Source organism: Mesorhizobium dulcispinae, from assembly GCF_033977345.1.
In the GTDB taxonomy this organism is placed as follows: Bacteria; Pseudomonadota; Alphaproteobacteria; order Rhizobiales; family Rhizobiaceae; genus Mesorhizobium; species Mesorhizobium dulcispinae.
Window position 1 is genome coordinate 1 of the sequence record NZ_JAVIIY010000022.1, and the last position, 57478, is coordinate 57478.

Below are 57478 nucleotides of genomic sequence, written 5' to 3' on the forward strand. Positions count from 1 at the left end.
CGGTGGCTCCGGTCGCGCCAGTCGCACCTGTCGAGCCGGTAGCGCCTGTGGCACCCGTAGCGCCGGTCGCGCCTGTCGAGCCGGTATCACCTGTGGCACCCGTAGCGCCGGTCGCGCCAGTGGCTCCGGTCGCGCCGGTGGCTCCGGTCGCGCCAGTCGCACCTGTCGAGCCGGTAGCGCCTGTGGCACCCGTAGCGCCGGTCGCTCCTGTCGAGCCAGTCGCTCCGGTATCACCAGTCGCACCCGTAGCGCCGGTCGCACCAGTGGCTCCGGTCGCGCCAGTCGCACCTGTGGCGCCGGTGGCACCTGTAGCTCCGGTAGCGCCAGTCGCACCCGTAGCGCCGGTTGCGCCTGTAGCGCCGGTTGCTCCTGTTGCTCCGGTCGCGCCTGTTGCACCAGTCGCGCCTGTGGCGCCCGCGCCGGTCGCGCCCGTCGCGCCTGTTGCTCCGGTCGCGCCTGTCGCGCCAGTTGCACCCGCGCCCGTGGCGCCGGTCGCACCCGTGGGGCCGGTCGCACCAGCCGGGCCCGTCGGGCCTATTTGACTCGTAACGGCGAAACTACCGCCATCGAAGTTATTGTTATTGGTGGGATTAGCCGCGCCGGACGTGAAAATATAAGTATTACCTGCACCAGGCGTAAGTGTACCCATTACGCCAAAATTTTGATTGTAAATGGTATAATTGTGAGTAGTGTCCGGAACTGTTATCGTCGCAGCAAATGCAAATACCAGACCGTTGGTTGCAGATGGGAGCTGGAAGCTGCCGACCACCGTATCAGGATTGACAGTTGTATCCACCAGATAGTACGTGTTGACATTACTGCTGTTGCCAGGACCAGTAATCGTACCAGTAAGCGTTAGATTACCCGCTACCAGGACTCCGGTGTAACTTGCTACGCCAACTGGGGTCAGCGGCGGCCGAGGCGCGGACGCGCCCGCACGTGCGTGTAGTTCCCACGCACCGCTCAGAGCTGCTGCGCCAACAAGCGAACTGGACGCGCAAACATCCACGCCGACGGCCTCTTCCAAAGCGTCGACGAAGGCATTGCCTGCCTTTCCTAGCGCCGTCTTGCAGCTCCAGAGCCGCAGTTCGCCGTCCGCAGCTAGCGCCCTGCCGATTGCGGCGAATTCCTCCGCCGCCCGTTTCAACGTGCCGGCCGACCACTCTCCTGCAGTGAAGCAGACCCGACCCGGCGCGCCATGCGCGATGATGTGTACCGCGTCCAGGCCTTCGTGCCCTCTAAGCGCCGCAGCCATCTGCGCCGTTGGCGCTTGACGGCCATCGAGCAGGATGGCCTGGACCTCCGGTCGCACGTTGCTCAGAACAGTCTCGAGGTCGGAGATCGAAGGATCCACAAAGAGAATTTCAGAGGCACGGGCCATGACTGGCTCCTGTTCGCTTCCAATTCAATTCAAGGGGAAGCCACCCACCGGCTTAGTCGGCGAGCGTGCGGCAATGGCGTTTGGCCGGCGGTCATCTTCCTGATGGTCCGATTGCGCCGCTTGGGCGGCCAACGGCAGGGGTCTCCACGCGGAGGAACCCGGAGGCTTGGAAATTCCCGCCATCGTCAAATGTCCCGATCGCGAGAGAGCCGGTAGTGCTTGGAACCTTGACGGTTATGGCGACTGCGTGGCTTCGCTTGACGGCGGCGGGAAGAATGACCTGGCCGACGATCGCGTTCTTTGCGGCGTCCAGAATGAAATAGGTTATATTCTCGGTCGCGTCGCCGATGGGCAAGACGCCCCTAACGGTGACATCCATTGCAGCAGACACATTTAAGTAGCTCATCATGCACTCCCCGATTACCGGCGGCTGTGCCGCGGCTTCTTCTGCTTGACATTTCAATCACCACAGTGCGCCCCGCCCGACGGGCCTAGCCGCAACCTCACGAGAGCTCGCCCGCGAAGGTCTGATGCGGTACAGCCTTTGCTCCGGGCGACTCCGGGGTCCGATCCGCGGACAAACAGATGGCGCCGGTCGCCGGCGACCCGCGATTTGAATAGCCCGGCACGGATTTGGTTTGGACGCGGACAAGGGAGCGGCCCGTCGCGCGTTGCAGCAATAAACTGCCCACCGGTGCATAGATCGGCACCGCTTGTGGCGCTCAGTTGCGGATACTTTTGGAGATTGTCGAAGCGTCGGGCTTCAAACTCCCCAGGATAGGCACGCGATACCACTCCATCCACGATCCACTCCCGTCGGGCCTGACGCCGCTATCTCGGCGAAAACTCGCGAGAGAGCTCCGGAGTGGAAAACCCGATCGACCCGAACAAAAAAGACAAACGCTTACGCGGCCGCGCGCTCACTAAACGCACGTGCTTAGTCGTCCGCGACTTTGGCCTTGCTACTCCGGAACCCCCTGGCTCGATTCCCTACGACTTTAGAATGCCAGCGACCCACGACCTGTGGGTCCTCCCTCAACAGCAGCACATTAGTAAATTTGAAAGTTAGCGATTTGTAAACTATGGCGGCGACTAAACTTAGCTACCTCTAAAGTAGTAGGTCGACATATATTACAGGACCGAAACCCTGGAAAACATTTTTGAAGTCCGCGACTTAACACCCGGCCTTCAATTTGTGTCGATCTCAGAAACGTGATCGAGCACGAGCGCCGCTGTCCATTGCGGCGTGGCGACTGGGTCAACTCCAGCTACCGCTTCGTCGATCTTGACGTTGCTTGGCAAATGGCGGTCAAGTGGGAGGAGATCGTCTGAGGACCTTGGTTGCTCCGGTGGCGGGACAGATGATTGGACTGATTTGAACGCCAGGAAACAATAGGAGCTTCGGGACGGCCCCGCGAACTCATCCGCGGCACGAAGTGAATGGCATTGCTTGAACGTGACGCTACGTCACAGCGAGAGATGGCAATTTACAGATGACACCGGGCAAGCGACTTTGCCTGAACATGATCGTCAAGAACGAGATGGCGAACCTGCAGCGCTGTCTGGAGGCGGTTGTCGACCACATCGATTGCTGGGTCATCGGCGACACCGGGTCGACCGATGGCACACAGGATTACATCAGAGCTTTCTTCGCCGCTCGCAACCTGCCCGGCGAGTTGCATGAGTTCCCCTTCTCAAATTTCGAGCAGGCCCGCAACGCCGCGCTCGATCATGCATATGCTTCGTCGCTCGCCTATGATTATCTGCTTTTTGACGACGCCGACATGGAGTTGGTCGTCGAGGACACGGGCTTTCGAGCGCAGCTCGACTGTCCTGGCTATCGGCTGCTCCAGCGGTCCGGGTCCGACCTCGCCTATTGGAATACCCGTATTGTCAGGCGCGATACCGGCGCCCGCTACCGTGGCGTGACGCATGAATATATTGATGTTCCCGGCGACGTGAAGGAACTGCGGAGCGTTTGGTACAAGGACCATGCCAGCGGATCGAACCGCATCGACAAGTTCGAGCGCGACATAAAACTCTTACTGGAAGCGTTGGAAAAGGATCCGGAGAACCATCGGTACTGGTTTTACCTGGCGCAGTCCTACCGCGACGCCGGACGCACGGCCGAGGCGGCGGTAGCGTACGCCAAACGCGCGGCGATGGGCGGCTGGAACGAGGAGGCATGGAACGCCCGCCTGCAGGAGGCGCGCTGCTTAAAAAAGCTTGGGGACGAGGCAGGCTTCGTTCGCCAGGCGCTTGCTGCCTTCAATCAGCGCCCCCAACGCGCCGAGCCGCTCTACGACCTCGCACAGTTCTATCGCGAGAAGGGGATGAATGACGCAAGCGTGTTGTTTTCGGAAGCAGGGCTGGCGATCGGGAAACCAGAGCAGGACATCCTATTTCTCGAGGATTTCATCTATACGACGGGCCTTTGCGAGGAATACGCGATCGCGGCAAACTACGCGCGTGACCCTTTGCGCAAGGACCGCGGTTTCGCAGCGTGCAACAGGCTGGCGCTGAGCCCTAGCATCGCGGATGGTCCCCGCGATCTGGCACGCTCCAACCTGTTTTTCTACGTTCAGTCCGCCAAAACGATGATGCCATCGTTCACTGCGTACCCGGTCGGGTTCACGCCCCCCGACGGCTATCGGCTCTCAAACCCGTCCGTGGCTCGATGGGGCGACAAGATCGTGCTGTTGCAAGGGGCCGTCAGCTTGATGGGGGCCGAAGAGAATCTCCGGACTCAAGTGCCGGATCGAGCGGCGGACCATACACGCAATTTTTTGCTGCACATCGACAATCAATTCGACATCGCGTCGGCCAATGAAATTTCACAGCCGGCCGACTTGCCGCGATCTGCTTACGATCGGGCTGGGGGGCTTGAGGCCATGCGCCTGTTTGCCTGGGAGGAGCAACTGTGGAGCAGCGCGCACGTGTGCACGTCGGCGGCAGACGGCTGGTCCGAACTGGTCATTGCGCGCATCGACGTTGACGAAACTGCGCCATATCAGATGACTGACTGGCGTCTAATCCGCCCGATCGGTGCGAACGTCAACGACAGCAATTGGATGCCCCTGGTCAAGCCGGCTGGCATCGATACCGACCAGGAGCGGCTGCAGTTCTTTTCTGTGGGTGATCCCATTCGCATCGTCGGCGATCGAGGACAGACGATTTCGGAAAAGCCGGCTTCCGTCGCTGCCGACCAGCTCAAGGGAGGCACGCAGGCCATTCCATTCGAGGGCGGGTGGCTGGCACTTGTCCACGAGATGCGCGCAAGGCTCGACGGGGCCCAGCACTACTGTCAGCACCGCTTCGTTTGGTTGGACGAAACCGGCTGCTTGGCAAAGATCAGCCGGCCGTTCTTCTTCAACGAGAAGGAGGGTGAGTGCGCCGCCGGCCTAGCCTGGCACCCAAAAGAAGAGCGCCTGCTGATTTCGTATAGCGTCGCCGGTAGCCAACCGTGGATCGCCGTCGTCGATGCGTCGGAGGTAAGCTCACTGCTGCAGGCCACAGACCATTTGTCTTCGAGCGAGCGTTTTTGGAGGTCACCGTCCATGAAGTCGCTGGAGGGCGCGAACCTACAAATTGCGGAGGCTCAGCGGAAAGAGCTCGCCGCCCATGCCCGGCCCGGATCCGGCGACCCGAGCAGGGTTGTCCTCTCCAGCAATGCGAAAGGTACAGAGGAGGTTCTGCTCGAGCTAGCCCCATTCCTTCGCTTGGCGGATTCCCCGCATGAGCGTTGCGCTCAATCGCGAACCTTCGATAGCCGGATCGCGCCGTTCCTAAGCTGGGGAGATGCCGCACTGCCTCAGATCCACTGCTTTTACGAGGTGCTTTCCGAGGATGCGAAGCATCGGACCTTGGTTGCCGCCACCACGTCGATGCGCGCGGCAGGCCATCCGGTGAAGGTCTGGAGCTACTCGCCGAGCAAGCTTGAATTCCTCCTGCCGCTCGGCATCGAGGTACGCGCCGCGGATGACGTGATGCCGCGAAGCTTGTTCGAGCAGATGGTCGCAGGCTCCGAGATCCGGTATTTCAGCGACGCCTTTCGCTACGCCGTTCTTTACGAACATGGCGGGCTGTGGATGGATTGCGACGTAGTCATGCTGCGGTCGTTTCCGTTCCGCGGCGAATATTTTTTCAATCTGCAATGGCGCGGCGGGCATCAAGGCCACTTCGTCTGCGGCAACGTGATCTATGCCGAAGCCTACAGCCACCATTTGAGAGCGCTCTACGAGATGTCCATAGAGCGGTTCTACGGTGAGAGCGGGAAGGGGTTCGGCGAGATCGGCCCGAAACTCCTCTCCGACTACATCGCTTCGGATCAAGGCGCCGAGCTGCGTGAATGGGTGTTCGGACCGATGTTCTTTAACTCGATCGACTGGACCGAGATAGGCGAGTTCGAGAAGCCGCTGTCGGATTTGGCCGTCTATTTGAATGATGAGCGCGTCCTGGGAACACATCTGTGGACGGCACGCAACGAGGCCCGCTCCAGCGGCGACGGAGCGCCGCTCATCTCTTTGCTTATCGAGCCGCAGCGCAGCTTTCCCACACTCACCAATCTTGCTGACCGCTTCAACACCGACAAAAACCGACATACAGGCAACCGGCACGCGTACGCGCGCGTGTACGACCGACTGCTATCGAGCAGAAGACTCTCCATGCGCGGGCTGATGGAGATCGGGCTCTGTCGCATCACTGCTGAAGGCAGCCAGTCCGAGACGCCCTCTGTATCGCTCTGGCAGTCCTATTTTCCTTACGCCCAGGTGATCGGTGTCGACCTGACCGATTTTTCTCAGCTCAACAATGACAGGTTTAAATCTTTCGTTTGCGATCAATCCAAGCTGGAGGATCTGCGCTCCGTCGCGGCGAAACTAGAACCGGGCTCACTTGACGTGATCATCGACGACGGCAGCCACGCCTCCTTCGACGAGCAGCTGACGTTGCGCGAATTCTTTCCGTTGCTTGCGGCGGGCGGATGGTATTTTATCGAAGATCTCGACTGGCAGCCACCAGGCGAAAATGCCGGCGAAATCACGCTCACCAAGAATCTGCTGCGAGAAATCCAACAGCACGGCGCGGCGCGATCACTTGACCCGTTGGGTATCAGTGACCTCGCCGATCAGTTCGCCGAAATCCGGTTCTTCGACAGCCACTTCGAGCTTAGCCGGGCAAAATTGCTCGGCGGCCTGGTGGCGATCCGCAAGCGCGGAGGCGTCGGCTTTGTTCGATGAGCGTCACGGGGCGTTACGGACGGGTTCGGGCGGGCCCGACCCGTATAGCGAGACGTCGCTCATGATTGCGTCCAATCGCGGATCCTTTCCTTGAAAGTCGCGGTCTACACCATCGCGCTGAACGAAGCCGCACACGTCGAGAGGTGGGCAAATTCGGCTGTCGGCGCCGACTATCGGATAGTTGCCGACACCGGCAGCACCGACGAAACGGTGTCCCGGCTGATCAATGCCGGCGTCACCGTGCACCGGATCGCGGTCCGCCCGTGGCGCTTCGATGACGCCCGGAATGCCGCCATGGCACTCATCCCCGCCGACGTCGACGTATGCTGCACGATGGACATGGATCGGTTCCTCGAGCCCGGCTGGCGTCCCAAGCTGGAGGCCGCCTGGAGACCCGAGACGACGGCCCTCTATTGTCAGACGATCTACAGATCGAGCGTCGACGACCCAACACCGTTGCGGCAATGGCCTACCAAGAATTTTCACCATCGCTGGGGGTATCGCTTCAAGCGGCCCGTCCATGAGGCCCTCGTCTTCACCGGGGAACGGGAGGTGGCCGCAACCAGTGAAGACCTTGTCATGTTCGAGGTGCAGGATCTGGCCAAGCCAACCAGGAGCAGCTACCTGCCGCTCATGGAGGTCGCCTACCAGGAAGATCCCGACGACGCACAGATATGTTTCTGGCTCGGGCGGGACCTGATGTGGGCGAATCAGCCAGGGCGGGCCGTCCAGTTGCTTCAGCACTATCTTGCCCTGCCGACAAGCACCTGGGGCGAAGAACGAGCCGAAGCGATGCGTTACATTGCGCGTATGCTGCCTGACCAGAGACTGGTTTGGTTGGACAAAGCGCGAATGGAAGCGCCGCATCGGCGCGAAATCTGGGCCGACCTGGCAGAGGAACTCCACGGCAGGGCCGACTGGTTGAATCTGTTCTGGGCGTGCACCAACGGAATCGAAAGGACCCGCCGCACCGGAAGCTATCTCGACGACCAGAACTGCTGGGGATTTCGGCTGTTCGATTTGGGTGCCATCGCCTCATGGCACCTGAATGCGATGGACCGTGCTGTGAAGTGGGGGCAGATGGCGCTCGAGTTTGATCCGGGCAATGAGCGTCTCAGGAACAATCTCGACTTCTTCATTCGGCGCCGGCAAGAGGATCGAGCAGCACCGCTCGGCGAAGAGGGTGCACGGTGAAGGCAACGAGTTGTCCGACGGGAGAGACTGGTCAACTGCAGGTCAAAGCCCGCCTCTCGCTCAGGTATTGATCCGCACCGATGCTTCTGGCCTTTCGTCACTTATGACAAGCGGTGGCAAGCACGCGTAGGCTTTCAGCGACGGCATCACGCCGGCCATGATGCAATCGATACCTGTATTGTTCAGCCTTAGGCCAAAGCCGGCAAAATCGACGATCATCGGCCGTATCGGAAGGCACCAGTCCAACAGCGCACGCGCGCCACGTGGCGAGACGGAATAACAAACCGTGCCAAGCAGATAGTGCGCTCGAAGCAGAGCAGGTTCGATTTCCGCCTCCTGGAAGTCAGCAATATGCGTCATGACTTCACCAGGAAAGAACTCCACCCTGGCACCGGTCCCGCCAGGAAGGCCGTCTAGCCAAGCATAGCATCGTAAGCTTGCGCTCCACAGGATAAAGTCCCAGTCACCTCGAATATTCGACAGGAGCGAGTTCGTGTGTCGTTCGAACTCCCGAGAGAAGATCGCATCATCTTCGGCAACGGTTATCACCTTGTGCCGTCCGACAGCCTCTCTCCAAAGCGTCACGTGCGAAATGGCGCAGCCCAGACTCCCGGGCGCGTACTCCAAATCTGACCTGATGACCCCATGCTCTATCAGCTTGTCGCGGTCGATGGATTTTCCGTCAAATCCGGAGAACCTCCGGACTTCCGGCAGGTGCGAATTTAACTTGCGAAATTTATCTAGCCGCCCGACACTTCGATCGAGGTTGATTACATAAATCTCCGCCATCACGTTTTTAGCCCTTTTTCGTCGACGGTCATTCCACTTTCCATCGAGCGGACCAGCTTGCAACCGCCTCCACTTGAGCGCACTTCAAGTCTAGCCGGTTCGGTGATGGCTGGCGAGACGCCCTCGACCCGGCATTCGAAGCTTGGAGGATTTGCGTCCGGCAATTGGAGGGGCTATGACGCGCCGAGAGTTGGCAGTTGGCATCATCGTTGCGGCAGGATCGGCTACCGCAATGGCAAAACATTCGTTCGCCCTGGATCCTGACTACGCAGCGATGCCGCTACCACCAACTGCTCCCTCCGCGACGCTCCTCTCCGCTCCCATCGAGCTCGCGGGCAATTGGGGCAACATGCTTCCGCACGCGGCAGAACAAGTTGTCGAACGCATGCGGCACGCCTGCCTGGACGGCGTCCGGCTACTCTCTGATCGCCAACCTGTGCGGCTGCGGGTCGACGAGCACACCTCCGGCCAGCCGGCGATCTGGCTGCATCCGGACGGCAGCAGTATGGCGTGGATCATTGTCGACATCGGCGAACGGGACTGGTCGAAGCTCGCCTACCAGTTCGGGCACGAGCTCGGCCACGTCGTCGCGAACAGCTGGCAGCCGGATGCCAAGCCGGCGCCGCCCTGCCAGTGGCTCGAAGAAGCGATGGTCGAAGCGTTCTCGCTGCGCGGCCTCAGGCGGCTGGCGAAAGGCTGGAAGGAGAACCCGCCTTTTGCCGGCGACAATGCTTTCGGTGATTCTATTGGCAATTATAGCGAGGATGTAGTCAGAGGCTATGGCGCGCTCGCCGACCGGCAGGGGCTTACCCGCGACGCTGCGGCCTGGTTCGCCGATCACCGCGACGAGATCGAAATACCCGGGCTCAATCCTTTCGCTCAGGCAATATCCGTGATCCTGCTCGCCGAGTACGACCGCGCGCCCGAGTCTGTCGAGGCGCTGGGCGCGCTTAACCGCTGGCCTGGCCGCAGCGGGGTTCCAATCGCTGAATATCTCCGACGATGGAAAAGGAGCTGTGCCGAATTGCATGCCTCGCCGCACCTGCCGGTCCGACTGCAGGAATTGCTGCATGTTTCCCGGCAGCGACGTTAGTCAATGCAGGCAAATGTGGCGGAAATTCTGTGAGCGCAAACAGGCCGGCTGATCTGAGGTGACCGGCGATGTCGAACAGCGATTTGTGTTATGGGCCGAAACCCACCTTTGACAGCGGCTCAGACAAGCGGAACCCAATCCTAGGGCTTGTTGCAGCCCAATCCGACGCATCCCTTTCCGCTGACGCATGGCGGATTTGCGAATTATCGTACGGGCCCTACCAATTAAGCGGGTCAAGCAAACCTAGGTTGGCACTGGGTTAGCGACGGTCGTTATGTCTTGGCTGGTGCGGAATGGTCTGCTGTTTAGTGGTGTCCGGATTAGTCGGCTCCGCCTTCTGCTCGGAGTGTCGCTGTCGATATACAAGCCTGAACACAATCCCGAGGTAGCCTCCCTGCAACAGAACCGCGGCGAGCAGGGTCCAGGCAACACTCGTCCAAACGGATCCTGTGGCCGCATAGACCCAAGTTCCGACAACGCTCGACGCCATCAGCATTCCGACCAGAAACTGAGGAAAATACATCTCCCCAATCCCGCTTCCATCGTCGCGCACTCAAGGCAAAATTTCATTATTTTAGCAATCGAGCAAGTATCGCCACCCATACCAACTTCGATGAAGCACGGTTGTGTGCGTCAAGTTCTGCAAAAGGGGGCGGTCATGAAGCTGGTCATGCGGCTTGGCGCCCTGAGGCGGACACCCAATGGCCGATCCATGATGGATCTCCACTCGACTGGTCAACGCAGCGAACAAACATGTATGGATAATGTTCCAGCCCGGACTTGCACCTAAAGGATGAGACGCAGTCGCAGTGCCGACCTGCGGCGGTGGCTCGAAACAGCACGTAGACGCCCACGCCTGCCATCAGCAAGCAAGACGCTGCCATTCTGACCAAGTCGCACTGCCGCTGCGTTTTAGTCCTTCTCCATGACAGTGAGGGCGTCAGTTTTGCTATCCCCATTCCATGGGAACGCCTGCTGTTCGATGATGGTCAGCCCGGCACGTGCGCAAACATGCTCGACAAATCCCTTTGGCATAAAGTTCCGCCAATCGGGATTTTCCTTGAACGTTCCGGTCGGGTTTTCCGAGTAGTTCGAATGATGAAGGATAGCTCGCCCCCTCGGCTTCAAGACCGAGGCGACTTCCATAATGTACGACGCCACGGTCAGCGGTTCGAAATGAACCATCGAGTCGTAGCTGAAGACTGAGGAAAAACGCCCCTTTTCAAAAGGTAGACTCTTGCCGTCCGTCGAAAGGGTTACGGTCACATGCGAAGCGCTTGCAAAGCGTCTCCTAGCTAATGCGGTGGCGTCCACTGAAGTGTCGATTAACGTCAGCCGCCTGCAGCGGCCCACGATCTGCGCCGAATGGCGGCCGGCACCACTGGCTATGTCAAGCACGTCATCCAAATCCAAATATTGCTCAAAAGCTTTGCGAAAGCGGCTTTCCGGCGCCCAAAACAAAGCTAGAAACTCAGGCTTCTCGTATCGTTCAAAGTACTCATAGTCAGAGGCACCAACATTGCGCCACGTATCGGCGATTGCTTCGTGCTCCGCGTCAGCCTCAGTCATGGTAAGTCTCCTCGTCTGCCTGGCGCCTGCTGCGGCCCCAGTGGCCACTGCGCCGATCAGACTGATCACCCAGAGAGCGCTAAGCCAAAGATGTATCGTTGCAGGGCGGCGCTGTAGGTGCCGTCGTTCGCAAATCGATCCCAGAGGGCGAAGCAGGTTGTAAGTGCGGCCAGAGCCAGAACCGTGCGCATTGGTACTCCCACCCAGCGCTAGAAACGCCAGTGGTAGGTTCTTCTCCGAATATAGTCTATTGCTAATAAAGTAGGCGACCTAGCGCGACCTCTACGCTGAGTCCCACCTCCAAATGCATTATCGGGCGATGAAGACAACCGACCGATGACCGAGATGCGGCAGAGCCGCGGCTCACCTCGTGCGAAGGTGACCACCATCGAGTCAGCAACGAAATGGGGTATTTCACACTGAGAGGTCCCCTGCCCGGTCGACCTAGCGATCGCGAGCGATCCGCAAGCTCCAAGCAAAGAGATGAGAGATTCACGCAACACATGGCCGCTGGGACGCGTGGCGTGGTTCGGCCACCCAAACGCCGTCGATGAGATCGAATGATTGATCCATCCCTGGTGGAGGGCGTGGGATGCACTAGCCGCGCAGCGGTTCGTAGAGTTCGAGAAGCGCAACGCGGAAAGCAAAGATGGAACTTTCTGCGTAGTTGAATTAATATTGCAGCTTCAGGTTGACATGGGGCTGGGTAAATCTGGGCAAGATGAGGTCATCAAAGCAGCCGCTTGGATTCGGGCGGGAACCTTCGTTTGCTGATGTAAGTTGGGAAAGAGCGCTGCAGGGATTCGCGCGCCGTGTCTATCCGGCCAACACGATGATCGCGGGCGACCCCCACACCAGATCCGTTATTCTGATCATTACTTCCGGGTGGGCAGCGTTTGCCAAAACGCTGCCCAACGGCTCGCGCCTGATCGTCGACTTTGCGCTTCCCCACGAAATTGCTTTGATCGAGTTCGCAGGAGAATCGAGCGAGACAGTAACAGCCCTGTCGGACGTGGCGGCGATCGAGCTGCCCGGGCCTGTCCATTCTTGTTTTTCGCGTTATCCGCAACCCATTTGCGAGGCCATCTTGCGGGCTGAGGCAAGCCGCTATTCAAGGGTTGCTGAACATCTTGCAGGGGTCAGTCGAAGGGGCGCCGTTGAGCGCACGGCCCATCTTCTTCTCGAACTGGCCTGCCGTGCGCATCGGTCGGCAACGAGTTATCCGGACCGCGTTCATTGCCCGCTGACCCAAGCCGAGCTGGCCGACGCGTTAGGGCTTTCGGCGGTGCATGTCAGCCGCGTCTTGAAGTCATTGCGCGAGGCCGGCCTGGCTTCATTCCGCAATGGCGTGGTTAGGTTGCATGACCATGCCCGACTCATCGAAACAGCCGGGTTCGATCGGTCTTATATCTCGAACTGATCAGGCAGCTACCGATCCCAGCGCAGCGCGCCGAGGAAAGTCAGCGTGCGCCAATGACCGTGCGGAGCTAGGCCGCGCAGGCGCTTCCTCGGCCCCCCACCGCACAGCGGAGCCATGTTGGTCTTGATCCAGGTCTCATCGATGAAGATCAGGCGCCGCTACCTTCCATCTCTGCGTGATATCGCAGACCCCGATGCTGAACGGGGAGCGATCGATCTATTAACTTCGGCTTGAACCAAGCCGGCGCCAAGCTGTCTTCGAGATAACTTTCCGGCGCCGCCTGCCCGCTGATCAGTTTGAAGCCCGCTGCGGCGGCATTGCAGCGGGCTTCACTTTACGCACTGGGAGCCGGAATTGAGGGGGGACACAGGGCAATCCGGCCGGCACTTCTAACGAGAGATTCGAGTTTTGGTTCCGCTGTCATTGGCATATTTTAGAGGTTGCTTGACTAAGGCGTTTGGAGCGCCAGACTCATGGCATGGCGAAACGCATCAGGGTGAGCGATGAGGTCGCAATCACCTCGACGATGCGCCGTCGGATCACAGAGGATCGCACCAGCGTCTCAATCCCCTCCTGCGGTTTCCCACACGCGATCGTCGACAAGACATAAGTCGCTGAAGAAGGGCCAGCACATCACAGCGTTCGGCTCCATTTTGGATGACGGTTGGTAGGCGATAACCAAGATCGGCGGCTTGCTCTTCCGCATGGATGCGCGTGTGATAGTCTCGCCTACGGCAGCTCCTCTTTGGGCGCCGGCAGATGGCCTGACACCTACCTATTCCAACGCGAGCTGTCGGTCGCCGGCGCTCCCTTTTCGGGAGCGCGCGGCTCACGGCACCGAAGATAGGGACCTTCCGCGGCGAAGACTACGCCTGCCAGCTCAAAAGCCTGGCGCATGGCAGCGCATTTCTGAGGGCGTAGAATCCGGATCTCGTCTTCAAAGTCCTTGATAGTCCCTTCGCCAAGGCTGGACTTGACGCCAAGCCGCACCCGAGACCACTTCAAGAGCGCGCGTGCGGCCAGCGACTGCTGCGGGGTTATTGTGTCTGCCAAGGGGTTCTAGTCCCGCTCCGGTCTAGGCTGCACCAGTTTGGTATCGACCAACTCGGGCAGGCGTGGATGAGTTGGCGCTTTGATAGATGCGGTAGTCATTGCGTCTGGCGGTGTGAGGATGACCATGTTCGCCCCCGATCCGTCCAGAGCGGCTGACTGGCGACGAAGAACACGACCGCCAGAACGCACATCAGGAGAAGCGTGGCAAGGACGTTCGCGATCAATTCGCCGAGATGCATGGTGCTGCCAATTGCCCGTGTTTTTGAAAAAGGCTCAGCTTGTCGGCATAGCCCAAGTGAAGCGCAGCCACCACCTGCTGCGGCAGGGCAGCCGAGGAGTTGCTCAACGTTGGTTCCAAGGCAGTAAGCACCTTTCGCTGCAAAGCCTGTAAGACAAAGTCGCCGTGCGTTCGAGTGCCACCATCCGATCGTCAAGGACGGCCATTGCTTCCTGCTATCATCGTAATAAGCGCGCTGCCACTAGCCGGCGAAGGCGTGTCCTCGCTCCAGTCACGCCTCGCCACAGGATTTCCGCGCCGAAAGTTAAGACTGAAAGTCTGAAATGGGACCCGCACGCCGCCGGTGGCCTATTGACGATCTCAGCAGAAAAGCGGCCGGTCTTGAAACCGCCAGCCTGGGATCTGTGAAGTTATCTTAGTGACCCTGTTTACGCTTCCAGCGCCGGTTCGCCGTGATCTCAACAACACCAGCCGCGGCTGCGCGTTTTAGCCAGACTTCGGCTTGGTGGATCTCAAGACCGAAGCTATCAGCGATGTTCGAGGTGTCTTGGGGAGCGTCGAGGACGGATAACAGTCGCTCGCGGAAAAGATTGAAAAGGATGTCTCGGGAGGAATCGTCGGCAGTAGCCTGTTCCCTGGTTGAAAAAAGAGGCAGCGATTCTGGTGCGTCAATTCTCACGTCCAAAAGCGAATGGATTGGCCGTTCGTGGCTTAGCCACCCGTCAGAAATCTCAACCAGGCCTGCATTGAGCAGAGCAACATTTCCTTCACGCGTTTCATGGCCAGTCCGGACAAAAGCAGGAGCCCAGCGATGCTTCAAATTCTCTATGGCGCCGCTCCAAGTTCCGCCTTTGATGTCGCTGTCTGCTACGATCACCACATCTCCGGCTGCATAAATGTACCGGTTGCGCTCCATTGCCTGCGTGACGGTAAAGCGAGCGTCCGGCTCGACATGGGAAATGAGCAAGAGGTTCCCACTCCCAATAGCTTGCCGGTATCGTTTTGATAGTACCGATTTAAAAAGCGAGTCTGAAAGGATGCCTACGGCATAACCGCCGTGATCAAGCCCTCCTTCCATTGCGGCTCGGTCTACGCCGCGAGCGTCTCCCGACACTGTAACAACACCTTCCGCCGCAGCCCGTTCACCGATGACATGTGCGAAACGAAGGCCTTCCTGCGTGGCATCACGCGATCCGACCACGCTTATTGTCGGGCGCTCCAACAACGAAAGATCGCCGGCATAATAGAGGATGGGACTTGATCCGCTTTTGAGCAGGCGCCTGAAGCGTGCGGGGTAGTTGGGGTCTGCTCGACTGACTAGTCGAATGCCAACTTGGCTCCAGGATTCGACCGCAAGAGCCAATGCCGTGCCGCGCGAGATCAGCAGACTAAGCCGTTCTCGGTCCACTGGAAGGTCGTCTGGCAATTGCCGGAAAAGATCAGAAGGGCGCAGTCCACGTTGGTGCAGGTTCTGGGCAACCCTATTGAATTCCACGCGCGTCAGCGGTTTGGCCCTACCTTCGCCAAATCGCCCTACCAGCAGGGCGGTTGCCTGACCGTCTAGTGAAAGCGAAGTTGTCGTCATCCGGCATTACTCGCTGATGCCAATGCTAGGGCCAACGGAAAAACTTGTCCGCTGCCGGCCGCCCGTAGCAGCGCTCCGACGACGGTCAGCGACCAGCGGGAGTCGGCAATATCGTCCACAAGCAAGACTGGACCAACCTCGACCTGATCTGGGTCGACGTGAAATGCTCCGTCCAAGTTCTGGGCCTGCTGCCAATTGTTCATCATGTTCCGCTGCCGCTGGGTCTCCTGGACCTTAGAAACAGCAGGTCGGAAGGGAATTTCAAGTGCCTCCGCCAACCGCCGCGCGAAATCGGGAACTAGCTCTTCTGATCGGAGGGATGGGATACAGGTGACCCATTCAGGTGCCGGATGCGGCGCCCAACGCTCGATCATCTCAACACAAGCGTCGACGAGCTCGTCAGGGAAACGCCCATCCTCTTTTCCCTGCTCAACAAGCGTGGCCCAGCCCGCGTCTCGCCAGATTGAGAGCGCACGGCCTTCCTCGTTGCGAAGCTCAGGCCGGATGTTGCCGCGCCATCCATAACCCTCAAACGCACCAGAGATCCACTGCCGGCGCGCGTCGAGCGGCACCTCGCTTCGCTTTATGAAACGCGCGGCGGCTGCGACAGTCGCGCGATCGGGAACTATATCAATGACGGGCTCGCCGAGACATACCTCGCATTTCCCGCATTCAGTCGCTTCAGGATCATCCAACTCCTGGCCTAGAAAAGCCATTAAACAGGTCTCCGCGCGGGCATAATCTTGCACATGCTGCCACTCAGCCTCTCTTTGGCCCGCTAGCCGTTCGATGCGTCCTCTATCGACGGCATAGGGGTTGGGGGTCCGATACCAACGCGAGTCCCGCTTAGCGATGGGAGGATTGTCCTCGACCGCGAGAAGCTTGAGGACTTTCTCAAGCTGGCCCTTGCGAAGGTTCACAACCTTCAGAAGGTCGTTGATACTAAGCCCATCATCTGCGTCATCCAATGCCGCCAGCACTCGCTCAACATCTCGGTCCGGCGGGAATGCCGCATCAATAAAATAGTGATTGATTTCGTCGTCTTCTTCGCCTGTCATGAGAATGCCAACCGCCTCGGCAATTCCACGTCCAGCGCGACCTACCTGCTGGTAATAGTGGACAATCGACTGTGGCGCTTGGAAGTGTATGACGAACGCGAGGTCGGGCTTATCGAAACCCATACCCAAGGCGTTGGTTGAAACGAGAGCTTTAATTTCGTTGCGTAGCAACCTTCCCTCGAGTGCCTCGCGCGCGCCTTCGTCCCCTTCCGCTTGTCCAAGTGCTCCATAATAGGCTTCAGCCTCAATGCCTTGATCTTGCAGCCACGCCGTCACTGACTTCGCGTCGCGTACGGTCGACGTATAAATGATACCGCTGCCATCAATCCCCGGAAGTGCGAGCGCCAGCCACGCCAATCGAGACGCACGGTTTGGCAGATCGACTGTCTGCAAGGCGATGGTCTCCCGCATGAGTGAACCTCGCTGCAACTCTGTATTTTCGCCGAGCTGAACGAGAATATCCTCCACCACGCGCTCATTTGCAGTCGCGGTCGTTGCAAGCACCGCGACATTGGGCGGAAGCTCTCGGAGCAGCCTATTGATCCGTTGATAACTTGGGCGAAAATCGTGACCCCAGTCAGAAATACAGTGAGCTTCATCCACCACAAGGAACGCGATATTTTCGGCAATGGGGAGCAGGCATTCTTCCAAAAACTCCGGATTCTCCAACCTTTCCGGCGAGACGAGCAGCAAGTCAACGTTGTCGGCGCGAACCCGCGTCGTTATCTCGTGCCATTCATCCCGATTGGTGCTGTTGATAGTCTCGGCTGTCAGATGAAGCCCCCGCGCAGCTGCGATCTGGTTGCGCATGAGTGCGAGAAGAGGGGAAATGATCAGGGTTGTTCCGGCACCTTGATCTCGCAAAATCCTCGTCGAGAGGAAATAGACCATGCTTTTTCCCCAACCGGTCCGCTGGACAAGAAGTACGCGCCGACGCCCATTTGCAATGGCGTCGATAGCCGGCCATTGACCCTCCATGAACTCCGCGCTCGCATCGCCAAGGGCTTGGCGTAGTAGGCGGAGACCTTCGCTTCGAGTTACCAAGCTTTTCTTCCCCCTTGCTATATGATCGGCGACCGCCGGAATCCGCGCGTCGACTCAGTTTGGCCATTCTGGAATCAGTGCGACTGCCTATTAAGACAGACCTCGGAGGAGTGCGAAATGGGACGCTTTCCCCCATTTACAAGCTTAGACAAAACCACCCTATTTGACGCTTCAATTTGCGCGAGACTTTCATGCCATGCCGAACCGTAAAAAGGGCCACCATCTCGAACGCTGGGAAGTAGCGATGGTCAAAGCAATGCTGGCGACCAAAAAGTACAACGACCAGGACATCCTCGCTTATTTCACCCGGCCCACGCGCTCAATCAACCACAGGCAGATTTCGGAAATTCGGTCGGAAAAGAAGCACAAGGCCGTTAAATCAGCCAATTCCGAGCAGCTCGCCGAATTCTTGAACTGTTGGCCAGACGTGGATGGAGAGACTGGCCTAAGCATAAGGGGCGACGAGCTTCTGGTGAAGGGGCGAGAGGCGATGATTGCCGCAGTTCACAACTTCAATTCGGCGGGGCTCCACTTCCGTGCGGAGATCTTCATCACGACAGCAATGATTGCATGGACTTATCTTTGCCATGCTTGGTTCAAACGCGAAGGAATCGACTATCGCTACAAAACCAACGGCGCACCCAAGCTCTTAGCAAGTGGCGCAGAAGCGTATTGGGAACTAGGCAAATGCTTACGCAACGACAAGCTGCCGGTCGCGAAGGCGGTGCGGCAGAACCTTGAGCTATTGCTGGAGATACGGCACGAGATTGAGCATCGCTCGACGGACCGGATCGACGATGCGCTCGGGCCGCTAATGCAAGCCTGCTGCCTCAACTTCAATGAGGCGATCCGATCTTGGTTTGGCGCGCAGTTTGGGCTCGAGCGCCGCTTGCCGATCGCCCTGCAGTTCGTAACGTTTGATGCACCACAGGCAGCTGGTCTCAAGAAGGGCTCTTCCCTGCCTTCTACGATCGCTTCCACGATGGACGCCTTCCACGCGAAGATGAGTGACGAGGAACTCAAGGATCCCGCGTTCACTTATCGCGTCGCGTTCGTGCCAAAGCTCGGCAGCAAGGCGAGCAAAGCAGACATCGCCATCGAATTTATCAAGCCGAGTTCGGACGAGGCGAAAGCGATTAATGCGGTACTGCTCAAGGAAGTTGACAAGGTGCGCTTTACTGCCGGACAGGTAATCAACGCAATGCACGCGGAAGGATATCCGAGATTCAACCAAGCAGTGCACACCGCATTGTGGAAGGAGTTGGATGCCAAGGATCCGAAAAAGGGGTTCGGCAGGCCTGGTGACTATAAGAACATGTGGGTCTGGTTCGACAGTTGGCTCGCGCGCGTGCGCGCCCACTGTCAAGAGAATGCCAGCAAGTACGTGGCTGCCGTCTGAGCTTCCGCTTTTGGCGTGGCTCGATCACTGCACCAAGGAGCAGTAACGTGATTGGCCTGAGAGTATGAAAAGTGGCTTATTCGGCCGTCCCTAGGGCCAGTTGCTACGGCCGCCGTCGAACTTCATCATATTGGTTCCGACACTTTTACTGCTTGCAGTTCACAAAACGGTCCGCCCTGTCACTGAGGAACATCTGATGCACGTAGTGCCCTGTTGCCTCGGCATGCGAACGAGCGAGCCGGGGCAGTTCCACCACCGCTCGCTCGACATCGTCGAGACCGATAGGGTTATCCGATTCTGGAGGGTCTATGCGGACGACGTTTTGCTTTCCGACTAGAAGGTAGGCTTGGCCAAGAGCGTTGCGAGACTGCGCCTTCGCTGCAGCGCGAAAGATCATAGGCGCTTTCCCCAAACCTGGAAATACCCAGCGCAAGAGGCCCCCTTTTCGGACGCCTTCGTCGAGCCCAAGAATCTCGTCTCCCGTGCCGATGGACAAAACGCGAATATTCTCCCGCGGAAGATCGTAGCAGGCGAGCGCATCGACCACGGCATTCATAACAGGGTTGTTCGCCCAGATGCCCCCGTCGATCATGATGTGGCCGTCATTCTCAACCCCGGGATAGTATCCCGGAGCAGCCGATGTATGCAGCGCAACGTGCGCTGCCTTCGCGTGCCGGTCCTTCTTGTAGTCGGGGTGGTGTGGGGTTTTGTAGATGTAGGGCTCGCCGTAACGGCCCTCGAAGCTCGGTATAACGAGACGAGTCGTAGCATCGTCCAGAAGACGCTCACCGAACACCTTCAGAAGTTCGTCCTTCAGAACGCTCTGGTCGTGCTTCGGGCGCCGCAGCCACTGCGGGAGATCAAAAATACCCCTGCCCTTCGGAAAGATTACTGATCCACGCTCTGTGTAGATCTCGGCAGCCTGCCGGGCCGTCATCTCTGCGGCGAGCGCCAGCGCGATGATGCCCCCGGTCGAGGTGCCGGTGATCATGTCGAAATGGCTGGCAATTGACTGCCCGTCCAAGAAACGCCTCTCGATCTCGGCGAGATAGGATGCGCCAAAAACGCCCTTGATGCCGCCGCCATCGATTGACAGGATGCGGAAAATCCGGCCTTCGGGCCATGGCTCCTTCTTTCGTGTCTGCTGAAGAGTGCCGTCCGAACGACGGGGTGGCTGGTAAGTCATGAGGCAACTCCATCTGCATGAGGGGTCGGGTGACGCCCGCCGCCGGTCCAGCGTCCGGCCATGAGCCACAACTCGTAGCAGGCGAGCCAATCGGCGCTCCAGGGAACGATAGTCCGGGACAGATGCATGGTTTCGTCCCACTCGTTCGCCGCCGGATCGTATAGACAGAGCGTCGGGTCGTCGTCACGGTTGTAGACATGGGGAAGCGAGCCCTCGGGATTTTCTGGAAGCCGGATCAGCGCCGGGGACAGAACCCGCACCTCGGGGGCGTAGCCTACCTGATAACGGATCTCGATCCGATAGATCTGAAACTGCTTGAGATCGCCGGTCCAGCGGGCTGCGTCGGCGCGACGGGAAAGGCGACTGACCCGAAAGCCGGGCCAGTCACGCTTCATCGAAGCGACCTGCTCCTCGATCGGGAGCAGGCGACTATTCATCAACCGGATCTCCGAAGAAGGTGTGCGGCTTGGCGGCGACCGGAGCCGCCGACGTCACAATCGTGGCTGCCGCCGGTAACAGAATGCTGCCCTTCTTGCTGTAGACCTGCGACCCTGCGACGATTGCCGCACCGGTAGCGTCGGCCATCCTGTCGGCTGCGCGCGTCGCGACGCGGTCGCCAAACATCTCGCGCAGCCAGTCGCGCAGCCTGACGGGGTCCAGTTCGCCGCGTTTGGCGCGCTCGATCCCGGCCACGAGATCGTGGAGATAGCGGGCGAACTGGTTCTGCTGATCCAGGTTTTCCGGCCAGCGGTCGGTGAAGACGTCGGCGCTGTAGGTCGGATTGACGACGTGAAGCTTCTGACGGTTGATCGACGCCCGCTCGATCTCGCCGATGATCCAGCGGCAGATACGGACCAGCATGTCTGAGAGATTCATGTCGGGAAGCGCCGCAGCGCCGGCAAAGTACGAAAGCATGACCGACGGTGGGATGCGGCCGCTATGGTTAGCGTAGCGAACGTTGCGATAGCGCTTCAGCAGCTGCAACGCGACAGTCGCCATGTTCTTCACGACGAACTGCGTCTGATCGGGAACTTCGTCGACTTCGGCGTCGGCGCGGATGCTCGTCCGATGGTCGCCGAACCACCGGTCCTTAAAGGCTTCGATCACGCGCTCTTCGTTCGGCGTGCGAGCCCTATACCATTCAGCATGTCCATAGGCGTTCATGGGCACCATGCTGTCGTCATTCGACGGCAGTGGCCCCTTCGCGTGGGTGATCTCCGACTGGCGATCGGTGGTGCCGTAGTCGCGGAGTGCCGGCGTCACGTCGAGATGCATGTTGTCGGCATAGAACAGCGTGACGCAGCGGGTCTGCTGGATGACCTTCTGGACCGGGTAGTCCATCAAGGCCGCAGCGAGCGCCTGCAGGATCACGAGCGGCGTCATGTGACGATAGCGGCCGCCAAGCTGGGCGACGATGTCGATATCGTACTCGTCGTCGGTGCCACGCGTGGAGATGGTCGCGTCGATAGCCATCGATCCCTGTGCATAAAAATGCTCGATCTGATCCTGGAACGCCGTCGTGCCTTCCAGGTAATCGCGCACCGCCTTGTAACGCTGGCACGCCTTGGCATGGAGGGACGGAGGCAACTGAACGCTGAAGGCGATTTCCGCCAGGATGCGATCAAGCGGGTCTTCGAAGGGGTTCTTCCCCCGGTATGCGGACACAGTCATAGTCTTGTTCCTGAATTCAAAGGTTTCGGTGCGGCTTGGGAGGCCCCCTTAAGAGAAAGGCGCGGGATTTGGAGATTCAGACAATTTTATTTTTTGTCTGAATCGGCTTTGATGTGCGCATAAGAGTCTGGAGGAGAGTCGACGGGGTGTTTTGGGAGACGTCGAATGGATGCCGAAGCCGGCGTTAGACGTGTACCTTGCTCGGAAGAGGAGGTAAGCAATTTCTTCGACCGCATGACGTCTGCGCAGAAGCGGGACGCATATCGGTTTGCCGTCAAATGTGCGGCCGCATGTCTTGCCGACGCCGACGAACTGATCAGCGAGGCCTTCGTCAGGATGTGGGAGGGGCGTCGGAAACGCCGGGCCGACGACGACGACCTATTCCCCGTCCTGTTGGGTACGATCAAGAGCCTAGCTTCCGACATTCAGTTCATCACGGAGCGCACACGCATTCGGCGCATGGGTTCCGGAAGGGAAAAGGGCAAGTTCGGCGTGATCGAACGCGATGCAGATCACGGAATGATTGCAATCGACGCGGCCAGCGCCGATGCCGGCGAAGTCGTCGACCGCATGGATACGGACGAATATCGCAAAGCTCTGCTTGCCGACATCGCCGGCGATGCAGAGCTTGAACTGCTTTTCGAGGGCATGTCCGTCCCGTTCATCGGAAAGGACTTGGCGGACTGGATGGGAATGGACACGGTCGCGCTGGCAACTGTTCGCCGGCGCTTCAAGAGACAGATGCTGCAGCTTGGAAAGAGGCTGGCGGCAGCTGCGCGCGAGCGCTAGGCAGATTGGAAGGTCGACATGTCAGGGAAAGATAGAGAGTGGCTTGACCACCTGCACGAGTTCCTGATCGACGAGATCGTACATGGCAAGGATGACGAGCCGGTAGATGAAGCCGACGTCAAGGCCTTCGATGCAGCCGTTGCAACCGCACGCTCGCGTCTGGCCAAGCGCAAGCTCGAAGCGGCGCGACTGGCAGTTCGTTCGGACGTCTTCGCTTCAGCGCCGGCTTCCGGCCGCGATATCGAACGCGCAAAGCGCCGGCTTACCTCGCTCAAGACCGGAGCTAATGATGACGGCGCCAATCTGACACTCGCCGCTCGGTTTGGCCAGGCCGGCAATGAAGATGATGACGGCCTGCTCGAAGACATTGCCGAACTTGAACGCGATCAGGACGACAACAGCAGCAAATGATGAAGCGACTAACCAGAGCCGAAGATCTGCTTCAGTCTTTGGGCATCGACGATCCCAGAGATATTGATCTTGAAGCCATCGCATGGCACGTCGGAGCTAAGATCAAGGTTCGCCCCCTCGTCAATTGCGAGGCCCGCATCATCGGGCTCGGCGACAAGGCGATCATCTCAGTCAACGCCGCTTCGCCTCATGAGCGGCGTCGGTTCTCTATCGGACACGAACTGGGCCATTGGGCGCATCATCGCGGACAGTGTGCCGTGTGCCGTGCGGCCGATATCGGAAACTACAGGAACGAGCAGGCGACGAAAGAACGAGCGGCTGACGCATATGCGGCCGATCTCATCATGCCGTGGTATCTCTTCAAGCCTGCAGCGCGCCTGCACAAGCGCCTGGACATCAATGCGCTGCGCGCCGTGGCCACACTGTTTTCTGCCAGCCTGACCGCGACGTTGATCAGAATGATCGATAGCGACCAGTTCCCCTGCAGCATGGTTGTCACTCACCGCGCCTCCGGCAAGCCATGGGTAACCCGGGCTCCTTCAATGCAGCGACGCTGGTTCGCCCGGGAGGATCTTGATCCGGATTCGTTCGCGTTCGCGATGATGTTCGGCAATGACGCTCGGACGGAGGGGTTTCCGCGAAAGATTGGCGCGGACGCATGGTTCGATCATCATTCGGCCGCCGAGTTCGAGATCACTGAGCAATCGTTCAAGCTGCCGACTGGCGATGTGGTCACAATTCTAAACCTGCCGGAACGGATGGCTGGCTGACGCAGGGCCGATTGGTCCGGAACTCAGTCGCAATAAGGGAGCTGGCAGGCCGTTTTCCGAGTTTTGCTGCTAAGTCGAGACCGTTGCTTGCCAGAACTCCATGTTCCTAGCATCGCGGCACATTCCACTAGACTTCGTTGCGTACGCATGCATTGCTGTAGTTAACGCGCGGCAGTTATCGCACCGCCAGGACCAAGGTCCCTCCAGCCCGCTAGGCGGGCTCAAGTCAGTACAGGCGCCGGATTGGCCGACGCCTCAGACTGAGGAGAACGACCATGGCGATAATCGGCACCGATCAAGGCACTGAATCGGACAGCGACAAGTTTCAGATTCCGCCGGAGCCACACGAACATATCTGGGACGCGCTAGAGACCCCGCCCAAGCGGGCGAAGAAGGGGAAGTCCCCCAACAAGAAAGCTCGCGACGCAGTGGGCGCTGAGCCGATACCGGCAAAGCCACCGAAGGCTGCGGGCCGCACCGAGACCAAGCAAAACAAGTCCGAGCTGGTGCTGAAGAAGCTCCGACTGGCCAAGGGCGCCACGATCGAGATGGTGGTGGAGGCAACCGGCTGGCAGGCGCACTCGGTGCGGGGCTTCTTGTCCGCGGTCGTCAAGAAGAAGCTTGGCCTCAACCTGGTCAGCCATGTCGGCAAGGACGGTGTCCGCCGATATCGCATCGATGACAGCGCCAAGGGCCCCTCACGGTGATGCGCGCCAAGCTTAACATTGAAGCAGAGGTCGCCGCCCTGGGCGACCTCTCGCGCGAGGAACTCGCAGCCCAATGGGAGAAGATCTACAGGTGCTTGCCCCCGAAGGGTGTCAGGCGTGAACTTCTGATCAGGGCTGCAGCCTGGCACCTTCAGGCAAAGCGTCTCGGTGGATTGTCCACCGAGACGCGTCGCATGCTCAGGTCCGCCATAGACCGGGTCGAGAAGAAGATCGCCGACCGCGACAAGCAACCTAACGTTGTCGTCAACGACATCACGGTCACGACCGCTCGGACACGCAAACTGGTTTTGCCAGGCGCTCGGTTGGTCCGTGACTGGAACGGCAGGACCCACATCGTCGAGGTGATCGAGGATGGCTTCGTCTTCGAGGCCAAGGTCTATCCATCGTTATCGTCCATCGCGCGCAAGATCACCGGCGCACATTGGTCCGGCCCGAGGTTCTTCCGCCTATGAGCAGCAACTCCACACCGCGCCTGCGCTGCGCTGTCTACACTCGCAAATCGAGCGAGGAAGGCCTCGACCAAGAATTCAACTCACTCGATGCCCAACGCGAAGCCTGTGTTGCCTTCATCGCCTCGCAGGTTGGCCTTGGCTGGAAGCTCGTTCCTGATCACTATGACGACGGCGGCATCTCCGGGGGCACGATGGAGCGCCCCGCCTTGCAGCGGCTGCTGCAGGACATTCGCGACAAGAAAGTCGACGTGGTGGTCGTCTACAAGATCGACCGCCTCACCCGCTCGCTAATGGACTTCTCGAAGATCGTCGAGATTTTCGATGCCAGTTCGGTGTCATTCGTCTCTGTCACTCAGCAGTTCAACACCACCACATCGATGGGCAGGCTGACGCTCAATGTCCTTCTGTCATTCGCACAGTTCGAGCGAGAGGTCACAGCCGAACGCATTCGCGACAAGATCGCGGCATCCAAGAACAAGGGTATCTGGATGGGTGGCCGCGTGCCTTTCGGCTACCGGGTCGAAGACCGGAAGCTCGTCATTGATGAACAAGATGCTAAAACCGTCCGCTGGATTTTCGAGCGCTACCTGGAGCTTCGCTCGGTTACAGCATTAGCGAGCGAGCTTCACAAATCGGGACGCATGGGAGGAGGCGCCGAGCGGTTGAGCAGGGGCAAGGTATTCTACCTTTTGGCGAACCCGATATACGTCGGCAAGCTGAGGCATCGCTCCGCCATTCTGCCCGGCGAGCACCTACCAATCATTTCAACTGATCTGTTCGACAGGGTGCAAGCCCAGCTAGCCCGGCAAGCGCCAGCCCGACGCAGCTCATCCAATGCAAACGGTATTCATCTGCTGACCAGCTTGGTGTTCGACGAGAACGGTGTTCGACTGAAGCCAACTTCCACGACCAGTCATGGCAAGCGCTATCGCTATTACGTGTCGGCCGATTTTGCGGACCGAGATCAGGCGCAACAGCGCTGGCGCTTGCCAGCGTCCCTTCTCGAAAAGATCGTACTCCGAAAAATATGCGAGCTCCTGAAGGATCAGGTCCTTCTTGCGACATGGCTCCAGCGGCACGCCCTTGGCGCCTCCATCGAGACCGGATTCCGTTTGGCCCAGTCGATCTACGATCAATTGAACGATGATCGGACCGGTGAATTCCGCCGTACGGTGTTCGGCCAAATCATTGCGAGGATTGAAATCTCAGCGTCTGCGATCAGGTTCGTCGTGCGGCCGAAGACGATCGTTGGCAAACTTCTAGGCACCATCAGCGACCACGCAGGACCAGAAATCGAAGAAGCTGCCGACAGCCATATTGTAGAAATGCCGATCGTTATCAGGCGGCGCGGTCAGGAGCAGCGGATCGTCATCGATAGCACGCTCGCTTATGAGAGAGACGATGCCCTGATCGATCTGATCGGAAGGGCGCACCATTATCTGGGACTGCTTACAAACGGATCCGCCCATTCAGTCGTCGAGTTGGCTTCTCAGTTGAAGGTACATCCGGCGGACATTAGTCGCATCCTTCCGCTGGCATTTCTTTCCCCGGCTGCGACGAACGCAATCCTTGGCGGAACTCAGCCTGCTGACCTGACCGCCGCGCGCCTGTCGCGGTCGATTGATGTTCCTGCATCATGGGAAGATCAGAGGAGCTTCATTTCCCGGTAGCTGCCTGCACGCTCGAAAATCGAACCGGGTAACCCCAGATTTCGGCTCGCATCTGCGAGGTGGCGCTAGCATCAATTTCCAAAACAACTGGAACGGCTGTCGGGTCTCCTGAGACCAGGCGCCTGCTCAGGCGGAAACTCCGTAGAAACTCGAGTCTCTGGTCCACGCGATCGCCGAAATGTGCGGCTAAGCTACGGAAAAGGCCAAGCTATTTCCCTGTGTCGAGAGACGGCAGGTTAGAGAAGGACTGTTTGGTGGAGCCAATCGGAATCGAACCGACGACCTCTTGAATGCCATTCAAGCGCTCTCCCAACTGAGCTATGGCCCCACTCCCGGCAGTCAGCCGGCGCCGTTTCCGGCGAAGAGATCCGGCGCAGCTGGGAACCGCGCCGTCGTTTAGTGCTGGCGGCTTCTAGCGCCGCCTTCGGTCAAGATCAAGCCTTGAAAAGCCGCTTTTTCGTCACAGGCCAAAATGGCCGGCAAACGATCAGATCAGACCTCGTCCTCATCGTCGCCGACGCCGATCATGTCAGACACATCGTCGTCCTCTTCTTCCTCGTCGGCAAGGAAGGTTTCGTCGTCATCGTCGCCGAGATCCACGTCCTCGTCGTCGCCGAGATCGGGAAGATCGTCGCCGCCGCCCTTGGTCTCCTCGTCCGCATCTTCCAGCGAAACGATTTCGGCGCCTTCTTCTTCCTCGGCGTCGATTTCCTTGTCGGCGACGTCCTCATCGTCCTCGATCGCGGAAATCTTGCCTTCCTCGAAATAAGAGCGCGGATAGCTCTTACCGGTGTAGGGCGAGACGATCGGGTCCTTGTTCAGGTCGTAGAATTTCCGACCGGTTTCGGGGTCGACACGTTTTGTGCCAAGTTCGGGTTTTGCCACAGCAAGCCTCGTCAATAAAAGAGCTGGTCCCCTTAACCGCAGTTTTCGACGCTGTCAAAGCCAAAAGCCGGCATCGCAAAACCTTGCATTCGAAGGCCCCCGCGAGGGGATGACCATTGCCGCGCGCCGTGATACGAGACCGCCGCAACACGACGAATTGAGCCGGCCCGCCGGCACCCGCATTTGGAAAAGACAATGTCTCACGCTGCCGCCCCGAAGCCGGCCACGGCCCGCAAATCTCCTGCCCTTGCCGGCACGGCGCGGGTGCCGGGCGACAAGTCGATCTCGCACCGCTCCTTCATGTTCGGGGGCCTGGCTTCCGGCGAGACGCGCATCACCGGCCTGCTCGAAGGCGAGGATGTGATGCGCACCGGCGCCGCCATGAAGGCGATGGGCGCGCATATCGAAAAGAAGGGGGCGGAGTGGGTGATCCGCGGCACCGGCAACGGCGCGCTGCTCGAGCCCGAAGGCCCGCTTGACTTCGGCAATGCCGGCACCGGCTCGCGGCTGACCATGGGGCTGGTCGGCACCTATGACATGGAGACGACCTTCATCGGCGACGCCTCGCTTTCCGGCCGGCCGATGGGCCGCGTGCTGGAGCCGCTGCGGCAAATGGGAGTCCAGGTGCTGAAGGCGGCGCCGGGCGACCGCATGCCGATCACGCTGCGCGGCCCGAAGCACGCCGCGCCCATCACCTATCGCGTGCCGATGGCCTCGGCCCAGGTGAAGTCGGCGGTGCTGCTTGCCGGTCTCAACACGCCGGGCATCACCACGGTGATCGAGCCGGTGATGACGCGCGACCACACCGAAAAGATGCTCAAAGGCTTTGGCGCGAACCTCACCGTCGAGACCGACGAGCGCGGCGTGCGCCACATCTTCATCGAGGGCCAGGGCAAGCTCACCGGACAGACCATCGCGGTGCCTGGCGACCCGTCCTCGGCCGGTTTCCCGCTGGTGGCCGCGCTCATCGTGCCGGGCTCGGACATCACGATCGAGAACGTGCTGATGAACCCGACACGCACCGGCCTGCTCCTGACCCTGCAGGAAATGGGCGGCCGCATCGACATCCTCAATCCGCGCAATGCCGGCGGCGAGGATGTGGCGGACCTGCGCGTGCGCTCCTCCGATCTCAAGGGCGTCGTGGTGCCGCCGGAGCGCGCGCCATCGATGATCGACGAATATCCGGTGCTGGCGGTGGCTGCGAGCTTTGCCGAGGGCGAGACGCTGATGCAGGGGCTGGAGGAACTTCGGGTCAAGGAATCCGACCGGCTGTCGGCGGTCGCCAACGGGCTGAAGCTCAACGGCGTCGACTGCGGCGAGGGCGAAGCCTCGCTCGCCGTGCGCGGCAAGCCCGGCGGCAAGGGCCTTGGCGCTCACCCCGACGGGCTGGACACGGCGGTGACGACGCATCTCGACCATCGCATCGCCATGAGTTTTCTGGTGATGGGGCTGGCGACGGAAAAGCCGGTGACCATCGACGACGCCAACATGATCGCGACGAGCTTTCCGGAGTTCATGGGACTGATGAAGGGGCTGGGCGCGGAGATCGAGTGAGGACCGATGGGTTGCAGCCTAATTGAAACGCCGGCGGGACAGCGCCCCCTTCTGTCCTGCCGGACATTTCCCCCCCAAGGGGGGAGATTGGCTGCCTTGGCGCCGCGCTCCATCCTGCAGCATCGACAATTGGCGAAAGCCGCGATGACGGCCGATCTCCCCCCAAGTGGGGGAGATGTCCGGCAGGACAGAGGGGGGCGCGAAGGAACGCCGCGCTCGTCTTGTCCGTTGCTCGAGGCGAGCCCATGACCCACACCTTCACCATCGCCATCGACGGCCCCGCTGGCGCCGGCAAGGGCACGCTCGCCCGCCGGCTCGCCGACCATTACCGGCTGAACCTGCTCGACACCGGCCTCACCTATCGCGCGGTGGCCCACAAGCTGCTCGAGCTCGGCCTGCCGCTCGACAATGTCTCGGCGGCCAAAACCGCGGCGCGGCAGGTCGATCTCTCGAACCTCGACCGCGCAGTGCTTTCGGCACATGCGGTGGGCGAGGCCGCCTCGAAGGTCGCGGTGATCCCAACTGTCCGGCGCATCCTGGTCGAAAAGCAGCGCGACTTCGCCAAGGCGCCGCCGGGCGCGGTGCTCGACGGGCGCGACATCGGCACGGTCGTTTGCCCGGATGCCGACATCAAGCTCTATGTGACGGCGAGTGCTGCGGTGCGGGCGAAGCGCCGGCTGGCCGAGATCGAAAGCATGGGCGGCAGCGCCGATTTCGCCACGATCCTCGCCGACATCGAGCGCCGCGACGAACGCGACATGGGCCGTGCCGACTCTCCGCTCAAGCCCGCCGTCGACGCGCACTTGCTTGATACCAGCGAAATGGCTATAGAAGCCGCGTTTCTGGCGGCGATGGCGATCGTTGACGACGTCCTGGCCAAGAGAAACAAGGCCTGATTGAGGGTTTTTCCTTGTGCTTCCGTTGCCTGGAGCAAAGAAAATACCCATATCGGGCACGAACCAGCCTGCCAGCATTCTCTATGCGCCGGATTGCCGCTTTGGGCGGCCAAGGGCTCTTCAGCCCGGAACGCCGGCAGGCTCACGCAACGCTAACCCACGGCGCCCGCTCTGCTCATTGTGCGGAGCACTCCAGGAGAAACAATGTCAGCTGCAAATCCCACTCGCGATGATTTCGCGAGCATGCTCGAAGAATCATTCACCGCCGGCCATTCCGGCGAGGGCCAGGTTGTCCGGGGCACGATCACCGCGATCGAAAAGGACATGGCCATCATCGACGTCGGCCTCAAGGTCGAAGGCCGCGTGCCGCTGAAGGAATTCGGCGCCAAGGGCAAGGACTCCTCCCTCAAGGTCGGCGACACCGTCGAGGTCTATGTCGAGCGCATCGAGAACGCGCTTGGCGAGGCCATGCTGTCGCGCGAGAAGGCTCGCCGCGAAGAGAGCTGGGTGCGCCTCGAAGAGAAGTTCACCAAGGGTGAGCGCGTCGAAGGCGTCATCTTCAACCAGGTCAAGGGCGGCTTCACCGTCGACCTCGACGGCGCCGTGGCGTTCCTGCCGCGCAGCCAGGTCGACATCCGTCCGATCCGCGACGTCTCGCCGCTGATGCACAACCCGCAGCCCTTCGAGATCCTCAAGATGGATCGCCGCCGCGGCAACATCGTGGTGTCGCGCCGCACCGTGCTCGAAGAGAGCCGCGCCGAACAGCGTTCGGAGATCGTGCAGAACCTCGAGGAAGGCCAGGTGGTCGAAGGCGTGGTCAAGAACATCACCGACTACGGTGCGTTCGTCGACCTCGGCGGCATCGACGGCCTGCTGCATGTCACCGACATGGCATGGCGCCGCGTCAACCATCCGACCGAGATCCTCAACATCGGCCAGACGGTCAAGGTGCAGATCATCCGCATCAACCAGGAAACCCACCGCATCTCGCTCGGCATGAAGCAGCTCGAGTCGGATCCGTGGTCGGATATCGGCACCAAGTTCCCGATCGGCAAGAAGATCAAGGGCACCGTCACCAACATCACCGACTACGGCGCGTTCGTCGAGCTGGAGCCGGGCATCGAGGGCCTCATCCACGTTTCGGAAATGTCGTGGACGAAGAAGAACGTGCACCCCGGCAAGATCCTGTCGACGACGCAGGAAGTCGACGTGGTGGTGCTCGAGGTCGATCCGGCCAAGCGCCGCATCTCGCTCGGTCTCAAGCAGACGCTGGAGAACCCGTGGGAAGCCTTCGCGCGCAACCATCCGGTCGGCAGCCAGGTCGAGGGCGAGGTCAAGAACAAGACCGAGTTCGGCCTGTTCATCGGTCTCGAAGGCGACGTGGACGGCATGGTGCACCTCTCCGACCTCGACTGGACCCGTCCTGGCGAGCAGGTCATCGAAGAGTACAATCGCGGCGACATGGTCAAGGCGCAGGTGCTCGACGTCGACATCGAGAAGGAGCGCATCTCGCTCGGCATCAAGCAGCTGGCCCGCGACACCGTCGGCGAGGCGGCGAGCAGCGGCGAACTGCGCAAGAACGCCGTCGTCACCTGCGAGGTCATCGCGGTGAAGGATGGTGGTCTGGAAGTGCGGCTGGTCGACAGCGGCCTCGAGACCTTCATCAAGCGTTCCGACCTTTCCCGCGACCGCGACGAGCAGCGCCCCGAGCGCTTCACCGTCGGCCAGAAGGTCGACGCCCGCGTCATCGCCTTCGACAAGAAGACCCGCAAGCTGCAGGTCTCGATCAAGGCGCTGGAAATCGCCGAAGAGAAGGAAGCGGTCGCCCAGTACGGCTCGACCGACTCCGGCGCTTCGCTCGGCGACATCCTGGGCGCTGCGCTGAAGAAGCAGGGCAACTAAGCATTCCAGGAAAACCGCGTAGCGGTTTTCCGCCCGGAATTGCGTAGGCCCGCTTCGCAAGGACCAAACAAAAACCCCGCCGGAGCGATCCGGCGGGGTTTCTCATTGCACTCCGATCTGTGAGGTCAGGCCCTGCCATAGAGCGGCACCAGCGTGCCGCTCATCGCCTGGTTGGCAGGCGAGGCGAGATAGGCGATCGCTTCGGCGGCGGCTTCGAGGCTGACCCATTTGGTGAAATCGGCGTCGGGCATGTCGGCGCGGTTGGCCGGCGTGTCGAGCGTCGAGGGCGCCACCGCATTGACCAGAATGCCCTTGTGCTTCAGCTCCTCGGCCATGGCCTGCGTCATCGCGGCGACCGCCGCCTTGCTCGCGGCATAGGCGACCATGCCTGCGCCGCGCCTGGGATCGAGCCCGGCGCGCGCGGTGACGTTGACGATGCGCCCCGCCGTGCCGGACGCCAGCAGCGAGCGCACCGCGGCGCGGCTGCAGAGGAAGGCGGTGCGGGCGTTGGTCTCCATCATCTCGGCAAAGGACGCCGATTCGATCTTTTCCACCGGCGCCATGGTGAAACCGCCGGCGAGGTGGATCGAAGCCCAAAGCTCCGGAACCTGATGGTAGAAGGCCTCGACCTTGGCGGAGTCCGAGAGGTCGACATTGTGCGCAAGGTGGACGCTGGCGTGGGCTGCGTAAGGAAAGTGCGGCGGGGCCGCGGCATGGGCATTGGGCACATGGCAGATCGCCCCCTGCTCCAGCAATCTGCCGACAACCGCGCCGCCGAGCGCCCCAGTGCCGCCCGTCACCACGACATGCCTGCCGTTAAGCGTTTCCGTCATATTTCGACTGCTCCTGTCGTATTCTTATGGTTATGCCGCCCCAGTATCGAACGTCGCGCCTTTCGCGCTGTCACTCAATTGAAATATCGACATGGCTGGCGTCCCTTCTTTGCATGCGTCGGGACGCCGCGTGACGTCACGTCGCTGCGTCCCGACTGGATGGGAAAGGTTGCCAAGTCTTCAGTCGATGGTGATTTCGATGACGCGCGGCTTGCGCGCCGCTCGCGCCCGCTTCAGCGCCTCGGCCAAGCCACCGACCCCGGCCAGCCGCTCTGCCTCTATGCGATAGGCTTCGGCGAGCTTGCAGAAATCCGGCGGCGCCGGCGACACGCCGACCGGCTCGACGCCGACATCGAGCATCGAGGTCTCGATCTCGCGATAGCCGCGATTGTTCCAGACGACGAAGATCACCGGCGCTTCGGCGTCGAGCGCCGCGCCCAGCTCCGGCAGGGTGAACTGGAAGCCGCCATCGCCGGTGAGGCAAACGACCGGCGCCTCGGGCACGGCAAGGGCGGCACCGATCGCCGCCGGCGGGCCGTAGCCCAGCGCGCCGAAGCCGGTCGCGGCGTTGAACCAGCCGGCCGGACGGTCGTGATCGTAATAGAGGTTGGCAGCGTAGATCGGCTGGGTCGAGTCGCCGACGATGATCGCGCCGGGCAGCGCATCGCGGATCGCCTCCACCGCGCGCACCTGCGCCAGATAGTCGGGTTTCAACTCGGCGAGCGCCGCCTCTCTCGCCGCCGCGGCGCGGACCGCGCCGTCCTTCGCGGCGACATGGGCGGGCCCAAGCTCGGTCAGCAGTGCACCAAGCGCCTCGGCGCAATCGGCCTGGATCCCAACCGTCACCGGGCGGCGGGCGAGCTGGTCGGCGCCGATGTCGATGCGGATGAGGTTCGGCGGCAGCACGAAACCGCCGTCGCCATAGCCGTCATAGTCGGTCGGACCGAATTCGGTGCCGGCGGCGATCACCAGATCGGCGTCCACCATCAGCGCGCGCACAGCCTTCAAGCTGGGACTTGCCGGCACGCAGAGCGGATGACGATGCAGCAAGCCACGCGCATTGGCGGTCTCGACGACTGGCGCGCCGAGAGTTTCGGCGAAGCGCATCAGCGTCGAATCGGCCTTCCTGGCGCCGCCGCCGGCGAGGATCAGCGGCCGGCGAGCCGCCTTGATCAACCTCGCAGCGTCGGCGACCGCCGTGGTAGCCGGAGCGGGCGGCGCGCTGTTGCTGAGCACCGGCGCGAGACCTTCGGCGGGCTTCACCATGACGTCGGTCGGGATCTCGATATGGACCGGACCCGGACGCGAGGAGGAGAAAACGGCGAAGGCGCGGGCGAGAGCGCCCGGCAGCTCCCCGGCCTCGGTGATGCGCTCGGAGAAGAGCGCCACCTTCTCCATCATGCCGCGCTGGTCCGGCAATTCGTGCAGGAAGCCGAGCCCCTTGCCGAGCGTATCGGTGGCGTTGACGCCGGAGATCACCAGCATCGGCACCGAATCGGCGCGCGCCTGGCCCATGGCGGTGATGGTGTTGGTGAGGCCCGGGCCGGTGATGACGAAGGCGACGCCCGGTCGGCCGCCGGCGCGCGCATAGCCGTCGGCCATGAAGCCGGCGCCCTGCTCGTGGCGGGGCGTGACATGGCGGATCTTCGAGCGCGCCAGCCCGCGATAGAGCTCGACCGTATGCACACCCGGAATGCCGAAGACGGTGTCGACGCCATGCGCCTCGAGCAAGGTGATGAGCGCTTCGCCGAGCGTGGTCATTGGTTCTCTCCCCTTTAGAGCGGATCACTGTTTAACGGAAACAGTGATCCGCTCTATCTCTTTGTTTCTTATGCAATTCCGGACGGAAAGTTACGGCGAAATGGCCGAACCTAACCGCTTCTCACTTTTCCTGGAATTGCTCTAGCGGCGCGAGGCCGAGTTCGGCCTCGACAGCCTTGATGCCAATCGCCGCCAATTCGCCGGGCGAGAACATCTCGCCGGCCAGGCAGCCTTCGATCCAGAGCCCGTCGATGATCGCATTGATCGCGATGGCATGGTGACGCAGCTGGCCCGCGTCCGGTTTGCGCTGTTCGGCGGCAAGCACTTCAGCCACAACCGCTTCCACCTCGTTGCGAAAGCCAAGGTAGCCTTCGCGGTGGGCACGGGCGAGCGTCGGATCCGCATTGGCGCGGCCGAGGAAGGTTGCCCAGAGCGAAAACACCCGCGCGTCGACGATCGGCGCATTGAGGTTGGCGGTGACGAAAGCCGCAAGGCGTTGGCGCGGCGAGGCATCTTCCATAACCAGTGCCGCCTTCGCCTGCTCGGTCATGCGGCCGACCAGCGCTGTGTAGGCTTCCTGCAGCAACTCTTCCTTGCCGGGGAAATAGTGCCGGATCAGCCCGGCGGTGACGTCGGCACGCAATGCGATGGTGCGCAGGGTGGCGCCCTCGAGGCCATGTTCCACCACGCTGTCCAGGGTGGCTTCAATCAGGTCCTGCCGCCGCCGCTCCTCGCCCTCGCGACGGAACTTGCGGCGCGCATTCATTGGCGCAGGATCGGCCGCGTCAGGCATGTCGGCCCGCCTTCACAGGCGATGCAGAGCGCATCCGCCTCGAATATCTCAACCGCGCAGCCGGCGGCTTCCATCGCGGCTTTGGTCCTGGGGAAGCCTGCAACGGCAATGACCTTGCGCGGGCTGGTCGGCAGCACGTTCAGGCTGAGGCCGTTGGAAGCGGCAAACTCTTCGGCGTCGCCTTCGACCAGCCGAATGCCGCGCGCCTTCAGCATCTGATAGAAGGGCGCCGGCAAAAGCGGTGAATAGACCAGCGCGAGGTCGTCGGCCAGCGGGCTGATCACCGACATAAGATGCAGGCACGCCTCTTCGCCCTGCCACAGCGGCAGATCGAAGCCATAGACGGAAATGCCCAGCGGCGTCAGCAGGTTGGAAACCTGCTGGATGCCTTCCTGGTTGGAGCGGACGCCGCGCCCGATCGCCAGCGTGCGGGCGTCTACCCACACACAATCACCGCCTTCGACCTGGCCGTGAGCCTCGACGCGGCCGAGGATCGGAATGCCCAGTCTTCTATAGGTTTCCTCATGCAGGGAGGGCTCCCCGGCGCGCAATGGCTTGCCCATGGACAGGATCAGCGCGCCGCGGTCGGTCATCAGCGACGGGTCGTGCGTGAACACCGAATCTGAAAGACCGTCGGCCTTGTCCTCGATCCATTCGATTTCGGCGCCGGAAGCCGCCACCAGTTCAGCAAGGACCGCATGCTGCGACGCCGCTTTCGCCGGGTTGAACCCCGGGCCGTAGTGCCAGGCAGCCCTGTCGGCGTCGCGCATGGCGTTGGCCGCCGACCGCATCAGCACACGCCGCAGCGGCGCCGCCATGGACTGTGATCCGAAAGCGCTCATCGATGCCCTTTTAAGCTGAAAAAAATCGAAAAAATTTCATGAAAGGCTATTTATACACTTGCACAACAAGGCCGCAAGTGCCGTAATGAGCGGGATTGACGGGCTCGCGCCGTCGGGTCCATGCTGAAGTCTGGAGCGGGCAGTACAGCGTATGTTGATTAGCCGGATAGACGTTCGACGAACCGCCGTCGCCCATATAGAGGTTACTCGGTGAGCGCGGTGGAGGCTGCCGCACTCCCATCCGGCAAGGCGCAAAGCGGCGCCGCCGAAGCCATCCATGTCGAAAACCTGCACAAGAAGTTCGGCCAGCTGCACGTGCTGAAGGGCGTTTCGCTGTCGGCGCGCGACGGCGAGGTGATCGCCATCATCGGCGGCTCGGGCTCCGGCAAGTCGACGCTGCTGCGCTGCATCAACTGCCTGGAGAACCCGACCAGCGGCATCATTCGCGTCAACGGCGAAGAGATCAAGCTGAAGGCCGACAGCCACGGCCACACGGTTCCCGCCGACCGCAAGCAGATCGAGCGCATCCGCTCCCGGCTCGGCATGGTGTTCCAGAACTTCAACCTGTGGAGCCACATGACGCTGATCGAGAACGTCATCGAGGTTCCGGTGCACGTGCTCGGCGTCAAGCGCGACGAGGCGATCGCCCAGGCCGAGAAGCTGCTTGCCCGCGTCGGGCTGGCGGAGAAGCGCGACGTTTACCCGGCATTCCTGTCGGGCGGCCAGCAGCAGCGCGCCGCGATCGCCCGGGCGCTGGCGATCAATCCGCGCGTCATGCTGTTCGACGAGCCGACCTCGGCGCTCGACCCGGAGCTGGTCGGCGAGGTGCTGAAGGTGATCGGCGACCTGGCGCGCGAGGGGCGCACCATGGTGCTGGTGACGCATGAAATGAAGTTCGCCCGCGAGGTCGCGACGCATGTCGTCTACCTCTACAACGGGCTGGTCGAAGAGGAAGGCCCGCCGGAACAGCTGTTCGGCGCGCCCAAATCCGAAAGGCTCAAGCAATTCCTCCGCAACGTCGGCTAGGGCCGACGTCAAGCGGAGCGAAAAACCGGGAACAACAACAAACTGGGAGTCCTGAAATGAAGACAGTTCTCAAGACCTTCGCCGCGGCGCTGCTCTTCGGCGTCGCCGCGATGGGCGTGGCCAAGGCCGATCAGGTCAAGATCGGCGTCGCCGCCGAGCCTTATCCGCCCTTCACCTCGCCGGACGCGACGGGCAAGTGGGTCGGCTGGGAAGTCGACTTCATCGACGCCGTCTGCGCCGAGGAGAAGCTCGACTGCGTCATCACGCCCGTTGCCTGGGACGGCATCATTCCGGCGCTGACCACCAAGAAGATCGACCTTATCGTCTCCTCGATGTCGATCACCGACGAGCGCAAGAAGACGATCGACTTCTCGGACAAGTACTACAACACGCCGACGGCGATCATCGGACCGAAGGACCAGAAGTTCGGCGCCACGCCGGACGATCTCAAGGGCAAGGTGATCGGCGTCCAGGTGTCGACGGTGCATGCGGTCTACGCCAAGAAGCACTTCACCGGCGCGCAGGAGATCAAGGAATACCAGACGCAGGACGAAGCCAACAATGACCTGGCGGCCGGCCGTCTCGACGCGGTGCAGGCCGACTCCATCGCGCTTGGCGAATTCCTCAAGACCGACCAGGGCAAGGCCTGCTGCGACCTCAAAGGCATGGTCGCCCAGGACGACGAGGTGCTCGGACCGGGCGTCGGCGCCGGCGTGCGCAAGGAAGACACCGCGCTCAAGGAAAAGATCAACGCCGGCATCAAGGCGATCCGCGCCAGCGGCAAGTATGACGAGATCTCGAAGAAATACTTCGACTTCGACATCTACGGCGGCGCCACGCAGTCGAACTGACGTCTCCGCATGAGCTTGAGGGGCATGGCCGAGCGCCGTGCCCCTTAGAGCAATTCCGGGAAAAGTGTGAAACGGTTTTCCGTCCGGAATTGCGTCAAACAACGGGATAGAGCAGTTCACCGTCTCCGTGAAACAGGTGAAATGCTCTAGGCCAAACCTTGCCACGCATGCCTGCCGCTGAACGCTGCCGTCGGCGGTTGCCAGCAATCCGGGGGCGAAGCTGATCGACATATTTCTTCCGGCCTCGGCGGCCGGCATCATTGAACTCCTGTCACCCGTGCCGCCGGGCTGGGGCGGCACCTTGCTGGTCGGATTCCTGCATTCGATCGAGATCGCCATCGGCGCCACCTGCCTCGGCCTTTTGATCGGCACCGGCGGCGCCTGGGGCAAGCTCTATGGCGGTCCGGTGGCGCGCGACCTGCTGGCCATCTATACGACCGTGGTGCGCGCCGTGCCGGAACTGGTGCTGATCCTGCTGCTCTATTACGCCGGCACCGATCTCATCAATCAGGTGCTGACGGCGATGGGTTACCAGCGCGTCGACATCAGCGGGCTGGCGGCCGGTATTTTCGTGCTCGGCGTGGTGCAGGGCGCCTATTCGACGGAAGTCATCCGCGGCGCCATCCTGTCCATCCCGCAGGGCCAGATCGAAGCCGCACGCGCCTACGGCATGCCGCCCGGCCTGATGCTGAGGCGCATAACGCTGCCGGCGATGCTGCCTTTCGCCATCCCGGGCCTCGCCAATCTCTGGCTGATCGCTACCAAGGACACCGCGCTGCTTGCCGTCGTCGGCTTCTTCGAACTGACGCTCGCGACGCGGCAGGCGGCGGGGGTCACCAAGGCCTATCTGTTGTTCTTTGTCGCCGCCGGCGTGCTTTACCTGGCGCTGACGCTCTTCTCCAACCTGATCATCGGTCGTGTCGAGGCCCGGTCGCGGCGCGGCATGCCTTCCGTCAAGGAGGCACGCTGATGTCGGCTGAAGCGACCGCAATCAACTTGGCGGCGCGCGCCTCGCTCTGGCTCAGGCCGCATCGCATCGTGCTGATCCTGATAGCCTTGGCGCTGGTGTTCTGCGCGGCCTTCTTCATGCGCTGGGACTGGCTGCCGCAATATTGGGAAATGGGGCTGCTCGGCATCTGGCGATCGCTGTGGATCCTGGTCGTCACCTGCGCGCTTGGCTTCCTGCTCGCCGTGCCGCTCGGCCTGGCGCAGGCCGGCGGACCGTTCTGGTTCGCAGCGCCGGCCAAGGTGTTCTGCACCATTATCCGCGGAACGCCGCTGCTCCTGCAGCTTTGGCTGCTCTATTACGGGCTGGGTTCGCTGTTCCCTCAATACCCATGGATTCGCGCATCCTGGATGTGGCCGTATCTGAGGCAGGCATGGCCCTATGGCGTGCTGGCGCTGACCTTGTCCTTCGCCGGCTATGAGGGCGAGGTGATGCGCGGCGCCTTCGCCGGCGTGCCGAAAGGGCAGCTCGAGGCGGCCCGCGCCTTCGGCATGAGCCGCTTCAAGATCTTTCGCCGCATCTGGCTGCCGCAGGCCTTCTACCGGGCGCTGCCGACGCTGACCGGCGAGACCGTGCTGCAACTGAAGTCCACGCCGCTGGTGGCGACGATCAGCGTCATCGACATCTTCGCCGTGTCGTCTAAGGTGCGGCAGGACACCTACCTGACCTACGAGCCCTTGCTGCTGCTGGCGCTGATCTACATGACGATCACCGGTATCCTGGTGCTCATATTCAGCAGGATCGAGGCTCGGATTCCGGTCAAAATCGGCTAGATAGAGCGAGTAGCGAATAGGGAGTAGCGAATAGCGAGCGATTCGCTGGGCCCCCTACTCGCTATTCCCTATTCGCTTAGAGGCAAAAAATGCAACTCACTCTCGATCAGGCAAAAGGCCTATGCCGCATGGCTGCGCTCGGCGCCGGCGCCAATGAGGAGGCGGCGCAATCGCTCACCGCCTCGATCATCACGGCCGAGGCGGAAGGCCTGTCGACGGTCGGCCTGTCGCACTTCATCGACTATCTGGAGGCGATCGAAGCCGGCCGCATCGACGGCAATGCCGATCCGGTGATCACCCGGCCGGCGCTGGCCGTCTACCTCTCCGACGCGCGCGGCGGCCTTGCCCATACCGGCTTCGATCGCACGATCGGTGATCTCGCCAAGGCCGCAAGGCTGTTCGGCGTCGCCATCTTCTCGCAGAAGAACGCCTATACCTGCGGCGCGCTCGGCTATTTCACCGGCCGGTTGGCCGGACAGGGGCTGGTCTCCTTCGCCGCCACCAACGGGCCGGCAGTGCTTGCCGGTTCCGGCTCGATCAAGCCGGTCTATTGCACCAACCCGATGTCGTTTGCAGCACCTGCCGCCGACGGGCCGCCTTTGGTGATCGATCAGTCGTCGAGCGCCACAGCCTTCGTCAACATCCGCAAGGCGGCGGAAGACGGCAGGAAAATCCCCGAGGGCTGGGCGCTGGACGCCAGCGGCAATCCGACCACCGACCCGGCGGCGGCGATGAATGGCGCGATGCTCGCCTTCGGCGGCCAGCGCGGCGCCAACATCGCCCTTATGGTCGAGGTGCTGGCGGCGGGCATTTCCGGCGCCAACTGGTCGCTCGACGCGCCCTGGTTCTCCGGTGGGCCGGACAGTCCCGGAACCGGCCTCTTCGTTCTGGCCATCGAGCCAAAGCTGCTCGACCCGGATTTCGAGCAGCGCACGAAGGACCAGCTCGACCGCCTGCGGCGGCGCTACGGCGTGCACATACCCGGCCGAGCTCGCGCCGAGGCCGCCGAGAAAGCGAGCGCGCGCGGCATCGACGTTCCGAAGGCGGTCGTGCAGCGCATTTCCGAATTCGCCGAGCGCTATTCGGCCTGATCGAGACCGTCCGCAATAGCAGGTCGCGTTTCTTCACACGGCCGTTGAACCTTTTTTCGCCCTGCAGCGACCCATCACCGGCACCCACATCGCAAGCCGCAAAGGGTAGCTTGGGGTAGCGGCTTGCGGTTGGCGGCGCCGCGCCGGGCGTCCAGGGCCGGGGCGGGCGTGAATGCTTCACGCCGCCTTGATACCGTCTCAGGTCAGGCCGCCTCGTTTGTCCCTGTTTCGGCGCGCGCACTGCCCGGAAAACCCCGCTTCGGCGGGGTTTTCTGTTTCGCCTGCCCAGGGCGGCGATCCTATTCTTCTTGGCATCCTTGGCGGCACCCGTCATTCGGTCGGCGCATATCATCAAGGCGTTCCGGGCAGCGCTCAAAAACAAGGCGGCGGCGACCTCCGGTCGCTCTTTGCCTTTGACGCGAAACCGATTAAGAAGCGGCTTCAGCCAAGCTTTTGCGCGCGGAGCCAGCCATGACCGAAATCCTGCAGACCCCCAAGCTTGTCGTCGTGTTCGGCGGCTCGGGATTTGTCGGCCGTCATGTCGTTCGCGCGCTCGCCAAGCGCGGCTACCGCATCCGGGTTGCCTGCCGGCGGCCCGACCTTGCCGGCCATGTGCAGCCGCTCGGCAATGTCGGCCAGATCCAGCCGGTGCAGGCCAATGTGCGCGTGCGCTGGTCGGTCGACCGCGCCGTGCAGGGCGCCGACCACGTCGTCAATCTGGTCGCCATCCTCAATGAGAGCGGCCGGCAGAAATTCGGCTCCGTGCACGAGTTCGGCTCGCGCGCCGTCGCCGAGGCCGCGCGCGCGGTCGGCGCCGGCCTCACCCATGTCTCTGCGCTCGGCGCCGACTTGAACTCGCCGTCAAGCTATGCCCGCACCAAGGCGCTCGGCGAGAAAGCGGTGTTCGAGACGATACCCGATGCCGTCATCTTCCGTCCGTCGATCAATTTCGGACCCGAGGATAGCTTCTTCAACCGCTTCGCCGGCATGGCGCGCCTCTCGCCCGCCTTGCCGCTGATCGGCGGCGGGCAGACGAAATTCCAGCCGGTCTATGTCGGCGACGTCGCCGAGGCGATCGCGCGCTCGGTCGACGGCCAGGTCGAGGGCGGCAATATCTATGAGCTTGGCGGCCCGCAGGTGCTAACCTTCAAGGAATGCATGCAGGAGATGCTTGCCGTGATCGACCGCAGGCGGCTCCTGGTGCCGGTGCCGTGGTGGGTCGCGAACATCCAGGCCTCGATCCTTCAGCTGCTGCCCAGTCCGCTCTTGACCAAGGACCAGGTGCTGCAGTTGCGCGAGCACAACGTCGTCTCGGAAGCCGCCGCCAAGGCGAACAGGACGCTCGGCGGCCTCGGCATCCCGCCGCAGGCGATCGCGACGATCCTGCCCAGCTATCTCTGGCGCTTCCGCGCGGCCGGACAGTTCCAGCAGCGCCGGCCGATCGCCGACCGGTAAACAATTTCCAATCAGTCGCGTTCCAATCAGGCGCGGCGGGAAACCTGCATCGGCAGGCCGCCCTGCGGCTGCGTGGTCAGCTTCTGCACCGGCCATGGCCGGGTTTCCGACGTTACATCGAAGCGGAAGCGCGACAACAGGATCGCGAGTGCAATGATCGCCTCCTGCATGGCGAAGCTGGCGCCGATGCAGACGCGCGGTCCGGCGCCGAAAGGCAGATATTGGAAGCGGTCGATCCGGTCGCGGTTTTCCGGATGGAAGCGCTCCGGCATGAAGGCGTCCGGCCTGTCCCACAGCTTGCGGTGGCGGTGCACGACCCAGGGCATCACCAGAACGGCGGCGTATTTCGGGATGTAGAGACCGTTCCAGGTCTCCGGTTCGATCGGCTCGCGGTTGATCGAGGGCGCCGGCGGATAGAGCCGGAGCGCCTCCTCGAAGGCGGCGCGGGTGAGCGGCATGGCGTCCAGCCACTTTGTCGGATCGGGCTCCCTCGCCAGCACCGCATCGATCTCGCGCTCGATCCTGTCGCGCTCCCAAGGCGCTTCGGCGAGGCAGTAGATCGTCCAGCCCAGCGCTCGCGCCGTTGTCTCGTGCCCGGCGCCGATGAAGGTGATGATGTTGTCCTCGACTTCCGCGCGCGTCAGTCCGTCCGGCCCCTCGGCCTTCAAGAGAAGCGTCAGGAAATCCTGCGGCACGCCGTCGGGGTCGCGCTTCAGCCGCTCCTCGCGCATCTTCACCGTGTTGGCGACGATGTTGCGGAAATAGGCCATGGTCTTGCGGCCGCGTATGCGGGTCAGCCGCGGCAGCCATTCCGGCGCGCGCAACAGGTCGAGCGGGTCGACGCGGCCCATGGTCTCGAACAGGCGGTCGACCTCCTTGGCGAAGCTGCCCTGCTCGCCTGCGATCTCGCCGGAAAACAGCGTCTCGGCGAGGATGTCGTAAGTGAGCATTGTCATGTCACGGGCGACGTCGGTCGTGCCGCCGGCCTCGTAGCGGGTGACGAACTCCAGCGCGCGCTTCAGCATCGGCTCGGCGAAGCCGAAGATGTGACGCGGCGTGAACATCGGCGCCATCGCCTTGCGCGAGCGCTTCCACACCTCGCCCTCGGCGGTGAGCAGGCCGTCGCGCAGGATCGGGCGCAGGATCAGCTGGCGCACCGTCGCCATCTTGTAGTTTTTGGCGTTGTCGATCAGCACGTGGCGGATGAGGCCGGGATCGTTGGCGATGACCAGCGGCCCGCCAATACCGGTCACCGAGATCCAGGGCTCGTTGTAGGTGTGCTCGCCCCACAGCTCAAGCGGGTTGCGGTAGACGATGCGCATCATCTCCAGCGTCGAGGGCGGCTGAGTGCGCGGCTTCGGCGCGGGCGGCACGAAGGGGGCGGGCTTGGTGTCCATGGGCATGCTCCGCTACGAGCGTAAATGTAATGCGCGGCAAAGCGGGCGTCCATGTGACCGAACGGCAAGACCGCGTACCGGCCGCCTCGCCTTTATGTGAACGGCGCCGGTTAATGGCTGCTTGTTGACGGTGATCGCTTACTTTAGTCGCCAATGATACCGTCAAACAGGAGCTACCCGTGAAGCACCAGTTGAGCATCATCATCGGCAGCACGCGACCGGGACGCGCCGGCCCGATCTTCGCCGAGTGCCTGGAGGGCTTCGCGCGCGAGCACGGCAAGTTCGAGCCGGTGCTGACCGACATTGCCGCCTTCAAGCTGCCGCTGCTCGACGAGCCGCATCACCCGCGCCTGCGCAAATACGAGAACGACCACACCAAGGCCTGGTCGAAGGCGATCGAGGCGGCCGACGCCTTCGTCTTCGTGGCGCCGGAATACAATTATTTCGTGGCCCCGGCGATTGTTAACGCGGTCGACTACCTGCTCAAGGAATGGCGCTACAAGCCGGCAGCGATCTTCAGCTATGGCGGCGTTTCGGGCGGCCTGCGCGCCGCGCAGGCGCTGAAGCCGCTGCTGACCTCGGTCGGCGTCATGCCGATCCCGGAAGGCGTGGCGTTGCCTTCCTACAGGACCTTGCTCGACAAGGACGGCGCGTACCATCCGAGCGAACAGGTGCTGGGCGGCGCAAGGACGATGCTGGCCGAGTTGTTCCGCTGGAGCGAGGCGCTGAAGTCACTGCGCGCCGGCCTGCCTTCCGAATAGTAGACGTCCCGATGTGACTGCTGCAGGCCGCGCCCGGGCGCGGCTTTCGCAGCGGCATAGTCACGCTTTCCGCCGCCGCTTCCCGGTGCATCGCGACGAGGGTCCATGAAAGGCCGCTCGCCAGCCGGCAAAATGCCTGCAAACCTTGGAAAACTGGCCGTTTGCGCCTATATCTAGGACATCAAAACGGCGCGATTCGGGGCGATTTTCCCGCGCCGGACCAGCGATCTCAATCAGACAGGTATTTATGAGCGACCAGACCGAAAGCGCCAACGGCGCGGAAGCCGAGTACGGCGCCGATTCCATCAAGGTTTTGAAGGGGTTGGATGCTGTCCGCAAGCGGCCGGGCATGTATATCGGCGACACCGACGACGGCTCCGGCCTGCATCACATGGTCTACGAGGTGGTGGACAACGCCATCGACGAGGCTTTGGCCGGGCATGCCGACCTCGTCTCGGTGACGCTCAACCCCGACGGTTCGGTGACGGTGATCGACAATGGCCGCGGGATTCCGACCGATATCCACCCCAGCGAGGGTGTCTCGGCGGCCGAAGTGATCATGACGCAGCTGCATGCCGGCGGCAAATTCGACCAGAATTCCTATAAGGTTTCGGGCGGCCTGCACGGCGTCGGCGTCTCGGTGGTCAACGCCCTTTCGGCCTGGCTGAAGCTCAAGATTCGCCGCAACGGCGAGATATTCGAGATGAGCTTCACGCATGGCAATGCGGATGCGCCGCTGAAGGTGACCGGCAGCTACGAGCAGGACAGGCGCCCGGGCATCTATGAAGGCCGCAGCGGCAGCGAGATCACCTTCTTCCCGTCGGCCGAGACCTTCACCATGGTCGAGTTCGATTACAACACGCTGGAGCACCGGCTGCGCGAGCTCGCCTTCCTCAATTCCGGCGTGCGCATCGTGCTGACCGACGCCCGCCATGCCGACCTCGTTCGCCACGAGCTGCACTATGACGGCGGGCTCGAGGAGTTCGTCAAATATCTCGACCGGGTGAAGAAGCCGCTGATCGAAAAGCCGATCGCGATCCGCGCCGAGCGCGACGGCATCACCGTCGAAGTGGCGATGTGGTGGAACGACAGCTACCACGAGAATGTGCTGGCCTTCACCAACAACATCCCGCAGCGCGACGGCGGCACGCATCTTGCCGGCTTTCGCGCCGCGCTGACGCGGCAGATCACCGGCTATGGCGAATCTTCCGGCCAGACCAAGAAGGAGAAGGTGTCGCTCACCGGTGACGACTGCCGCGAAGGCCTGACCGCCGTGCTGTCGGTCAAGGTTCCGGATCCGAAATTCTCCTCGCAGACCAAGGACAAGCTGGTCTCGTCGGAAGTCCGCCCCGTGGTGGAAAGCCTGGTCAACGAGGCGCTGGGCACCTGGCTGGAAGAGCATCCGACCGAAGGCAAGGTGGTGGTCGAGAAGGTGATCCAGGCAGCCGCCGCGCGCGAGGCCGCGCGCAAGGCGCGCGACATCACCCGCAAGAGCACGCTCGGCGTCACCTCGCTTCCCGGCAAGCTTGCCGACTGCCAGGAGCGCGATCCGGCGAAGTCGGAAATCTTCATCGTCGAGGGCGACTCGGCCGGCGGCTCCGCCAAGGGCGGGCGCTCGCGCCAGAACCAGGCGATCCTGCCGCTGCGCGGCAAGATCCTGAATGTCGAGCGGGCGCGCTTCGACCGCATGCTCAGCTCCGACATGATCGGCACGCTGATCACCGCGCTCGGCACCTCGATCGGCAAGGACGAGTTCAACGCCGACAAGCTGCGCTACCACAAGATCATCCTGATGACGGACGCCGACGTCGACGGCGCCCATATCCGCACGCTGCTGCTCACCTTCTTCTTCCGGCAGATGCCGGAGCTGATCGAGCGCGGCCATCTCTACATCGCCCAGCCGCCGCTCTACAAAGTGACGCGGGGCAAGAGCTCGCAATACCTCAAGGACGAAAGCGCCTATGAGGAATATCTGATCGATTCCGGGCTGGAAGAGGCTTCGCTGACGCTCGGCTCCGGCGAGGTGCGCACCGGACAGGATCTGCGCAGCGCCGTCGATGACGCGCTGGCGGTGCGCCACCTGATCAACGGGCTGCACACGCGCTACAACCGCGATGTCGTCGAGCAGGCGGCGATCGCCGGCGCGCTCAATGCCGACGTTCTTGCCGATCTCGGTCGCGCCACCGCCATGGCCGAGCGCGTCGCCCGGCGGCTCGACATGATCGCCGAGGAGACGGAGCGCGGCTGGACCGGGCGGCTGTCGACCTCCAATGACGGCTCGGGCGGCTATGTCTTCGAGCGCACCGTGCGCGGCGTCAAGGATGCGGTCCAGCTCGATTCCGGGCTGATCAATTCGGCCGACGCGCGCCAGCTCGACCGCTACGCGCCGCGGCTGGCGGAAGTCTATGGCGAGCAGCCAACCCTGCGCCGCAAGGAAACTTCGGAGCTCCTCTCAGGACCGCTGGCGCTGCTCAACGCGGTGTTCGCCGCCGGCCGCAAGGGGCTGACCATGCAGCGCTACAAGGGCCTCGGCGAGATGAACGCCGAGCAGCTCTGGGAAACCACGCTCGACCCGAATGTGCGTTCGTTGCTGCAGGTCAAGGTGGCGGACGCGACGGACGCGGACTCGTTGTTCTCGCGGCTGATGGGCGACGAAGTGGAGCCGCGGCGCGAGTTCATCCAGGACAACGCGCTGTCGGTGGCCAATCTGGATATTTGAGCAGGTTGGGTCGACAGCCTTCTGCAACAAAAAAGCCCGGCGACGCCGGGCTTTTTTGTTGCAGAAGGCTGCGACTGATCAGTGATCAAACGCCTTGACGATTTCCTCGGTCATCTTCTTGGCGTCGCCGAGCAGCATCATGGTGCCGTCCTTGTAGAACAGCGTGTTGTCGATGCCGGCATAGCCCGAGCCGAGCGAGCGCTTGACGAACAGGCAGGTGCGGGCCTTGTCGACGTCGAGGATCGGCATGCCGAAGATCGGCGAGGACTTGTCGTCGCGCGCGGACGGGTTGGTGACGTCGTTGGCGCCGATGACATAGGCGACGTCGGCCTGCGCGAACTCGGAGTTGATGTCCTCGAGCTCGAACACCTCGTCATAAGGCACGTTGGCCTCGGCGAGAAGCACGTTCATGTGGCCGGGCATGCGACCGGCGACCGGGTGGATGGCGTATTTGACCTCGACGCCGTTGGCCTTGAGCTTGTCGGCCATTTCGCGCAGCGCATGCTGCGCCTGGGCAACCGCCATGCCGTAGCCCGGCACGATGATGACCTTCTGCGCGTTCATCATCAGATAGGCGGCATCGTCGGCCGAACCCTGCTTGACGGTACGCTCGATGCCGTCATCGGCAATCGCCATCGTCTCGCCGCCGAAGCCGCCGAGGATGACCGAGATGAAGGAGCGGTTCATGCCCTTGCACATGATGTAGGACAGGATCGCACCGGACGAGCCGACCAGCGCGCCGGTGATGATCAGCGCCAGGTTGCCGAGCGTGAAGCCAAGCGCCGCGGCGGCCCAGCCGGAATAGGAGTTCAGCATCGACACCACGACCGGCATGTCAGCGCCGCCGATCGGGATGATCAAGAGCACGCCGAGCACCAGCGAGGCGGCCACGATCAGCCAGAAGACGAACTTTGACTCCGAGGTGACGAGCAGCACGATCAGCACCACCAGCGCGACGCCGAGCGCGATGTTGATCAGGTGGCGGCCGCCGATCATGATCGGCTTGCCGGACATGCGGCCGTCGAGCTTGAGGAAAGCGATGACCGAGCCGGTGAAGGTGATGGCGCCGATGGCGACACCAAGGCTCATCTCGATCAGCGCCTGGGCATGGATGTCTCCGGCCGTGCCGATGCCAAAACTTTCCGGCGCGTAGATGGCCGCTGCCGCAACCATGACGGCAGCGAAGCCGACGAGCGAGTGAAAGGCGGCGACCAGCTGCGGCATCGAGGTCATGGCGATGCGCCGCGCCACATAGGCGCCGACGCCGCCGCCGATGGCGAGGCCGAGCACGATCAGGCCGAAGCGGCCGGCCGAAGGCAGCGCCAGCGCCAGCGTGGTGCAAAGAGCAATGCCCATGCCGATCATGCCGTAGAGATTGCCTCGGCGGCTCGTCGTCGGATGCGACAGGCCGCGCAGCGCCAGGATGAACAGGATGCCGGAGACCAGATAGAGGAAGGAAGCGAGATTGACGGTCACGTCACTTGTCCTTCTTCTTGTACATGGCGAGCATGCGCTGGGTGACGAGAAAGCCGCCGAAGATGTTGACCGAGACCAGCACCATGGCGATGAAGCCGAAGCCCGCGGCAAGGCCGGAAGCCGCGATGCCGACGGCAAGCAGCGAGCCGACGACGATGACCGAGGAGATGGCGTTGGTGACAGCCATCAGCGGCGTGTGCAGCGCCGGCGTCACCGACCACACGACATAGTAGCCGACGAAGATCGCCAGCACGAAGATGGCGAAGCGGAAGACGAAGGGATCGATGGCGCCGCCCGAGAGCGCGTGCGCAGCGTTGCCCGCAGCCTCGGCGCCGGCCGGCGCATTGGCCAGATCCTGCACCGCAAGGCGGACGGCGGCGGTCGCCTGATCGAGCTGGTCGAGGGCTTTCTGCAACTGTTCCATCACGCGCTCCCCTTCGGCTTGGCCGCGGCCTTCCTGGTGTTGGTTTTCCGGGGCGCCGGTCTCTTGTCGGCGGCAACTGCGACCAGGATCGTGGCCGGGATCGCAGCCGGCTCGGTGCGCGGCGCCTCGGCGGCCTTGGCGAAACTGGGGTGCACGACCTGGCCGGCGTCGGTCAGCATCGTCGCCTTGACCAGTTCGTCGTCGCGCTTGATGGCAAGCTGCTTGGTCGCCTTGTCGACCATCGTCTCGAGGAAGGCGTAGAGGTTCTTGGCGTAGAGCAGTGATGCCGAGGCCGCGACGCGGCCAGGCACGTTGAGATGGCCGACGATCTTGACGCCGTTTTCCGTCGTCACGACCTTGCCGGGCACCGCGCCCTCGACATTGCCGCCGCGCTCGACGGCGAGGTCGACGATCACCGAGCCCGGCCGCATGGAGGCGACCATCGCCGCCGAGACCAGCTTCGGCGCCGGACGGCCGGGGATCAGCGCGGTGGTGATGACGATGTCCTGCTTGGCGATGTGCTCGGCGGTGAGCGCTGCCTGCTTGGACTGATATTCCTTCGACATTTCCTTGGCGTAGCCGCCGGCCGTCTCGGCCGCCTTGAACTCCTCGTCCTCGACGGCCAGGAATTTCGCGCCGAGCGACTGCACCTGCTCCTTCACAGCCGGACGCACGTCGGTGGCGGTGACGACGGCGCCGAGGCGGCGCGCGGTGGCGATCGCCTGCAGGCCGGCGACGCCGACGCCCATGATGAAGGTTTTGGCCGCCGGCACGGTGCCCGCCGCCGTCATCATCATCGGCAGCGCGCGGTCATATTCGGCAGCCGCGTCGATCACCGCCTGGTAGCCAGCGAGGTTGGCCTGCGAGGAGAGCACGTCCATCACCTGCGCGCGGGTGATGCGCGGCATGAACTCCATGGAGAAGGCGGTGATGCCGGCCTTGGCCATGGCGGCAACCGCCGCATCGTTGCCGTAGGGATCCATAATGGCGATGACGGCCGCGCCCGGCTTGTAGCCCTTCAGCTCCAAATCCGTCGGCCGGCGCACTTTCAGCACCACATCGGCCTTCGACGCGTCGGCAGCCTTGCCGATCGCGGCACCCGCAGCAGCAAAATCTTGGTCTGGGATGCGGGAGCCGAGGCCAGCGCCCTTCTCGACGATCACCTCGAAGCCCAGGCCCACCAGCCGTTTCACCGTCTCAGGCGAGGCCGCGACACGCGGCTCGTTGGCATCGAGCTCACGAGGGATGAATACCGTCTGCCCCACCGCATGATCCTTTCGGCTGGAACCTTGCTGCGCAAGGCGTCGGCCGGGACCTCCAGCGAGACGTCAAACGCAATGGCTTGGAAAGTCTATCGCAGAATGAAATAGCCGACGGCCATGATCACGATGAACAGGATGGTCGCCGAGAAGAAGCCGCCCGCAAAGAAGCCAAAAGCCATCGCCAGGAGGAGGCCGGCGCAGACGAGCGAACCGAATTTGGCGAGCGTGAGGAATGCCTTGTAGGTGCGATCATGCTCGGCATAGTCCATCTGCGCGCCCAGTTCGACAGGACCGGTCGGCGTGTGATCAGCCATAGGAATACCCCTTCGAAAATGCCTTCGAGGCACATAGCGAAAAGCCGGACCAAGAGCAATGGCGCTATTGCCGCACGGTCGGCGACAACAGCCTCAAATGAAAGTTGAAGGCCGGTGGCCGTTGCAAACCATGGTGGGCGCCACCGAGCCCTTCAGGATGTCTGAACGTGCGACGACAATTTCTCGCTTTCCGGCGAAACGTCACGTGACTAAAGCGCGTCGCGATCTTTCAGATTCGCTCCGTGCGCTTTAGGTTTTTGATTTTACGCATGTCTTTGTCCCGAAACCGGTTCCCACTTTCGGGAGACATGCTTTAGGCTTACCGGCACCAACGATTGGGCAATCACGCGCATGATGTCGCTGACAGAGACGCTTGACTGGGACGGCACCGGCATCGCCTGGGGCTCGGCCGGCTCCGGTCCTCCGATAGTGCTCGTCCATGGAACGCCATTTTCCTCGCATGTCTGGCATCGCGTTGCCCCCGAACTGGCGCGCGAGCACACGCTCTATTTTTACGATCTTCCGGGGTATGGCCAGTCCGAGAAACGCGAGGGCCAGGATGTTTCGCTGGGCATCCAGAACAAGGCGCTGGCGGCGATGCTGGCGTTCTGGAATGTCGATCGACCAAACATCATCGCCCATGACTTCGGAGGGGCCACTGCCTTGCGAGCGCATCTGATCGACGGTTGCGACTACGAAAGACTACTGTTGATCGATCCGGTGGCAGTGCGGCCGTGGGGCTCGCCCTTTGTCCAGCATGCCAGACGGCATGAATTCGCCTTCGCCGGCGTGCCGGACTACATCCAGGTAGCGATCCTGAAGGCGTATATTGCAGGCGCGGCAGCCAGATCCCTGTCGGACGACGAACTGCAGCCGTACATCGCACCATGGACCGGATCGGATGGCCAGCCCGCTTTCTATCGGCAGATCGCGCAGATGGATCAGCGTTTCACCGACGAGGTCGAACCGCACTATCGCGAATTCCGTTGCCCGGTAGCTTTGCTGTGGGGAGAAGAGGACCGCTGGATCTCGCCGCAGAGCGGCGAGAAGCTTGCGGCCATGCTGCCGGATTGCAGCTTGAGACTGGTTCCGGGCTCCGGTCACCTCATGCAGGAGGACGCGCCCGAGGCGATTGTCGCTGCCGCGCTGCGCTTCTTCGCCAGTTGAGAGTTCTTTCAGCCGGCAAGGTGAGGAAACAGGCCGAGCAGGCCGACGACGATCAGGTAGAGCGCAACGATGTAGTTGAGCAGCCGCGGCATCACCAGGATCAGTATGCCGGCGATCAGCGAGATCAGGGGCGTGAGTGCAAGCGAATGGATGGTCATCACCGTATCCCTTTGAACAACCCGACATGAGCCCGGGGCGAAACGCCTGTTGGGCAGGATAGCGGCAACGCTCGATTGCGACGCCGCTATTTATAACGGCGAAGTCGCAGGAAAGGTCCATGATGCGTGGAAGGACGCCCTTTTCAGGCGGCGTCGCGATAGTATTTCGCCGTCGGCACGATGGACAGGGGGGTCAACCGGTTGATCGCCGGATTGGCGAACATCATCCGCTGTTCCACCGGCGTCGACTTGAAGAACGGGAACCGCTCGAGCGTGAGGCGCAGATTTTCGCCGCAGGGGATTTCGAACAAGGCGATCGGCGCAAGAACGCCTGGAAACACCTTGCCCTCGGTCCGCTGCACGGCATGGAATATGCGGGCATAGTAGGCGGCATGCTCGACCTTGACCGGCGTGAGGACCGCCGTCTGGCCGAAGTAACAGGAGGCCACCATACCCAGCCTGAGCGTCAGGAAAGGCAGGACCCCCGGCGCGGGCGCGCTGTCCGCATCGGTTGCGAAGCGAGTTCCGTCGATGAAGCTCTCGCCGCGGGCAAGCCGCTCGGCCAAAATTTCCGGATAGGCGTCGACGGACGGCGAATAGGGGTGCTCGCGGGAGATGTAGTGGAGCCGCAGCGTGCTGACCAAGTGGCCATCGAAATAGACGCCGAACCGGTAGGAATTCGGCAGATTGTCCCAGCGATCCTCGAACATCCCGCTGGCGATCGGACCGCACATGCCGGAGCGCAGGTAGGACTGATAGCGAAGGCGATAGATCGCCTCCAGATCCTCGCCCCCCGTGATGAGGCGATAATCGACATGCTCCAGCAATTGCATGATCGAACGGTTCAGCGCCGACCCAGCGTTTGCGCCGGCGCCAGCCTGCGCATCGTTTCTCGCAGCATCCATTCTCAAGTCCTCGTATCCGCCTGTGAATAGGCTATTCGAGTTGAAATGAGACACAAGCCGAAAATTCGATACTGCTGATTTACCGTTCGTTAACCTTAATAACCGACGCGACTTCCTTCACCGCTGTTATGGCGAGGAAGCCGGTCGGGCATCTTCATTTAAGCTTGCATATCACCATCAACGGCGTCTGTATTTCAGATAAGAGAAGCATTTAGCCATTCGACTTCCAGTCGAAAAGACAATCCACTTTAGGTATTTTGATTTATGTATTTCTTGATAAAAAATATTCGTCAGCTTTACGTTGGAATATTCCAAAGTGCGTTATCTATCGCACATCAAAGCTTTCGTTTTTCGTCGAAAAGCACTGCGCGACCCAAGCAACGCGCATTATCAATCAGATTTGTTGAAATTTGCGACTGCAGCTACTGCCTGGCCGTCCGCTTGGCCGCGAGACGCAGGTCCGCGGCGAATGGCCAGGTGACGTTCGACATCGTCTCGATGCCGGACGCGCTGAGCGCGGCGCCGAAGAGGAAACCTTGCACAAGGTCCGGTTTGACCGAACGCACCAATATCTTCAGCTGCTCGAAGGTCTCGACCCCTTCGATCGTGACGACCAGGCCCAGCGTCCGGGTCAAGCCGACGATACCCTTCAGAAGGTCGAGCGACTGGGGACTCTGGGTCACGTCGATCAGGAAGGAACGGTCGATCTTGATCTTGTCGAGCGGCAGCTTGTGCAGGTAGCTGAGGCTGGAATAGCCGGTGCCGAAGTCGTCGAGCGCGATGCGGACGCCCAGGGTCTTCAGCTCTTCGATCAACTCGCGGGTCAGCGATTTGTCGTCGAGCAAGGCGGTCTCCGTGACCTCGATTTCAAGCCGGTGCGGCGCAAGGTTCGACGCCGCCAGGGCATCGCGCACCTTCTGCACGACGTCGCGGTTGCGAAAATCCTTGGCCGAGAGGTTGATCGAGACGCTGGTCTGCGCCGGCCATTTGGCGCATTCGGCGCAAGCCGCCTGCAGCACGAAGGCGCTGATTTCGGAGATGATACCCATCTCCTCGGCCAGCGGGATGAAGACGCTTGGCGAGATCGGACCGAGATCGGGATGGTCCCAGCGGCAGAGCGCCTCGCAGCTGGCGATGCGCATGGTGCTCATCGACACGATCGGCTGATAGACGACGCGCAGCTCCTTGGCTTGCACGGCGCTGCGCAGATCGGCCTTCATCAGCTGGCGGTTGCGGAAGGCGGCATCCATCGATGCTTCGAACAGCCGCCAGCTGTTCTTGCCGAGCTCCTTGGCCTTGTAGAGCGCAAGGTCCGCCTTGACGATCATGGCATCGACGTCGGTGTCCTTGACTATGGACAGCACCGCGCCACCGCTGGCCTGGATGCGCAGGCCATGGCCGGCAACGTCGACCTCGCCCTGCAGGTCGGCGAAGATCTCGTCGAGCAGGCCGCTCAGATGACTCTCGTCCTCGATGCGGTCGAAATAGATCATGAACTCGTCGCCGCCGAAGCGGCTGACATTAATGCCTGGTCCGGCAACCGCCGCCAGCCGCTCGGCCACGGCATAGATCAATCCGTCGCCGACCGGATGGCCGAGCGTGTCGTTGACGCTCTTGAAATCGTCGAGGTCGAGCACCGCCAGGCCGCAGAGCCGGTCGCGGTCGCCGGAGGCCATGGCCTCGCCGGCCAGCTCGTGGAAATAGGCACGGTTCGGCAGACCGGTGAGGTTGTCGTAGCGCGCCATGAAACGGATCTTTTCCTCCGCCTCGACGCGGGCCGTCACGTCCTCGAAGGTGACGACGCCGAGCTCCTGGCTGCCTTCGCGCGCGGAAAATTCGTAGTGCTGGCCGTTGGCGAGCGACACCAGCACCTTGCGGTCCCGGCCCTCGCGGAGCGCACGCGTCAGTTGTGCCTCGATGTAGCGGCAATCCTTCGGCGCCAGCATGCCGCCGGCAACGCCGCGCATCAGAAGGCCGTGGATCGAGCGCCCGAGCAGCGCATCGGCCGATTTCAGCGACATCAGATGGGCGGCCTCGGCATTGGCGACGGCGACGCGCCCGTCCGGGCCGAGCATGACCAGGCCGTGCGACATGGTGTTGAGCGCGCGGTCGAACCTGCGCGTCAGGTTCCTCGCCTGCTTGTGGCCGATGACCGCCGAGAAGAGCACGTTGCGGACATGATCGGCGCCGGTGATGGTGATGAATGTCATCGGGATGATCATCAGGCCAAGGACGACGGAGGGCGCATCCATGCGCAGCAGGAGCGCAAGCGCAGCCGGACCGATGAAGGTCACCGAAAAAATCCGCACCATGCGCGGAGACCCATAGTTGCGGGCGACAACCGTGACCAGGGTCGCCAGAGTCAGCGACATCGCCGCCAGCTCGGCGAAAGGATCGGGATAGACATAGATCGACACGAAGCACAGCGCGCCCAATCCGAGGCCCTGGAGGCAGCCCTTGAGGATGTAGCTGCGCTCCAATCGCTGCGCGTGTTCGACATCGGCAATCACGCCGCCGGTCTTCAGGAAGTCGCGAATGCCGAAGTAACGGATAAGGCTGACGGAAAGCAGAGCAAAGGAAAACACCAGGAACAAGGGATTGTGCGTGCGCAGATAGATCATCAATCCGAGGATCCAGTAGCACGCACCACCGATCAACAACATGTGCGCGTTGTCGAACAACGACCGCACAAATTGGATATAAACATCCGCGGGGATGCTTTCGGTCTTTGTTTTGCCCATAGGGTCGGCCCAACGCTAAGCCTTGTCATGACACAACCGCCTTAAGAAAGGCTTAGAACAGGAACGGCTTAAGCAACGGCTTCGGGTAGCCCGCCAAAGGCGCAAGGACCCAGGCCGACCGGAGAAGGTTTCGGCACTTGGTTTGGTGCAATCACTCGGCGGCGTTGAGAACCGGCACCGGCTCGTCCCGGTTCAGTCGCTGCAGCAGCCTGGAGCGCTCGTCCGCCGCCTTTGCGGCGCCGGCCTGCCGGACATGGCCATAGCCGCGGATGAGCGCCGGCACGGAGGCGAGTGCCGCGGCGGCGTCGATCCTGCCCGGCGCCAGTGCCCCGGCGATCAGATCGAGATCGGCCTCGTATTGCGCAAGCAGCCGCCGCTCGGCGCGCCGTTCGGCGGTGCGGCCGAACAGGTCGAACGCGGTGCCGCGCAGGCCTTTCATGGCAGCGAGCAGGCGAAATGCCTTCATCATCCACGGGCCGAAACTCGATTTCCTTGGGCGACCGTCATTGCCACGCCGCCCGAGGATCGGCGGCGCGAGATGGAATTCCAGCCTTTCGTAGCTCTGGAACTGCCTTGCGAGGTCGGCGGCGAAGGCGCCATCGGTATAGAGCCGCGCCACCTCATACTCGTCCTTGATCGCCATCAGCTTGAACAGGTTTTTGGCGGCAGCCTCGGTCACGGCCGTCGAGCCGGGGACCGCTCTCGCCTCGGCGGCACGCAGCGCGGCGACCCTGTCGGCATAGCGCTTGCCATAGGCCGCATTCTGGTAAGCGGTGAGGAAGGCGACGCGCCGGGCGATGATGTCGTCGAGCGTTTCGGTGGGCGCGGACGCCGGCTTGCCCGTCTTGCCAACCAGGTTGCGCACGAACTCGGGCTGGTGCGCGGCGCGACGGCCCCAGCGGAAGGCGGCGATGTTCATCGCCACCGCTTCGCCGTTCAATTCGATAGCCTTTTCAACGGCGTCGGCCGACAGCGGCAGCCCGCCATGCTGGAAGGCGAAGCCGAGCATGAACATGTTGGCGCCGAGCGAATTGCCGAACAGCGCGATCGCCGTGCGGGTGGCGTCGAAGAAGTGGGCCTTGCCGTCGCCGGCGGCGGCGCGGATCGCCTTCTTCAGCCGCTCGACCGGGAGGGAGAAGTCGGCAGAACGTGTGAATTCGCCGGGCATGATTTCGGCGGTGTTGGCGAGGAACATGGTGTGGCCCTCGCGCACCGCGGCGAGCACCTTCTTGGCGCCGGAGACGACGAGATCGCAGCCGAGCACGAGGTCGGCCTTGCCGGCCGAGACGCGTATGGCGTGGATGTCCTCGGGCGTCGGGGCAATGCGGACATGGGTGAATACCGAACCGCCCTTCTGGGCAAGGCCCGCCATGTCGATCATGCCGCAGCCCTTGCCTTCTAGATGGGCGGCCATGCCGAGCACCGCGCCGATGGTGACGACGCCGGTGCCGCCGACGCCATCGATGATCGCCGCCCAGCCCTGGTAGCCGAGCGGGAATACGGCGGGCGACGGCACGCCGTCGAGCGGATCGGTCTTGCCGGCGATGCCTTCGGCCTTCCTGATCTTGCCGCCATGCACGGTAACGAAAGACGGACAGAAGCCGCTAAGGCATGAGAAATCCTTGTTGCAGCTCGACTGGTCGATCCGGCGCTTGCGGCCGAATTCGGTTTCGACCGGTTGGATCGAGACGCAGTTCGACTGCACGCCGCAATCGCCGCAGCCTTCGCAAACCAGCTCGTTTATGAAGA

General features: G+C 61.9%; 48 protein-coding genes, 1 tRNA gene and 1 pseudogene (1 of these 50 cut by a window edge). 24 read left to right on the forward strand and 26 right to left on the reverse strand.

Translation table 11 applies throughout. The features are described 5' to 3' along the window. Both RFN30_RS28770 and RFN30_RS28775 read right to left on the reverse strand, forming a co-directional pair. Window positions 1-1381 (reverse strand): DUF4347 domain-containing protein (locus RFN30_RS28770; protein ID WP_320265445.1); only part of this gene is annotated, 1381 nt, incomplete at its 3' end. Between the two features lie 91 nt (window positions 1382-1472). Then, window positions 1473-1787: a hypothetical protein gene (locus tag RFN30_RS28775; RefSeq protein WP_320265446.1), complete on the reverse strand. Its 315-nt coding sequence runs from the start codon at window positions 1785-1787 to the stop codon at window positions 1473-1475. Window positions 1788-2874: 1087 nt separating this feature from the next. Here RFN30_RS28775 and RFN30_RS28780 point away from each other — a divergent pair. Then, window positions 2875-6618 (forward strand): glycosyltransferase, encoded by a 3744-nt coding sequence (locus tag RFN30_RS28780; protein WP_320265447.1) that lies wholly within the window; start codon window positions 2875-2877, stop codon window positions 6616-6618. Between the two features lie 90 nt (window positions 6619-6708). Next, entirely contained in the window at window positions 6709-7812 is a 1104-nt protein-coding gene (locus RFN30_RS28785; RefSeq protein WP_320265448.1) for a tetratricopeptide repeat-containing glycosyltransferase, read from the forward strand. Between the two features lie 60 nt (window positions 7813-7872). Here the strand turns inward: RFN30_RS28785 and RFN30_RS28790 are convergent, their stop codons facing one another. Continuing rightward, complete coding sequence (locus RFN30_RS28790) at window positions 7873-8601, reverse strand: glycosyltransferase family 25 protein (RefSeq protein ID WP_320265449.1); 729 nt, start codon at window positions 8599-8601, stop codon at window positions 7873-7875. Between the two features lie 232 nt (window positions 8602-8833). Here RFN30_RS28790 and RFN30_RS28795 point away from each other — a divergent pair, with 232 nt between their 5' ends. Then, a complete protein-coding gene (locus tag RFN30_RS28795; RefSeq protein ID WP_320265450.1) occupies window positions 8834-9694 on the forward strand; it encodes a hypothetical protein in 861 nt (286 codons plus the stop codon). A 259-nt stretch (window positions 9695-9953) separates the two neighbouring features. Here the strand turns inward: RFN30_RS28795 and RFN30_RS32535 are convergent, their stop codons facing one another. Next, window positions 9954-10217, reverse strand: coding sequence for an exopolysaccharide production repressor protein (locus tag RFN30_RS32535; RefSeq protein ID WP_502572754.1), 264 nt, complete (start codon window positions 10215-10217; stop codon window positions 9954-9956). 389 nt (window positions 10218-10606) lie between these two features. Next, entirely contained in the window at window positions 10607-11263 is a 657-nt protein-coding gene (locus RFN30_RS28800) for a class I SAM-dependent methyltransferase (RefSeq protein WP_320265451.1), read from the reverse strand. 691 nt (window positions 11264-11954) lie between these two features. Here RFN30_RS28800 and RFN30_RS28805 point away from each other — a divergent pair. Beyond that, a complete protein-coding gene (locus RFN30_RS28805) occupies window positions 11955-12683 on the forward strand; it encodes a Crp/Fnr family transcriptional regulator (RefSeq protein WP_320265452.1) in 729 nt (242 codons plus the stop codon). An 11-nt stretch (window positions 12684-12694) separates the two neighbouring features. Here the strand turns inward: RFN30_RS28805 and RFN30_RS28810 are convergent. From RFN30_RS28810 to RFN30_RS28820, 3 genes and pseudogenes are all read right to left on the reverse strand, one after another. Next, window positions 12695-12838: pseudogene (locus RFN30_RS28810) on the reverse strand (IS630 family transposase); the annotation flags it as partial. 1551 nt (window positions 12839-14389) lie between these two features. Further along, the gene (locus RFN30_RS28815) at window positions 14390-15559 is read right to left on the reverse strand and encodes a DNA-processing protein DprA (RefSeq protein ID WP_320265453.1); all 1170 of its coding nucleotides are present in this window, start codon (window positions 15557-15559) and stop codon (window positions 14390-14392) included. Continuing rightward, complete coding sequence (locus RFN30_RS28820; RefSeq protein ID WP_320265454.1) at window positions 15556-17661, reverse strand: RecQ family ATP-dependent DNA helicase; 2106 nt, start codon at window positions 17659-17661, stop codon at window positions 15556-15558. Before RFN30_RS28820 ends, RFN30_RS28815 begins: the two co-directional genes overlap by 4 nt. Window positions 17662-17857: 196 nt before the next feature. Here RFN30_RS28820 and RFN30_RS28825 point away from each other — a divergent pair, with 196 nt between their 5' ends. After that, window positions 17858-19060: a DUF3644 domain-containing protein gene (locus RFN30_RS28825; protein WP_320265455.1), complete on the forward strand. Its 1203-nt coding sequence runs from the start codon at window positions 17858-17860 to the stop codon at window positions 19058-19060. Between the two features lie 145 nt (window positions 19061-19205). Here RFN30_RS28825 and RFN30_RS28830 read toward each other — a convergent pair whose 3' ends face one another. Genes RFN30_RS28830 through RFN30_RS28840 form a run of 3 tightly spaced genes read right to left on the reverse strand, consistent with a single transcriptional unit; the run spans window position 19206 to window position 21917 of the window. Then, a complete protein-coding gene (locus tag RFN30_RS28830; protein WP_320265456.1) occupies window positions 19206-20246 on the reverse strand; it encodes a CBASS cGAMP-activated phospholipase in 1041 nt (346 codons plus the stop codon). Beyond that, on the reverse strand, window positions 20243-20683 hold the full coding sequence (locus RFN30_RS28835) for a type II CBASS E2 protein (RefSeq protein WP_320265457.1): 441 nt from the start codon (window positions 20681-20683) through the stop codon (window positions 20243-20245). Before RFN30_RS28835 ends, RFN30_RS28830 begins: the two co-directional genes overlap by 4 nt. After that, on the reverse strand, window positions 20676-21917 hold the full coding sequence (locus RFN30_RS28840; protein WP_320265458.1) for a nucleotidyltransferase domain-containing protein: 1242 nt from the start codon (window positions 21915-21917) through the stop codon (window positions 20676-20678). The genes RFN30_RS28835 and RFN30_RS28840 overlap by 8 nt, the downstream gene beginning before the upstream one ends. A 165-nt stretch (window positions 21918-22082) precedes the next feature. Between RFN30_RS28840 and RFN30_RS28845 the strand changes: the two genes are divergently transcribed. The 6 genes from RFN30_RS28845 to RFN30_RS28870 all read left to right on the forward strand — a co-directional run bounded on the left by RFN30_RS28845 (window position 22083) and on the right by RFN30_RS28870 (window position 26737). Then, entirely contained in the window at window positions 22083-22706 is a 624-nt protein-coding gene (locus RFN30_RS28845) for a hypothetical protein (RefSeq protein WP_320265459.1), read from the forward strand. Window positions 22707-22724: 18 nt separating this feature from the next. Further along, a complete protein-coding gene (locus RFN30_RS28850) occupies window positions 22725-23117 on the forward strand; it encodes a hypothetical protein (RefSeq protein WP_320265460.1) in 393 nt (130 codons plus the stop codon). Then, window positions 23117-23887, forward strand: coding sequence for an ImmA/IrrE family metallo-endopeptidase (locus RFN30_RS28855; RefSeq protein WP_320265461.1), 771 nt, complete (start codon window positions 23117-23119; stop codon window positions 23885-23887). Before RFN30_RS28850 ends, RFN30_RS28855 begins: the two co-directional genes overlap by 1 nt. Before the next feature lie 275 nt (window positions 23888-24162). After that, a complete protein-coding gene (locus RFN30_RS28860; RefSeq protein ID WP_320265462.1) occupies window positions 24163-24594 on the forward strand; it encodes a DUF3489 domain-containing protein in 432 nt (143 codons plus the stop codon). Next, window positions 24594-25067: a DUF2924 domain-containing protein gene (locus RFN30_RS28865; protein WP_320265498.1), complete on the forward strand. Its 474-nt coding sequence runs from the start codon at window positions 24594-24596 to the stop codon at window positions 25065-25067. The genes RFN30_RS28860 and RFN30_RS28865 overlap by 1 nt, the downstream gene beginning before the upstream one ends. Continuing rightward, complete coding sequence (locus RFN30_RS28870) at window positions 25064-26737, forward strand: recombinase family protein (RefSeq protein ID WP_320265463.1); 1674 nt, start codon at window positions 25064-25066, stop codon at window positions 26735-26737. Before RFN30_RS28865 ends, RFN30_RS28870 begins: the two co-directional genes overlap by 4 nt. A gap of 252 nt (window positions 26738-26989) precedes the next feature. Here RFN30_RS28870 and RFN30_RS28875 read toward each other — a convergent pair. Together RFN30_RS28875 and RFN30_RS28880 are read right to left on the reverse strand one after the other, a co-directional pair. Further along, window positions 26990-27065, reverse strand: a tRNA-Ala gene (locus RFN30_RS28875). Between the two features lie 164 nt (window positions 27066-27229). Continuing rightward, window positions 27230-27622, reverse strand: a complete 393-nt coding sequence (locus RFN30_RS28880; RefSeq protein WP_320265464.1) for a TIGR02300 family protein — start codon at window positions 27620-27622, stop codon at window positions 27230-27232. A 195-nt stretch (window positions 27623-27817) separates the two neighbouring features. Between RFN30_RS28880 and aroA the strand changes: the two genes are divergently transcribed. The 3 genes from aroA (at window position 27818) to rpsA (ending at window position 31974) form a co-directional block, all read left to right on the forward strand. After that, window positions 27818-29176, forward strand: a complete 1359-nt coding sequence (gene aroA / locus RFN30_RS28885; RefSeq protein WP_320265465.1) for a 3-phosphoshikimate 1-carboxyvinyltransferase — start codon at window positions 27818-27820, stop codon at window positions 29174-29176. Window positions 29177-29421: 245 nt separating this feature from the next. Further along, a complete protein-coding gene (gene cmk / locus RFN30_RS28890) occupies window positions 29422-30072 on the forward strand; it encodes a (d)CMP kinase (RefSeq protein WP_320265466.1) in 651 nt (216 codons plus the stop codon). A 204-nt stretch (window positions 30073-30276) separates the two neighbouring features. Next, on the forward strand, window positions 30277-31974 hold the full coding sequence (gene rpsA, locus RFN30_RS28895) for a 30S ribosomal protein S1 (RefSeq protein WP_127861798.1): 1698 nt from the start codon (window positions 30277-30279) through the stop codon (window positions 31972-31974). A 125-nt stretch (window positions 31975-32099) separates the two neighbouring features. On the opposite strand, the gene RFN30_RS28900 is transcribed toward rpsA, so the two are convergent. The 4 genes from RFN30_RS28900 to RFN30_RS28915 form a co-directional block, all read right to left on the reverse strand. Then, the gene (locus RFN30_RS28900) at window positions 32100-32807 is read right to left on the reverse strand and encodes an SDR family NAD(P)-dependent oxidoreductase (protein WP_320265467.1); all 708 of its coding nucleotides are present in this window, start codon (window positions 32805-32807) and stop codon (window positions 32100-32102) included. Between the two features lie 180 nt (window positions 32808-32987). After that, window positions 32988-34568, reverse strand: coding sequence for a 5-guanidino-2-oxopentanoate decarboxylase (locus tag RFN30_RS28905; protein WP_320265468.1), 1581 nt, complete (start codon window positions 34566-34568; stop codon window positions 32988-32990). A 121-nt stretch (window positions 34569-34689) separates the two neighbouring features. Further along, window positions 34690-35361: a TetR family transcriptional regulator C-terminal domain-containing protein gene (locus RFN30_RS28910; RefSeq protein WP_320265469.1), complete on the reverse strand. Its 672-nt coding sequence runs from the start codon at window positions 35359-35361 to the stop codon at window positions 34690-34692. After that, entirely contained in the window at window positions 35331-36203 is an 873-nt protein-coding gene (locus tag RFN30_RS28915) for a dimethylarginine dimethylaminohydrolase family protein (RefSeq protein ID WP_320265470.1), read from the reverse strand. The genes RFN30_RS28910 and RFN30_RS28915 overlap by 31 nt, the downstream gene beginning before the upstream one ends. 210 nt (window positions 36204-36413) lie before the next feature. Between RFN30_RS28915 and RFN30_RS28920 the strand changes: the two genes are divergently transcribed. The 7 genes from RFN30_RS28920 (at window position 36414) to RFN30_RS28950 (ending at window position 42405) form a co-directional block, all read left to right on the forward strand. Next, window positions 36414-37229 (forward strand): ABC transporter ATP-binding protein, encoded by an 816-nt coding sequence (locus RFN30_RS28920; protein WP_320265471.1) that lies wholly within the window; start codon window positions 36414-36416, stop codon window positions 37227-37229. A gap of 56 nt (window positions 37230-37285) precedes the next feature. Next, window positions 37286-38080: a transporter substrate-binding domain-containing protein gene (locus RFN30_RS28925; protein WP_320265472.1), complete on the forward strand. Its 795-nt coding sequence runs from the start codon at window positions 37286-37288 to the stop codon at window positions 38078-38080. 304 nt (window positions 38081-38384) lie between these two features. After that, window positions 38385-39050 (forward strand): ABC transporter permease, encoded by a 666-nt coding sequence (locus RFN30_RS28930; protein ID WP_320265499.1) that lies wholly within the window; start codon window positions 38385-38387, stop codon window positions 39048-39050. Next, entirely contained in the window at window positions 39050-39859 is an 810-nt protein-coding gene (locus tag RFN30_RS28935; RefSeq protein WP_320265473.1) for an ABC transporter permease, read from the forward strand. The genes RFN30_RS28930 and RFN30_RS28935 overlap by 1 nt, the downstream gene beginning before the upstream one ends. An 89-nt stretch (window positions 39860-39948) precedes the next feature. Next, window positions 39949-40950, forward strand: a complete 1002-nt coding sequence (locus RFN30_RS28940; RefSeq protein ID WP_320265474.1) for an Ldh family oxidoreductase — start codon at window positions 39949-39951, stop codon at window positions 40948-40950. Window positions 40951-41122: 172 nt separating this feature from the next. Next, the gene (locus tag RFN30_RS28945) at window positions 41123-41425 is read left to right on the forward strand and encodes a hypothetical protein (RefSeq protein ID WP_320265475.1); all 303 of its coding nucleotides are present in this window, start codon (window positions 41123-41125) and stop codon (window positions 41423-41425) included. Next, on the forward strand, window positions 41422-42405 hold the full coding sequence (locus RFN30_RS28950) for a complex I NDUFA9 subunit family protein (RefSeq protein WP_320265476.1): 984 nt from the start codon (window positions 41422-41424) through the stop codon (window positions 42403-42405). The genes RFN30_RS28945 and RFN30_RS28950 overlap by 4 nt, the downstream gene beginning before the upstream one ends. Window positions 42406-42431: 26 nt before the next feature. On the opposite strand, the gene RFN30_RS28955 is transcribed toward RFN30_RS28950, so the two are convergent. Next, entirely contained in the window at window positions 42432-43802 is a 1371-nt protein-coding gene (locus RFN30_RS28955) for a cytochrome P450 (protein ID WP_320265477.1), read from the reverse strand. A 179-nt stretch (window positions 43803-43981) separates the two neighbouring features. Between RFN30_RS28955 and RFN30_RS28960 the strand changes: the two genes are divergently transcribed. Both RFN30_RS28960 and gyrB read left to right on the forward strand, forming a co-directional pair. Beyond that, window positions 43982-44563, forward strand: coding sequence for an NADPH-dependent FMN reductase (locus RFN30_RS28960; protein WP_320265478.1), 582 nt, complete (start codon window positions 43982-43984; stop codon window positions 44561-44563). 247 nt (window positions 44564-44810) lie between these two features. After that, window positions 44811-47282, forward strand: a complete 2472-nt coding sequence (gene gyrB, locus RFN30_RS28965) for a DNA topoisomerase (ATP-hydrolyzing) subunit B (RefSeq protein WP_320265479.1) — start codon at window positions 44811-44813, stop codon at window positions 47280-47282. A 78-nt stretch (window positions 47283-47360) separates the two neighbouring features. Here gyrB and RFN30_RS28970 read toward each other — a convergent pair whose 3' ends face one another. The 4 genes from RFN30_RS28970 to RFN30_RS28985 form a co-directional block, all read right to left on the reverse strand. Next, complete coding sequence (locus RFN30_RS28970; RefSeq protein ID WP_320265480.1) at window positions 47361-48758, reverse strand: NAD(P)(+) transhydrogenase (Re/Si-specific) subunit beta; 1398 nt, start codon at window positions 48756-48758, stop codon at window positions 47361-47363. Between the two features lies 1 nt (window position 48759). Continuing rightward, the gene (locus RFN30_RS28975; protein WP_320265481.1) at window positions 48760-49182 is read right to left on the reverse strand and encodes an NAD(P) transhydrogenase subunit alpha part 2; all 423 of its coding nucleotides are present in this window, start codon (window positions 49180-49182) and stop codon (window positions 48760-48762) included. Next, window positions 49182-50447 carry a Re/Si-specific NAD(P)(+) transhydrogenase subunit alpha gene (locus RFN30_RS28980; RefSeq protein WP_320265482.1) on the reverse strand — a complete coding sequence of 422 codons (1266 nt, stop codon included), beginning with the start codon at window positions 50445-50447 and terminating at the stop codon, window positions 49182-49184. Before RFN30_RS28980 ends, RFN30_RS28975 begins: the two co-directional genes overlap by 1 nt. A gap of 86 nt (window positions 50448-50533) precedes the next feature. Next, window positions 50534-50758: an aa3-type cytochrome c oxidase subunit IV gene (locus RFN30_RS28985; RefSeq protein ID WP_320265483.1), complete on the reverse strand. Its 225-nt coding sequence runs from the start codon at window positions 50756-50758 to the stop codon at window positions 50534-50536. Between the two features lie 351 nt (window positions 50759-51109). On the opposite strand from RFN30_RS28985, the gene RFN30_RS28990 reads away from it, so the two are divergent. Further along, a complete protein-coding gene (locus RFN30_RS28990) occupies window positions 51110-51925 on the forward strand; it encodes an alpha/beta fold hydrolase (RefSeq protein WP_320265484.1) in 816 nt (271 codons plus the stop codon). Between the two features lie 8 nt (window positions 51926-51933). On the opposite strand, the gene RFN30_RS28995 is transcribed toward RFN30_RS28990, so the two are convergent. From RFN30_RS28995 to RFN30_RS29010, 4 genes are all read right to left on the reverse strand, one after another. Next, on the reverse strand, window positions 51934-52083 hold the full coding sequence (locus RFN30_RS28995; RefSeq protein WP_082296269.1) for a DUF3096 domain-containing protein: 150 nt from the start codon (window positions 52081-52083) through the stop codon (window positions 51934-51936). 143 nt (window positions 52084-52226) lie between these two features. Beyond that, entirely contained in the window at window positions 52227-52988 is a 762-nt protein-coding gene (locus RFN30_RS29000; RefSeq protein WP_320265485.1) for an N-acyl amino acid synthase FeeM domain-containing protein, read from the reverse strand. Window positions 52989-53410: 422 nt separating this feature from the next. Continuing rightward, window positions 53411-55729 (reverse strand): putative bifunctional diguanylate cyclase/phosphodiesterase, encoded by a 2319-nt coding sequence (locus RFN30_RS29005; RefSeq protein ID WP_320265486.1) that lies wholly within the window; start codon window positions 55727-55729, stop codon window positions 53411-53413. A gap of 151 nt (window positions 55730-55880) precedes the next feature. Further along, window positions 55881-57478, reverse strand: the 3' portion of a protein-coding gene (locus RFN30_RS29010) for an indolepyruvate ferredoxin oxidoreductase family protein (protein ID WP_320265487.1). The gene runs 1876 nt beyond the window's last position; only the last 1598 of its 3474 coding nucleotides appear in the window; its start codon lies beyond the right edge, outside the window — the gene reads right to left on this strand; the stop codon is at window positions 55881-55883.

Excerpts from the sequence above, each read along its gene's own strand:
- RFN30_RS28775 (WP_320265446.1), bottom strand. The coding sequence starts at position 1,787 with ATGAGCTACTTAAATGTGTCTGCTGCAATGGATGTCACCGTTAGGGGC.
- RFN30_RS28780 (WP_320265447.1), top strand. The coding sequence starts at position 2,875 with ATGACACCGGGCAAGCGACTTTGCCTGAACATGATCGTCAAGAACGAG.
- RFN30_RS28790 (WP_320265449.1), bottom strand. The coding sequence starts at position 8,601 with ATGGCGGAGATTTATGTAATCAACCTCGATCGAAGTGTCGGGCGGCTA.
- RFN30_RS28795 (WP_320265450.1), top strand. The coding sequence starts at position 8,834 with ATGGCAAAACATTCGTTCGCCCTGGATCCTGACTACGCAGCGATGCCG.
- RFN30_RS32535 (WP_502572754.1), bottom strand. The coding sequence starts at position 10,217 with ATGTATTTTCCTCAGTTTCTGGTCGGAATGCTGATGGCGTCGAGCGTT.
- RFN30_RS28800 (WP_320265451.1), bottom strand. The coding sequence starts at position 11,263 with ATGACTGAGGCTGACGCGGAGCACGAAGCAATCGCCGATACGTGGCGC.
- RFN30_RS28815 (WP_320265453.1), bottom strand. The coding sequence starts at position 15,559 with ATGACGACAACTTCGCTTTCACTAGACGGTCAGGCAACCGCCCTGCTG.
- RFN30_RS28825 (WP_320265455.1), top strand. The coding sequence starts at position 17,858 with ATGCCGAACCGTAAAAAGGGCCACCATCTCGAACGCTGGGAAGTAGCG.
- RFN30_RS28830 (WP_320265456.1), bottom strand. The coding sequence starts at position 20,246 with ATGACTTACCAGCCACCCCGTCGTTCGGACGGCACTCTTCAGCAGACA.
- RFN30_RS28835 (WP_320265457.1), bottom strand. The coding sequence starts at position 20,683 with ATGAATAGTCGCCTGCTCCCGATCGAGGAGCAGGTCGCTTCGATGAAG.
- RFN30_RS28840 (WP_320265458.1), bottom strand. The coding sequence starts at position 21,917 with ATGACTGTGTCCGCATACCGGGGGAAGAACCCCTTCGAAGACCCGCTT.
- RFN30_RS28845 (WP_320265459.1), top strand. The coding sequence starts at position 22,083 with ATGGATGCCGAAGCCGGCGTTAGACGTGTACCTTGCTCGGAAGAGGAG.
- RFN30_RS28850 (WP_320265460.1), top strand. The coding sequence starts at position 22,725 with ATGTCAGGGAAAGATAGAGAGTGGCTTGACCACCTGCACGAGTTCCTG.
- RFN30_RS28855 (WP_320265461.1), top strand. The coding sequence starts at position 23,117 with ATGAAGCGACTAACCAGAGCCGAAGATCTGCTTCAGTCTTTGGGCATC.
- RFN30_RS28860 (WP_320265462.1), top strand. The coding sequence starts at position 24,163 with ATGGCGATAATCGGCACCGATCAAGGCACTGAATCGGACAGCGACAAG.
- RFN30_RS28865 (WP_320265498.1), top strand. The coding sequence starts at position 24,594 with ATGCGCGCCAAGCTTAACATTGAAGCAGAGGTCGCCGCCCTGGGCGAC.
- RFN30_RS28870 (WP_320265463.1), top strand. The coding sequence starts at position 25,064 with ATGAGCAGCAACTCCACACCGCGCCTGCGCTGCGCTGTCTACACTCGC.
- aroA (WP_320265465.1), top strand. The coding sequence starts at position 27,818 with ATGTCTCACGCTGCCGCCCCGAAGCCGGCCACGGCCCGCAAATCTCCT.
- cmk (WP_320265466.1), top strand. The coding sequence starts at position 29,422 with ATGACCCACACCTTCACCATCGCCATCGACGGCCCCGCTGGCGCCGGC.
- rpsA (WP_127861798.1), top strand. The coding sequence starts at position 30,277 with ATGTCAGCTGCAAATCCCACTCGCGATGATTTCGCGAGCATGCTCGAA.
- RFN30_RS28900 (WP_320265467.1), bottom strand. The coding sequence starts at position 32,807 with ATGACGGAAACGCTTAACGGCAGGCATGTCGTGGTGACGGGCGGCACT.
- RFN30_RS28905 (WP_320265468.1), bottom strand. The coding sequence starts at position 34,568 with ATGACCACGCTCGGCGAAGCGCTCATCACCTTGCTCGAGGCGCATGGC.
- RFN30_RS28910 (WP_320265469.1), bottom strand. The coding sequence starts at position 35,361 with ATGCCTGACGCGGCCGATCCTGCGCCAATGAATGCGCGCCGCAAGTTC.
- RFN30_RS28915 (WP_320265470.1), bottom strand. The coding sequence starts at position 36,203 with ATGAGCGCTTTCGGATCACAGTCCATGGCGGCGCCGCTGCGGCGTGTG.
- RFN30_RS28925 (WP_320265472.1), top strand. The coding sequence starts at position 37,286 with ATGAAGACAGTTCTCAAGACCTTCGCCGCGGCGCTGCTCTTCGGCGTC.
- RFN30_RS28935 (WP_320265473.1), top strand. The coding sequence starts at position 39,050 with ATGTCGGCTGAAGCGACCGCAATCAACTTGGCGGCGCGCGCCTCGCTC.
- RFN30_RS28940 (WP_320265474.1), top strand. The coding sequence starts at position 39,949 with ATGCAACTCACTCTCGATCAGGCAAAAGGCCTATGCCGCATGGCTGCG.
- RFN30_RS28945 (WP_320265475.1), top strand. The coding sequence starts at position 41,123 with ATGCTTCACGCCGCCTTGATACCGTCTCAGGTCAGGCCGCCTCGTTTG.
- RFN30_RS28950 (WP_320265476.1), top strand. The coding sequence starts at position 41,422 with ATGACCGAAATCCTGCAGACCCCCAAGCTTGTCGTCGTGTTCGGCGGC.
- RFN30_RS28955 (WP_320265477.1), bottom strand. The coding sequence starts at position 43,802 with ATGGACACCAAGCCCGCCCCCTTCGTGCCGCCCGCGCCGAAGCCGCGC.
- gyrB (WP_320265479.1), top strand. The coding sequence starts at position 44,811 with ATGAGCGACCAGACCGAAAGCGCCAACGGCGCGGAAGCCGAGTACGGC.
- RFN30_RS28975 (WP_320265481.1), bottom strand. The coding sequence starts at position 49,182 with ATGGAACAGTTGCAGAAAGCCCTCGACCAGCTCGATCAGGCGACCGCC.
- RFN30_RS28985 (WP_320265483.1), bottom strand. The coding sequence starts at position 50,758 with ATGGCTGATCACACGCCGACCGGTCCTGTCGAACTGGGCGCGCAGATG.
- RFN30_RS28990 (WP_320265484.1), top strand. The coding sequence starts at position 51,110 with ATGATGTCGCTGACAGAGACGCTTGACTGGGACGGCACCGGCATCGCC.
- RFN30_RS28995 (WP_082296269.1), bottom strand. The coding sequence starts at position 52,083 with ATGACCATCCATTCGCTTGCACTCACGCCCCTGATCTCGCTGATCGCC.
- RFN30_RS29000 (WP_320265485.1), bottom strand. The coding sequence starts at position 52,988 with ATGGATGCTGCGAGAAACGATGCGCAGGCTGGCGCCGGCGCAAACGCT.
- RFN30_RS29005 (WP_320265486.1), bottom strand. The coding sequence starts at position 55,729 with ATGGGCAAAACAAAGACCGAAAGCATCCCCGCGGATGTTTATATCCAA.